Source organism: Flammeovirga aprica JL-4 (assembly GCF_012844305.1).
GTDB classification, from domain to species: Bacteria; Bacteroidota; Bacteroidia; order Cytophagales; family Flammeovirgaceae; genus Flammeovirga; species Flammeovirga aprica.
Map to the genome: position 1 here is coordinate 1 of NZ_JABANE010000060.1, position 57,253 is coordinate 57,253.

Annotated in this window: 34 protein-coding genes and 1 pseudogene; 18 read left to right on the forward strand and 17 right to left on the reverse strand. The window is 34.2% G+C overall.

The features are described from left to right. Positions 1–434: 434 nt before the first annotated feature. From HHU12_RS20050 to HHU12_RS20060, 3 genes are all read right to left on the reverse strand, one after another. Positions 435–941, reverse strand: a complete 507-nt coding sequence (locus HHU12_RS20050; protein ID WP_169658523.1) for a hypothetical protein — start codon at positions 939–941, stop codon at positions 435–437. A 456-nt stretch (positions 942–1,397) separates the two neighbouring features. Beyond that, positions 1,398–1,949 (reverse strand): hypothetical protein, encoded by a 552-nt coding sequence (locus HHU12_RS20055; protein ID WP_169658524.1) that lies wholly within the window; start codon positions 1,947–1,949, stop codon positions 1,398–1,400. 62 nt (positions 1,950–2,011) lie between these two features. Then, positions 2,012–2,704, reverse strand: a complete 693-nt coding sequence (locus tag HHU12_RS20060; protein ID WP_169658525.1) for a LuxR C-terminal-related transcriptional regulator — start codon at positions 2,702–2,704, stop codon at positions 2,012–2,014. Positions 2,705–2,845: 141 nt separating this feature from the next. Between HHU12_RS20060 and HHU12_RS35935 the strand changes: the two are divergent. Beyond that, positions 2,846–3,172, forward strand: a pseudogene (locus tag HHU12_RS35935) (carboxypeptidase-like regulatory domain-containing protein); the annotation flags it as partial. A gap of 2,190 nt (positions 3,173–5,362) precedes the next feature. Here the strand turns inward: HHU12_RS35935 and HHU12_RS20070 are convergent. The 3 genes from HHU12_RS20070 to HHU12_RS20080 form a co-directional block, all read right to left on the reverse strand. Beyond that, on the reverse strand, positions 5,363–6,358 hold the full coding sequence (locus tag HHU12_RS20070) for an exonuclease domain-containing protein (RefSeq protein WP_169658527.1): 996 nt from the start codon (positions 6,356–6,358) through the stop codon (positions 5,363–5,365). Positions 6,359–6,886: 528 nt separating this feature from the next. Further along, the gene (locus HHU12_RS20075; RefSeq protein ID WP_169658528.1) at positions 6,887–7,351 is read right to left on the reverse strand and encodes a hypothetical protein; all 465 of its coding nucleotides are present in this window, start codon (positions 7,349–7,351) and stop codon (positions 6,887–6,889) included. Between the two features lie 306 nt (positions 7,352–7,657). Further along, the gene (locus HHU12_RS20080; protein ID WP_169658529.1) at positions 7,658–8,716 is read right to left on the reverse strand and encodes a BamA/TamA family outer membrane protein; all 1,059 of its coding nucleotides are present in this window, start codon (positions 8,714–8,716) and stop codon (positions 7,658–7,660) included. Positions 8,717–9,312: 596 nt separating this feature from the next. Between HHU12_RS20080 and HHU12_RS20085 the strand changes: the two genes are divergently transcribed. From HHU12_RS20085 to HHU12_RS20120, 8 genes are all read left to right on the forward strand, one after another. Continuing rightward, positions 9,313–9,723, forward strand: a complete 411-nt coding sequence (locus tag HHU12_RS20085) for a hypothetical protein (protein ID WP_169658530.1) — start codon at positions 9,313–9,315, stop codon at positions 9,721–9,723. Between the two features lie 287 nt (positions 9,724–10,010). Continuing rightward, positions 10,011–10,442, forward strand: a complete 432-nt coding sequence (locus HHU12_RS20090) for a hypothetical protein (RefSeq protein WP_169658531.1) — start codon at positions 10,011–10,013, stop codon at positions 10,440–10,442. A gap of 221 nt (positions 10,443–10,663) precedes the next feature. After that, positions 10,664–11,368 carry a chalcone isomerase family protein gene (locus HHU12_RS20095; RefSeq protein ID WP_169658532.1) on the forward strand — a complete coding sequence of 235 codons (705 nt, stop codon included), beginning with the start codon at positions 10,664–10,666 and terminating at the stop codon, positions 11,366–11,368. Between the two features lie 254 nt (positions 11,369–11,622). Continuing rightward, on the forward strand, positions 11,623–12,639 hold the full coding sequence (locus tag HHU12_RS20100; protein WP_169658533.1) for an efflux RND transporter periplasmic adaptor subunit: 1,017 nt from the start codon (positions 11,623–11,625) through the stop codon (positions 12,637–12,639). 12 nt (positions 12,640–12,651) lie between these two features. Next, the gene (locus HHU12_RS20105; protein WP_169658534.1) at positions 12,652–17,055 is read left to right on the forward strand and encodes an efflux RND transporter permease subunit; all 4,404 of its coding nucleotides are present in this window, start codon (positions 12,652–12,654) and stop codon (positions 17,053–17,055) included. A gap of 150 nt (positions 17,056–17,205) precedes the next feature. Next, complete coding sequence (locus HHU12_RS20110) at positions 17,206–18,498, forward strand: sensor histidine kinase (protein ID WP_169658535.1); 1,293 nt, start codon at positions 17,206–17,208, stop codon at positions 18,496–18,498. Between the two features lie 145 nt (positions 18,499–18,643). Next, positions 18,644–20,008, forward strand: coding sequence for a sensor histidine kinase (locus tag HHU12_RS20115; RefSeq protein WP_169658536.1), 1,365 nt, complete (start codon positions 18,644–18,646; stop codon positions 20,006–20,008). Between the two features lie 19 nt (positions 20,009–20,027). Then, entirely contained in the window at positions 20,028–21,314 is a 1,287-nt protein-coding gene (locus HHU12_RS20120) for a sensor histidine kinase (protein WP_169658537.1), read from the forward strand. A 216-nt stretch (positions 21,315–21,530) separates the two neighbouring features. Here HHU12_RS20120 and sppA read toward each other — a convergent pair whose 3' ends face one another. Continuing rightward, positions 21,531–23,333 (reverse strand): signal peptide peptidase SppA, encoded by a 1,803-nt coding sequence (gene sppA / locus HHU12_RS20125; RefSeq protein ID WP_169658538.1) that lies wholly within the window; start codon positions 23,331–23,333, stop codon positions 21,531–21,533. 222 nt (positions 23,334–23,555) lie between these two features. Here sppA and HHU12_RS20130 point away from each other — a divergent pair, with 222 nt between their 5' ends. The 3 genes from HHU12_RS20130 to HHU12_RS20140 all read left to right on the forward strand — a co-directional run bounded on the left by HHU12_RS20130 (position 23,556) and on the right by HHU12_RS20140 (position 26,281). Continuing rightward, entirely contained in the window at positions 23,556–24,392 is an 837-nt protein-coding gene (locus HHU12_RS20130) for an XRE family transcriptional regulator (protein WP_169658539.1), read from the forward strand. A 310-nt stretch (positions 24,393–24,702) separates the two neighbouring features. After that, positions 24,703–25,227 carry a DUF4924 family protein gene (locus tag HHU12_RS20135; protein WP_169658540.1) on the forward strand — a complete coding sequence of 175 codons (525 nt, stop codon included), beginning with the start codon at positions 24,703–24,705 and terminating at the stop codon, positions 25,225–25,227. A gap of 145 nt (positions 25,228–25,372) precedes the next feature. After that, positions 25,373–26,281, forward strand: coding sequence for an NUMOD4 motif-containing HNH endonuclease (locus HHU12_RS20140; RefSeq protein WP_169658541.1), 909 nt, complete (start codon positions 25,373–25,375; stop codon positions 26,279–26,281). Between the two features lie 97 nt (positions 26,282–26,378). On the opposite strand, the gene HHU12_RS20145 is transcribed toward HHU12_RS20140, so the two are convergent. Next, positions 26,379–27,545 (reverse strand): homogentisate 1,2-dioxygenase, encoded by a 1,167-nt coding sequence (locus tag HHU12_RS20145; protein WP_169658542.1) that lies wholly within the window; start codon positions 27,543–27,545, stop codon positions 26,379–26,381. 88 nt (positions 27,546–27,633) lie between these two features. Beyond that, positions 27,634–29,868 (reverse strand): APC family permease, encoded by a 2,235-nt coding sequence (locus tag HHU12_RS20150; RefSeq protein WP_169658543.1) that lies wholly within the window; start codon positions 29,866–29,868, stop codon positions 27,634–27,636. A 639-nt stretch (positions 29,869–30,507) separates the two neighbouring features. On the opposite strand from HHU12_RS20150, the gene HHU12_RS20155 reads away from it, so the two are divergent. The 6 genes from HHU12_RS20155 (at position 30,508) to HHU12_RS20180 (ending at position 40,926) form a co-directional block, all read left to right on the forward strand. Continuing rightward, a complete protein-coding gene (locus HHU12_RS20155) occupies positions 30,508–32,049 on the forward strand; it encodes an AbgT family transporter (RefSeq protein WP_169658544.1) in 1,542 nt (513 codons plus the stop codon). A 425-nt stretch (positions 32,050–32,474) separates the two neighbouring features. After that, positions 32,475–33,389, forward strand: coding sequence for a DUF2911 domain-containing protein (locus HHU12_RS20160; RefSeq protein ID WP_169658545.1), 915 nt, complete (start codon positions 32,475–32,477; stop codon positions 33,387–33,389). 101 nt (positions 33,390–33,490) lie between these two features. Next, the gene (locus HHU12_RS20165) at positions 33,491–36,004 is read left to right on the forward strand and encodes a PIG-L family deacetylase (RefSeq protein WP_169658546.1); all 2,514 of its coding nucleotides are present in this window, start codon (positions 33,491–33,493) and stop codon (positions 36,002–36,004) included. A 124-nt stretch (positions 36,005–36,128) separates the two neighbouring features. Continuing rightward, positions 36,129–37,826, forward strand: coding sequence for a sodium:solute symporter (locus tag HHU12_RS20170; RefSeq protein WP_169658547.1), 1,698 nt, complete (start codon positions 36,129–36,131; stop codon positions 37,824–37,826). Positions 37,827–37,971: 145 nt separating this feature from the next. Next, positions 37,972–38,454 (forward strand): 6,7-dimethyl-8-ribityllumazine synthase, encoded by a 483-nt coding sequence (gene ribH, locus HHU12_RS20175; protein ID WP_062615848.1) that lies wholly within the window; start codon positions 37,972–37,974, stop codon positions 38,452–38,454. Between the two features lie 81 nt (positions 38,455–38,535). Beyond that, positions 38,536–40,926, forward strand: a complete 2,391-nt coding sequence (locus HHU12_RS20180; RefSeq protein WP_169658548.1) for an efflux RND transporter permease subunit — start codon at positions 38,536–38,538, stop codon at positions 40,924–40,926. 128 nt (positions 40,927–41,054) lie between these two features. On the opposite strand, the gene HHU12_RS20185 is transcribed toward HHU12_RS20180, so the two are convergent. From HHU12_RS20185 to HHU12_RS20220, 8 genes are all read right to left on the reverse strand, one after another. Next, the gene (locus HHU12_RS20185; protein ID WP_169658549.1) at positions 41,055–42,074 is read right to left on the reverse strand and encodes an alkane 1-monooxygenase; all 1,020 of its coding nucleotides are present in this window, start codon (positions 42,072–42,074) and stop codon (positions 41,055–41,057) included. A 179-nt stretch (positions 42,075–42,253) separates the two neighbouring features. Further along, complete coding sequence (locus HHU12_RS20190) at positions 42,254–51,301, reverse strand: T9SS type A sorting domain-containing protein (protein WP_169658550.1); 9,048 nt, start codon at positions 51,299–51,301, stop codon at positions 42,254–42,256. 284 nt (positions 51,302–51,585) lie between these two features. Further along, positions 51,586–53,337 (reverse strand): arsenical pump-driving ATPase, encoded by a 1,752-nt coding sequence (arsA, locus tag HHU12_RS20195; RefSeq protein WP_169658551.1) that lies wholly within the window; start codon positions 53,335–53,337, stop codon positions 51,586–51,588. 250 nt (positions 53,338–53,587) lie between these two features. Further along, positions 53,588–54,676, reverse strand: coding sequence for an ACR3 family arsenite efflux transporter (arsB, locus tag HHU12_RS20200; protein WP_169658552.1), 1,089 nt, complete (start codon positions 54,674–54,676; stop codon positions 53,588–53,590). Between the two features lie 31 nt (positions 54,677–54,707). Then, positions 54,708–55,328 (reverse strand): low molecular weight phosphatase family protein, encoded by a 621-nt coding sequence (locus tag HHU12_RS20205; RefSeq protein WP_169658553.1) that lies wholly within the window; start codon positions 55,326–55,328, stop codon positions 54,708–54,710. A 31-nt stretch (positions 55,329–55,359) separates the two neighbouring features. After that, positions 55,360–55,692, reverse strand: a complete 333-nt coding sequence (locus tag HHU12_RS20210; protein WP_169658554.1) for an ArsR/SmtB family transcription factor — start codon at positions 55,690–55,692, stop codon at positions 55,360–55,362. A gap of 82 nt (positions 55,693–55,774) precedes the next feature. Beyond that, entirely contained in the window at positions 55,775–56,275 is a 501-nt protein-coding gene (locus HHU12_RS20215) for a hypothetical protein (protein WP_169658555.1), read from the reverse strand. A gap of 174 nt (positions 56,276–56,449) precedes the next feature. After that, positions 56,450–56,950 (reverse strand): hypothetical protein, encoded by a 501-nt coding sequence (locus HHU12_RS20220; protein WP_169658556.1) that lies wholly within the window; start codon positions 56,948–56,950, stop codon positions 56,450–56,452. Positions 56,951–57,253 lie beyond the last annotated feature (303 nt).

Here is a 57,253-nt window from a genome sequence, read left to right on the forward strand (position 1 = left end):
TTTACCCTAGTTTTAAAAAGCAATTTACCATCTTAGATAAATACAACACTATAAATCTAAGGTTTTGTCTTGAAACAAAAACGAAGCAAAAAATTCAAGGCTTTGAAGTCAAAAGCTAAATTCCATTCCTTTCGCCTAAATGATTTTAAACTCGCTAAAGCTCAAACAAGAAAATCATTTTTAACGGCTCAATTCATGAAATTCTTAACGCTTTTCCCTTCAATGCCGGGGAAGTTCTACCAAACGAATTAGGTAAAAAGCCACCTGGCGCGAATGTTAAGCGTAAGCGTCATTCGTGTCCTACAGATCATAAGAAATCTCCTGATTTCTAAATGTCAAAAATTAAGTTTACAATGTAGTAAGCAGGAAAAAGAATATAAAATAGCTTTCAAAAGAGATACAAAGCATGTTTAAAAAATATCACCCTTTATCAATTATAAATGTGGCACTATCAATGCGTTAAATGTTTGATAAACTGTATTTATTTTATGGTCAGTCTTATTCTCTGATAATGTAAATAACAGTTCTGCTCCTATTGAAGTAAATTTTAGGTATTGATTATTGTAATTATCTCTAACATAGAAAATCTCTGCATTATGAAATGAAATTGTAGACTTGCATTGTGAATAAAATGTGAGACCCAAACTTTTGTCAATTGGGGTAAAATCCCCATCATACCTACTTTCTTTTACTAATAGCCCATTCTCGTAAATATTAATGATATGATTTTTATTTACATCATCATATTTAACATAAATCACCTTTTCCTGTATTCCAAGAAAAATATAAAAGTATTCAAATTGACTTTTCGATTGTGATAACAATAAGTTATTTATAGTATCAAACTCAGATACATAATTAAATTTATCATTATTATGACTTTTATAATTTACATTACAATCCTGATAAATAAAGGCAAGTATAATGAATAGTGCTTTCATCGTTTATTAGTTTTTAATTCTCCCAGTTGTTTGAGTATATTATTTAGTTACCCCAGTACCTTGTACTAAAACCTCCAACTAGTGGAAACAAAATAACTCAATGTCTCAATTTATTTACAATTGAATTGAAAAATGATAATATACAATACTAATACTATCAAACACAATAATATGAACGCCATTTCAGACATGTAAAACCCATGTTTACTTTCAGATAAAAAATATATAAAAATCACTCCTACAGCTAGAATTGTAATCCATATTTTCAAAAAGTTTTTTACTCTCATTTGAAACCTTATTTAATTGTTTTAAAATCATTATGGTGAGCTATTGAAATCAAATTAATGGAAACAGTGGAAAAGTAACCTTTACTAGATAATACAACGGATAACTATACTGTCAATATAGCAGGTCCAGTTGTTCATAAAGTCTAAAATAGTTTGCTATTAACTTCTATCACAAGTTACAATTTAATTCTTCCAACCGATCCCTTAAATCCAATTTCAATGATTCACAATACTCAGTACCAGGCCTGCTTTCATAAAATAATACCAAAATAATAGAGTATGTATAATCAAAGCTTCCACTTTCTCTATGCTCTGGTAAAAATGGAAGATCGCCCCATATTTCTTTGTCTGAGTAGTGAGGATGATATAAATCAAGATGAAATAGATAATACAAAAATTCGATCTTTTTACAATCCGATTGAATATTCTGATAAATGACGGATAAGTCCTTTTTTGCCTCTATTTTTTCAACTTCCAACGAATCAAATATTTCATTCAATTGGTAATCGTCTGGATCAAGTTTATAGTTGCTTAAAACTTCAGTGATGCTTTTTAAATAACTGCTATCCAAGTGTATTAATACATCTTCAAAATGACAAGTGCTACTCGCCTTTATTGTATCTAATTCTTGCATTGAAGATGATGTTTTGGATTGATTTGATACTTTATATGGAGAACATCCAATTAAGATTGACATTAGAACAAATAAGATAACCTTCATAAATGCTGTATTTTAATACGGAAATTTGCCTCTTTTAAGCATAATAAAAGTCAATTAGACTATCAAATCAACTGCATAGACATAGCCACCTGCACTGCTTCCGTCGTATTCCCTACGGCCATTTTAGAAATGATATTCTGACGATGTGTGTTTACAGTATTGACAGAGATATTGAGTTTGTCTGATATTTGTTTGCTTAGAAGTCCGTCTCCGATTTCCTTTAGCACTTGGATTTCTCTTTTTGATAGATCGTAATTTTTTTGTTCCCTCGGAAATACCTTCACATCTCCTGTTTCAGTATTGATCACTTGAGCAGTACAGACTTTAGGTACATTGGGTTGCATGGATTGGTCCACGATGCCTAATGTGTATTTTAGGTTTTGCTGATCTTCTGTCATTTCTAATACCAAATGCTTCTCGATTACCCAAACGTAATCTCCCTTTGCGTTTCTGATTCTATACTCAGTAACATATTGTACATTGAACAAATCAAGATCTCCTTCTGCCATTAAATTAAGAAAATAACCGCTCATATAGTTGAGATGCTGAATGTCTTCGGGGTGGACTTCCTTGTCCATAAATCCTTTTTGGAGGTCCTCGTCGTTTTCAAAATCCCAGCCAAATATCTTATCGTAATTTCTGGAGATGTAGGTATGATACTTTTTTTCAAAATCGAAAATAGTGACACAGCTTCCTAACCTTTCGATTTGCCTTACAGTTGTAATATATTGATTTACAGATTTATCAAGTTCCATAAGTAAGTTCTTTAATAGTTGAAGTTAATGAATGAGTATCCCAAAAATCATTATTTTTCAGTATTGAATCAGTAGTTAAAATACGCTCTCTTTGTAAAAGGAAAAATACAATCATCATCATTTTAAAAAAGAGATCAAAACATGAAAAATATCCTTTTGCTACTATTTTTTTGCGTTACGAATATACAAGCTCAAAATTTAATCCACACTGTTTCTGGAAAAGTCATTGATAAAGATACACAGCAACCCTTGATTGGTGTACTAGTTTTCACACATTATAACGATACCACTATTTCGAATACTACCAATATTGATGGTCAATTTGAATTAAAATTACCGATGGGCCGTTATAATCTTCAGTTTCAGATGTTGGGTTATCAATCTTTTGTGCAAGAAGAAGTGGCGGTTCCTAATGCCTATGGCAATAACATCAGTGTTGCATTACAAGAAGATGAGACCGTTCTGAATGAGGTGGAAGTGGTGTATAAATCATCCAAAGATGAGCCTCAAAATACGATGGCAATTGCCTCAGGTAGGCAGTTTACGGTAGAAGAAAGCAGTCGTTATGCAGGTGGATTTGATGATCCGGCAAGATTGGCAACAGCATTTGCGGGAGTGGCAGGTTCTACGGGTTCTAATGGTATGGTGATTCGTGGTAATGCTCCAAAAGGGGTTTTATGGCAGGTGGAAGATTTGCCTATTCCTGATCCCAGTCACTTGTCAAATATTGTTGCTTTTGGAGGTGGAAGTGTGACGGCTTTGAGTACGTATGTAATGGATAATTCTGATTTTTATACAGGTGCTTTTACTTCTGATTATGGTAATGCCATGGCTGGTGTTTTTGATTTATCGTTGCGAACAGGTAATGCCGAAAAGAGATCGTATCAAGCGCAATTGGGAGTGAATGGAATTGATTTTGGTGCTGAAGGGCCTATTAAAAAAGGAAGTGATGCCACGTATTTATTCAATTACCGTTATTCTACTTTTGCTTTGCTGGCACCAATTTTACCGGAGGAAATGGGTTTCCTGGGCTATCAAGATTTATCTTTTAAAGTGAATATTCCTACTAAAAATGGTGGCGAATGGAACATTTGGGCTGTGGGTGGTGCTGATCGTCAATATAGAGATGCTTCAAGAGATTCTACTGATTGGACCTTTGATGATGCCAACCAATCTTTTTCTACCAATATTCTGTTTGGTGGTTCTGGTGTGTCTTATCAGGTGCCTGTCAATAAAAAGGGGTATTGGAAAAATATTGTAGGTTTTACGGGGAACTCTACCTATTGGTCTTCTTCTGAGCTTGACAATCAAATGGTCAATCATACATTAGATGATTTTAAAAATGTACAGTATGACTTCTCTTACAAAACGTACCTGCATTATAAATTCAGCAAAAAACATACGAACCGAACAGGTTTGACCATCACCCAAAAACATTATGATATCAATATGCAACAAGCAGAGCAAATGGGCGATCCGTTGGAAACATTTGCTGTGGGTAATGGGAACAGTCTGTTTGTACAAGCTTATACGCAATCCAAGTTTCAACTTTCTCAAAAATGGTCTATGAATGTGGGGGTATATGGACAGTATTTTGAGGGAACGAATGCTTTGTCAATAGAACCGAGAGCGGCGTTGAAATATCAGATTAACCCTTGGCATTCGTTGTCTTTCAGCTATGGTTTACATAGTCAAATGGAAGCACTGCACTATTATTTAATGCCTCAAAATGTGGAGGGTGTGGAAACATATCCGAATCAATCTCTAGACTTCTCCAAGGCACATCATTATGTATTAGGCTATAATTGGAACATCAATAATAATTTGAGATTTAAATCAGAAATCTTCTATCAAGACCTATTCAATATCCCAGTGATAGAAGGCAATTATTTTTCGATGTTGAACCTTACACATCAGTGGTTTGTGGACGCTCCTTTGGTCAATGATGGAACGGGGAGAAATATTGGTTTAGATCTTACTTTTGAACAGTTTCTAAAGAAAGGCTATTATTATACCATCACTTCTTCCCTATTTGATTCAAAATACGTGGGCGGTGATGGTGTTGAGCGAAATTCCCAATTCAACAAACGTTATGTTGTCAATATTTTGGGAGGTAAAGAATGGACTGTTGGAAGGGAACGTAATAAGACATTATCATTAAATGGTAAATTTACTTTTATGGGTGGAGATAGAAGACATCCATTAAAGGAACAGGAGACGATTGAACAAGGAGAAATTGTATATGATTATGAGCGTGCTTACAGTGAACAATTTCCATCAAGCAAAATTCTGAGTGTGAGTATGCTTTATAAAATCATGAAACCGAAGTATACTTCTCAATGGACGATTCAGATCATCAATGCTTTGGGAGCTCCTGAATATTATGGGTATAGTTATAATCAAAAAACGGGAGCAATTACAGATGATACGGATGTTTTGGTATTGCCGAATATTGCATATAAGGTGATGTTTTAGGCATTCTATTTATATAGATTTCCAGTGTAATACTGAGGGAATTGGACAAAATAAAACCCTAGCTAAAAGTAGTTAGGGTTTTATACTCTCTTTGTACTTATCTATATATTTATGTCTAAATCTCAACTATATAACACTATGGTATACTGTTAAGTTCCCTGTCTTCAAAATTGTGTTCATTCTTTAATACTGAAAACGTTTCACAGGTTCTATAATATCAAGATTCTTAATCGCATTTACTAATAACTTACCACAAGCAATACTATCAGATAATGCTACGTGATGTTCGAGTTCAATATCATAACGGTCACATAATGTATTCAGTTTGTAATTATCCAACTTTACATTATCAGCATAGATTTTCTTAGTATCAAACCATTTACGACCATGTATCACATTATTGTAATCATGTCCATAACGTTTTGATGTATTATAATACACATTCGCGTCAAAATTAGCTCCGCTGTGATAAACAATAGGATAATCTTTTACAAATGCTTCAAACTCTTGTAAAACTGTTAAAGGGTCTTCCCCATTTTCAAGTAAGAATTGACGGTCAAACTTTAATCCTTTACGTTGCCAAATACCAAAATTATCTTCACACCTTAGATATTTATCAAAGGTTTCAACTATCTCTCCATTCACAAACTTAGCTGCTGAAATAGAATTCATTGAATCACGCTTTGAATTAGATGTTTCTACATCAAAGGCAATAAATGTATTATCCTTAAATATATTATCCATTACTGATTTACTAGCATCAATGCGTGCTTGATGAGCTTTTTCCATATTTGATTTAATAGTGTCTATCAAATATGTACTATTATTATCCAACGGCGTATACATGTCTTTAATACTGCCCATTCGTTTAATAAGATAAGACAACAAATCCGATTCCAGAATAAAAGTCGGATGATCATAATCCTCAAATGCCATAGGATCCTTAATACCATCAAGCATCTTGTTAAACTCTTCTACATAAAATGATAATAACTGACTATCATACCCAGCTATTATATAAATTGCAGAATTTGTAAATTCAAACACTGTATCTGGAAATGCTCCTAGTTTTCCTAAATCTCTTGCATATTCGGTATCGCATGAATGATTTTCAAAAAATACTGTTTTGTTATAAAAGAAGTCTGTGCTACTGTTAATTGTTTTGATTAATATGTCCATAATTATTTTTTTGTGATAAGGAAAAAGGGGGTCAACTTATCAACCTCCTATCTTTTAATTAACTTTCACATATAATAATGTATCTCAAACTCTGCTATGCTTGTAATTCTTTTGATTATGTCTATCTAACCTTTAAATACCTTTATCAAAAGGAGTATTATTAAAGGTGATAAGAATTAAATTAGACATTTCATTTTTTCTAAACGGATATAGACCTTATAGAACAAAGTAAATATCAATCAAATTAAAGTTTGAAATTAGGTTTATTATCGGGAAAAGAATATTTATTATTTTTTTATAAAACGATTAAAAACTATTATATTTTTTCATGATGAACACTTAAATTAAGTGGGGTAAATGATTATTAAAACTATATTTTTGATAGCTTCGTAAGCTTAGTATTAGTTAAAGAATATGGATGCCATAACTTTTTGATTTCAAACTTGAAATCTATTATTCTTGTGATAAAAGTCCTCATTCTAAATTTATGAATAAGGACTTAATATCTTCTATTCTTCTTTTTATAAATTAAAAATCAACATCCGCCGAATCTCTTAAATACAAAAGATGATCTTGAGCAAGATTTATTAATGAAATTTGAAACTCAAACTTGAAGTTAGGTGAACTTGATCCGGCATTATCAGCATTGCTGTATTCTGTAGTACGCAACGAATAAAGCACATCTTTCTTTTGAGTGTAATACCCATTCGTTCTGCTATTAAACTTAAGTTTTACATCATAGTATTTCTCTATATTCTTTTTTAAAGTCTCAAACTTTGATGTTGTTAAATAAGTCGATGATTTAAAAATAGCAGTGTATACAATATCGTCTTGATCTTTGAATACTTTTATTTCACCTCTATGACCACCTAAAGAAGTGATAGTGGCAGTTGAATGTCCATATTTTTCTCCTAATACAACACCTTTAATACTTTGAGCATTAGTAATAGTTGCTAGTGCTAAGGTTAATGCAAATAATAAGATTCTTTTCATAATTGATATATTAGTGTTAATTGATAATAGTACTTCCCATGCTACAATTTAAAATTTGTTGATTCAAAAAGCACCTCTATCATCAGCATAGATTAATTTTCTTATCCATTTCGCAAGCCTTTCTTTTGTTGTCATCTCTTATGATAAATGAAAAATCTCTTGACTTACGGTCTATGTAAATTTAACTATTCTTACGTAAGAAATCGGTGTATGGTAAGATTTATTAAAGATTAATAAGAGACTAGAGTTCTTATTCGTAAACGGAAAATAATTAGAGCATGTTTGAACATTATCAGAAGCGAAGTATTAAAATGCCTCACTCAACCTAAAGTAAAATCCCCAGTCACCATCTCCTTGTGCAATATCAAAACCTACTTTTGAATTGGTATCTTTAAGATAAGTGTATCTAAATCCAACACCTCCACCAGGCAATAAACGTCCGTCATCTGCTTTATTGTTTGCACCAAAAACCGTAGCTACTCCTGCAAAGCCTACCATGCCCCATCTTTCTGTAAAATTACACCTGTATTCTGCTTGCAATGCAATAATGCTATTCCCTCTAAAACGGCCATAAGAATAACCTCTGATATCTGTTTCACCCACCACAAATTGATGGTTGAAATTGACATCTCCCACGCTCATTCCAGTAAACAAACGAGTAGCAAAAACATCTTTATTTCTTCTTACTGGAAAATAATGATTGTATTCTAATGTTAACTGATTTGATTTCTGAGTATTACCAAGAAAGGCTGGATGTGTCACAAAGTTAGTCTTAATTAAGTAACCACTGCGAGGGTATGAAACATTGGAACGTTTGTCTATAGAAACCTCAAGGGTTAAACCATGAATAGTAGAGGTGTTTTGTGGTATATCTGATGAGAAGGTTGTATTGAAACGGGTATAAGTATAGCCCATTCCGGCATAAATGTCCTTGAAGACTTTTCTACTTACCTGTAAATCTGCATAATCCAGAACTGCATTATAACGGTACCAACGATTGATTTTACTTCCTACAAATGTCTGGAAATTGAAATCACCAACTCCTGCCACAGTAGAAATTCTCCACTTGTCTTCATTGAGATAAAACTGACCAAATGCCATTACCATCCATGTCCGGCTTTCACTATACATGGAAAAAACACCTACAGAAGATGAAGGGGAAAGTGTATCTTTTTCAGATGGATTGAACATCAAAACGGGTATTGCACCGATTGTGGCTCCTGATTGTACACCATAATCTACATATGGAAGCGGTATGAATTTAGCCTTGCCCTTTATTCTGTCTGAACCTCCTCCCATGCCTCCAAGTTGTGCAAAACTAGATAAAGAGAGTAATGAAAATAAAAAAATGAATAAAAATCTCATCAGTTGTGAATTTTGTTTTCTTTACCTTTAAAAGTGTGAGAAAGGTTGGAAAACCCTATCTATTAATATGTTTAATTACTTTTTATAGGGAGGCTACTATATTCTGACTTAGCATTCTCCAATAAAATATAATGATATCATACGGCACAAACTGAACAATCGTTCAATTTAAAAAGATAAATATTTATAAAATGCAAAACCCCACCTAAATTTTAGGCGGGGTATCTACAATCAAAACAGTAAATAATCAAATCTTGAAGCAAGGTTAGTTATTTCATTAAACTTAATAATACATCATTTACAACGATCTCATTTATCAATTTCTTGGCACGGATAATTATCCGTACCTAAGTTTAGACAGTAGTTGGGTTATAGTAAATACTGTTCCAATTGGTTTGTTTAACTCACAACATACTTAACGCTATTTCAGAGTGTTACGATTTCCCCAAAAAGACCAAAAAGTACCTTAAAAGAACATTTTGATCTGTTTAAAGGATTTATTGTACTATTCCTATTTTATAATAACTGAATAATCAGTTCTGTATAAAAAATTTTATATTTATTTATTAGAGTCAAAATTTCACCAATTAAAAACAATGGAATACGAACTAGTCTACAAGAGTGAGTATATCACCAATTTTTGGAATCCCCCGAACAAAATTTTAAGAACAATTTGGACTACTCCTATCGATATGCTGGAAGAAGTATACAGACAAGAAGTGCTATCTCATTTGGAGATTACAGGGAAGTTTGGTCCGCATGGAATGCTAGTTGATACAAAAAATGCATATTATAATATAATGCCCGAAACGCAAGATTGGATCAATCAAAAGTTTGTGGGCCTGGTAGCAGAAATAGGACTGAAAAAAATGGCTTGGATTGTATCTGAAGATTTTTTCGCACAAATCTCTTTTGATCAGTTTATGGATGATGCCACTGATCAGCAAGCTTTAAAAGTTCAATATTTTACTACTGACGAAGAGGCCACTGAATGGTTGCTACAATAGAATTTATCAGATTATATCATTAAGGGTAGAGGAGTTTTTGGCTCCTCTTGTTGTTTCATCACACTTTTATTCACACCTACAAATCACTTTATCAACCTATTACAATTTCATCTTTAAAAAACTTTTATAAAAACCGTTATTTAGGTGTTTTTGAGGATTGGAGTCACAAAAACTCTTTCTATCTTTGACTACGATTTTGGAATAACATTACTAAACTAATTACATGTTACCCCACCCTTTTTCCCCAAATAGGAATAGGGATAACATGCAACTGATAAACGAGAAGGATGGAATTTGAGGAGATTTATAAGGACGATTACATTACAAACTTTTGGAATGAAAGAAATGAAATATTAAGGTCGGAATGGAAGACCCCCATCAATATGCCGGAAGAAGTATACAGAAAAACTGTATTGGCACACATTGAAATAACAGAAAAGTATGCACCAACTCTTATGCTGGTCAATACAAAAAATGCGTACTATAATATTGAGCCCGAAACGCAAGATTGGATCAATGAAAAGTCTGAAAAGGCAATGAAAAACCAAAAGCTGAAGAAAGTAGCATGGATTGTTTCTGAAGATTTTCTTGCACAAATTTCTTTTGACCAAATCATAGATGGTGCGCTTCAAGATGATGCCTTTAACATACAATACTTTACCTCTGATGATGAGGCAATGAAATGGTTATTTGACACAAAAAATAAAGTACACACATAAATCTCATTAATAACAGGTGAAAAATATCATTTAATTAAGCTAAATCAACAAATAAAAGGATTAAAATGATATAAAATTATACTATTCTAATAAAAAGAGAGGTGGGTTTTAGTGTTATTTAAACATTTATTGTTAAAACGGTGACGACGCTCACCAAAAAAGTAAATATAAATATCAATAATTGCAGTATTACGAAATATTTAACTTTCATACTTCTATTTATGATTAAATTCATTTACACTCTTTTATTTGTATTAGCTTCACTAAATGCCTTTTCTCAAGAGCAAACCTACGATGTCTCTTTTTTTAAAAATGTCAAATTTCCGAATGTAATTAATGTTGAAGGCGAAAATCTAAAGCTAAACGGACACGGTATGCATTCAGAAGGTTTATTTAAACTTTTTGTGTGCGGATTATATGTTTTTGAAAGAACAGATGATCCTCTGAAAATTATTTATAACGACCATGCTAAAATGATTGAAATGGTGATCACTTCTAATCAATTTCAATCTGACAAAACCATCAAAGAAGTGAATAAAGTCCATGATGAAAATATGGCTTTAATGAAATCCGGTGAACTGGGTGACATGGTAGACAACATCAAGAAATTTGACGGCATTATTCCTCACAAAATGATCTCTATTGATAAAAGTTTCCAGGAACTTATTGTTGAAGCGAATAATGGAAAAGTAGATGCTATTAATGGTGATATCAAAACATTCTTAAGCATTTTTCAGGATGAGATAAAAATGGGAGATCATTTTAGACTTACCTTCTATGGGGATAAACTTTATCTTTCAAAAAATAATGAAAATAAAGCCATGATTCAGGGAAAAGAATTCCAAAAAAGCCTTTTGAATATTTTTATTGGAAATATGGCATTTAATCAATCATTGAAAGATGATTTACTTTCTCAAAAGATTTAACATCACCTTTATCAATATATACCCCGTTGTTTCATTAAGATTCAACGGCTTTTTTATTTTCAAAAAATAAAAATTTATAGATAGAATTAGATTAAAAAGCAGTAATGACTTTTCAACCCTCAAATTAAAAACAAAAGCCTATTAATTCTGTCATACAATACCTAACTTCTATAAGTTATTAATATGACTTATCTACAACCCAAATTATAAGTGCAATCTGCTTTGCACTCTAATACAACTCTATCTTTTGAACCATGACCCAAAAAGCACTCTTCTCTCTTTTAATAGGAGCATTTATTTTTTTTCAGTGTGAGAAAAAAATAGAAGAAAAGACGGCCACTATTTATACTGTCAATGTTGAAAAAATTCAAGCTCAAAATATTCAGCCTTCTCTTGAACTTTTTGGAGAGATCAAATCTGAAGGAAAACATGAGCATTCCTTTTTGATTGATGGGAAATTATCTGCTATCAGAGTTAAAGAAGGACAAAAAGTAAAAAAAGGAACCGTTCTAGCACAGTTAGACAGAGTGGATTATCAGGAAGCACTGAAAATTGCAAAGGCAAAGCTTGATGAAGCGAATGATCAGCTAGAACGATTGACAAAGATGTATAAAGCAGGAAGTTTAGCGGAAGCAGACTATAACAAAATTGTATTCCTGCAACAACAGGCACAATCAAATTACACTTTATATCAGAATAAACTGGAATACACCACTTTGAGAGCGGCAGTAAGTGGAACTGTGAGTAAAATTTGGGTCAAAAACGGTGGAGGTATTTCTAAGGGAGAACCTATTATCAGAGTTATCAATAATACTTCTGTTTTTGCTTCTATAGGAATTCCAGAAAACAAGGTCAATAACATTGATTATAATAAAGAATGCACCATCATTATCAATGCAACCCGTGATACTATAAGCGGTAAAATCACCACACTCCACCCCACTGCTTCTAAACTTTCGCGTACTTTCCGATTAGATATTTTGATTGATAATAAAGAGAACAAATACAAAGAAGGAATGCTTTGCAATGTGGAAGTTTTTGAAAATGGCAATGAGGAGAAAATCAGTATTCCTATTCAATTAGTGACTAAAGATATTGATGGACTGAACTATGTTTTTATAAAACGAAAAGGGCTTGCTCATAAACAAAGAGTGATTACAGGTAAAATAAGAGGTAATAATATCATTATTGACAAAGGGCTTTATGCTAATGATGAATTGATTCTAAATCCTCCAATTAATCTTATGGATGGCAGTGCTGTTAAACTTTAAAACCAAACGATTATGTCTATAGTAAAGCAAGCACTCGACCATAAACAAATCATTCTGACCATTACTTTTCTTATTGTGATGTATGGCATTTTTTCTTTGGAAACGATGCCTAGAAGAGAAGACCCGAAGTTCAATATTAGAGAAGGTTTGGTTGTGGCCTTCTTTCCTGGGGCAAGCAGTACAGATGTTGAAAAGAAAGTAACTGCAAAAATTGAAGATGTACTTTTTAGTTTTGAAGAAGTCAATAAGGAAAAAACTTATTCCAATTCTAGAGAGGGGGTATTATATATTGTGGTGGAGTTACAGGATTATGTAACGCAAGCCGATATTTTCTGGTCTAAACTTCAAAACCGTCTGAACTTATTAAAATTAACCGAATTGCCCTCTGGTGTGATTGGGCCAATTGTTCAATCTGATTTTGGAGATACAGTGGCACTATTGGTTTCTTTTCAGAGTAAAAATAGAAGCAGCAGAGAAATTCAAGGATACGTTGATGACCTCTGTGATCGACTGAGAGTCATCACTTCCCTCTCGAAAATCAAGAAAATGGGGGCTAAAAAAGAGTGCTACTATATTAATGTCGATTACAGAAAACTTAGTCAATATAAAATTTACACCCCTCAAATACTAGCCTCACTTGCTGGTGAAAACCTTATTGTCCCTTCCGGAAATATTGAAGTCAATGGTATTCATACACAGTTTATCAGCACACATCAGTTTTCGACTCAATCCGATATTGAAAATCAGATCATTGCTGTTGGTGCTGAAGGGGAAGCCATTCGAATTAAAGATATTGCTGAAGTGGAAAGGGGCTATAAAGAAGATGATCAGTATATCAGAGTAAACGGCACTTCCTCTATTTTGATTTCCATGGAAATGCAAAATGGTTTTAATATTGTTGATTTTGGTGAAGAAGTGGAAACGATGATTGAGGAATATCAGTCGGAAATTCCATCAGATGTGAAGATCGATTATGTGGTGAATCAGCCTGAAAATGTAAAGGAAAGTATTAATGATTTTATCCGTGAATTTTTCATTGCTATTGTTTCCGTAATTATTGTCATTCTTCTTTTATTACCATTCAGAGTTGCACTTATTGCCACATTGGCCATACCTGTTACGGTGGCATTTACGTTTGGTATTTTAGATGGCTTGGGCATTCAATTGCAACAAGTTTCATTGGCTTCTTTGATTGTGGTGCTAGGAATGCTGGTAGATGATGCTATTGTAATTGCTGATAATTATGTAGAAAAATTAGAAGAAGATCATGATCCTTATGAAGCGGCTTGGCAATCGGCTGATGAATTGAAAATCCCTGTTTTCACTGCTGGTTTAACTATTGCAGGAGCCTTCTTCCCTCTTATCACACTTTCTGGAGCAGTAGGTGAATTTATTCATTCCTTACCATTAACGGTCGCAATTGCCATCAATGCATCCTATTTGATTGCAATGTTACTGACACCTTATCTGTGTTATACTTTTATCAAAAAGAAGTTTGAGAAAAAAGAAAATGGGAAGAAAAGTATGCTGGATTATTTACAGCTTTTCTTTGATCATGCCATCGATCTTTCCTTCAAATATCCTAAAACTTTATTCTTATTCTCTACCCTTTCTTTTGTGGTGGGTGGTAGTTTATATTTCCTTTTGAAACAAAAATTATTTCCTGCCGCAGAGCGAAATCAGTTTGTAATTGAAATAAGGACTAAAGAAGGAACGGCACTTTCTGTCACCGATAGTATTACTTTTGAAATTGAAAAACAGATCAATGGAAATGATAAACTAGTGAGCTATGCCAGTTTTGTGGGTACCTCTTCTCCCCGTTTTTATTATAATTATGCTCCAAAATTCCCTCAGAGTAATCTCTCTCAATTGCTGATCAATACCGTTTCAAATGAAGCTACTGAAGAGTGGGTAGCTGAACTGGAAAATAGGCTTCCTGGACTTTTCCCAGATGCTGTTATTGATGTTAGAAAAATGCAACAAGGAACGCCTTATGAAGCTCCTATAGAACTGAGAATTAAAGGGAAAGATTATACCACAATTCAAACTATTGCTAAAGATATCAGAGCAATTCTTGAAGGTTCTCCTTATTCCTTTAATGTAAGAAACGATCATTTCGAAAATCAGCTAAGTATAGAAATCAATACCATAAAAAATGTTGCTCAACAGTTAGGTATCAGTGAAGCAACTATAATGCGACAACTGACTGTGGCCTATACCGGTTTGTCTGTGGGTACATTATGGGAAGGTAATACTGCTTTACCAATCATCATTCAGGATAATGCTGTGAAAGAAAAAGAAATTGAAGGATTAAAGAACTTTTATGTAACCAGCATGGTCACAGGGGCAAGTTTTCCATTGATGCAAGTGGCTGAAATCACACCGGCTTGGATGCCTTCCAATATCAAACATAGAAACGGAGTCAATACACTAACGGTAGAATCTCAAACTAAAGTTGATGTGTTACCTTCTCAGGTTCTTAATTCTATCAGAAAAGAACTTGACAATTATGAAATGCCTCATGGATATACTCTTGAAATTGGTGGTGAGGATGAAAGTCAAAGAGAGACTTTTGAAGAAATGAATAACGTAATTCTCTATTGTGTATTTATCATTTTCTTAGTGATTCTAATGCAATTCAAAACACTTAATCAAGTAGGGATCGTTTTGGCTGCCATTCCTCTTAGTGTGTTCGGTGCCTTCTTTGGGTTATTAATATCAGGTTATCCTTTCGGTTTCACTGCTTTTGTAGGGTTGGCCTCATTAGTGGGTGTTTCTGTTCGAAATTCCATCATTCTTGTTGATTTTGCCAATGAATTGGTCATCAAAGAAAATCACAGTATAAAAGAAGCGGCAATAGGGGCGGGTAAACGTAGAATCAGGCCTATTTTCTTAACCACTATGGCGGCGGCAATTGGGGTAACACCAATGATTATTTCAGGCTCTCCTATGTGGGCACCACTCGCTACTGTACTGGCTGTGGGACTTGTTTTCTCTATGTTTATGACCTTACTGACTATACCTGTCCTTTACTGGAAATTTGGCATGACAGATGAACTCAAAGCACATATCACAAAAGGAGCTTCAGTAATATTACTCTTCTTCTTATTACAGCCTAACGGTGCTAAAGCACAAGAGGTCATACAGTTGGATCAATGTGTAGAAATTGCAAAGCAAAACAATCAACAGCTCCAATTAATTCAACTTGAGATTCAGAAGAAACAAAAAGAAGTCAATAAAGTAACTGCCAATTATCTTCCTACAGTAATGCTTGATGGTGGTATTTTTTGGTACTATCATACGGAAAGAAAAACTGATGTAAGTCTTAAAGTAAACGAACTGCCTTTGATAGGTGAAGTTCCTCCTATTCCATTTGGAGCGGAGTTTACTTTGGCGGAAAATAATACATTTTTAGGCGTAGCCAACCTTGGGATTTATCAACCGATCTCTCAAATTTTTAAAATCAAAGCAGGTTCTGAAGTAAAAGAGATTGATTATAAAATTGTTCAGAATAAATACCATGAAGCTGAACAGCAAATTCGTTCTGGGGTTTCAAAATTATATGTTGGGATAGCTATTGAAGAAGCAAAAGTAAGTACTTATGAAGAGCAAATTGAATTAATCCAAAAGAAGTTGAAAGATGTAGAGGTAGGTGTGGATGCTGGTGAACTTTTAGACGTTTACGCGATTGGGTTACAAGCCGATTTATTGGATCATCAATCTAAGTTCCAGCAATCCAAAATTGATGCATCAAAATACCGTTTACAGCTGAATACTATTCTGGATTTCCCTCAAGATTCATTGTGGTCAGTGGCTGATGTCACTTATGATTCTATTGGCGTCATACAGCTTTTAAGCACCGTCAATACCGACTCCGCTATCATTCATGACAATTACAGCGTAAGAGAATCCAGTTTGATGATTGAAAAGGCTGAAGCGGGATTGACCTATCACAAAAACCAGCATATACCAGATATAACTTTAACTGCACAAGGTTTTTACTTTGGGAATATTCCACTTATACCTCAAACCAACGTATTGGTAGGTGCAACACTGAGCTGGCCAATTTTACAATGGGGTAAAAAATCAAGAGATGTGGAAATTTCAAAAATTCAGCTTCAACAAGCCAAGCTTCAACTGGATGAAAATAAAAGGGAAGTAACCAAAGACATCATAGTAGTTTCTAAAGAACTGAAAAACGCTATGGTGATTCTGGAAACTGCTCAACAGGCTCTGAAATTTAGAAACAGAGAATTGAAGATTAAAAAAGATGCTTTTGACAATGGTTTATTGAATTACAAAGACTACTCAGATTGTCAGGAAAAAAACCTTGAAAGCAGAACTTTAGTCTTAAAAGCGAAAGCAAATGTGATCGTAAAAGAGTATGAATTGAGGGGATTAATAAATAATCAATAAACGACAGAGTGAATGTAAAATTGAAGGATTATAACATTATGTAGCAGATCAAAGGTGAAATCTTTTGAATATTTTCTATTTCACGACTCAAACTGTATCTTACTTTTAATCAGCTCAACGCCCTAATTTTATTATTAATACCTTGCTCAATTGAAAATAACTAGAATCAAAAAATTATTAAGTCACCTTCAAAACATTGGAGTGAATGAAAGATTGGATGCCGTAACCTTGAAGAAGGTACACTTGGCCAATAGTCTTTCTCTGATGTGTATTGGGGCGGCTAGTATTTTATTTCTGATTACTCTTACTTATCAAGTTCCAATTGAGGCTAAAATTTTCTTAGGTTTTATAGGTCCTGTTTTATCGGTTATCCCTGCTTTAAATTACTTTAAAAAGTATAGAACAGCACAACTTACTTTTTGTATTTTAGCCCTGTTGATCATTTCAGCAATGTGTATTACATTAGGCAAAGCGTTTCACTTTCAGTATGTACTTCTTCCCTACCTTGGTCTTCCTTTTGTTATGTTTGAGGATGAAGTGGGCATAAAAAAGATTTTACTTTCCCTTTCAGGTATAGCTCTTTTTATTTATCTTGATTGGCATTTCTGCAACTTTGATCCGTTGATTAATATTTCTGCCGATGATGTAAAAGCAGATCGTTTTCTGACTGATATTCTTATTTTCGGTATTGTATTCTTATTGTTCTTCTTCTTTATCAATGAAAACAAAAGCTATATCAAAAAACTGCAAAAGAAACAGGCACAGCTTGTTGACAAAAACTATGAATTAGAACATTTTACTTATATCTGTTCTCACAATCTGAGCGAGCCTTTACGTACAGCAAGCAGTTTTTTAGAATTTGTAAAAAAGGAAGTAAATGACTCCAACAAAAAACTTGATATCTATTTCAACTACATCCACGATGAAATAGAACGTATGGATGCGATGATCCTGAGTTTGCTGTCTTTCTCTAAGCTGAGCAGGTCGCATGAATTCAAAGCGATCAATCTCGATAAAACTTTAATTGATATTAAAGTAGAACTCAAAGAGGTCATTGCAGATAAAAATGTGGTAATTAATTATGACAACCTCCCTGTAATTCAAGGCGAGCCGTTGCTGATCAAAAATCATTTCAAACATTTGATATACAATGGCATCAAATATCAAAAAGATAACGCTCTGCCTATAATTACTATTTCATGTGTTGATAAGCCTAAGTATTGGGAATTTTGTATTACAGATAATGGAATTGGAATAAAAGAGGAAAATCAAAATAAAATCTTCAGTATGTTTACCCGACTTCACTTAGATTCCGAATATGAAGGAATTGGCGTAGGTCTTTCATTTTGCAAAAAAATTATTGAAATCCATAATGGACAGCTATGGGTAGAATCAAAAGTTGATGAGGGAAGCCATTTTTACTTTAATATCAGAAAGTACTAACCTCATTTCAAAAATTGTATGATTACAATATTGTATAGCAGATCAAAAATGAATTCTTTCTCAGATTTTCTATTCCCATTTTCTAAAGCTATCTTATACTAACTACAAAAAAACCTAATATCAACCCTATTAATCTCTTGCTTAATTGAAAAAATCTTTAATCAGAAAAGTTATACTCACTCTACAGAATATAGGAGTGCATGAGGGATTAGATGCAGATACCATCAAAAAAATTCACCTAACGAATTCTATTTCTTTTTTAGGATGTGCTTCTGCTTTTGGAATGTTGATTTATGCATTCGTTATGGACACTCCTTTTTATTCAAAATTAGTAACGGGCTTAGTGATTCCTGCAATCTTGGTAATGCCACTGCTCAACTATTTGGGTAAGTACTATGCAACAAGAGTAGTACATTGTATTATTTCATTATTTATCTTAATGACAGTAGCAATTGTTTCAGGTCCAAAATTACATTCTCAATTTTTGTTGGTCCCCTATCTAGGTCTCCCTTTTATTTTGTTTGATGATAAAAAAGGGCGAATTAAGGTATTGCTTTCATCTGCCGGTATCATTGGCTTTTTATATTTACAATGGCACTTCAAAAATTTCGAGCCACTAATTACGCTTGATGAGAGTATATTGTTTGAAACCCGCTTACTGAATGAGATTATTCTTTTTGTCTTTATCATAAGCCTTTTCTATTTTTTTACTTCTGAAAACAATAAGTACTTAGATAAACTAAAAAAGAAAAATGAGGAAGTAGAAGAAAAGAATAAAGAATTAGAACATTTTGCCTATATCTGCTCTCATGACCTGAGTGAACCTCTAAGAACGGTTACTGGTTTTATTGGTATCATAAAAGAAGAGTCAGACCCTACTAATGATAAACTCAATACCTACTTTGGTTTTGTAGAACAAGCCAATAATAGAATGGACACTATGATTTCAAGTCTTCTAAATTTCTCAAAGCTCAATAAAAATAGTTCACATCAACAGCTTAACACTCAGAATTTAATACAAGAAGTAAAAGTAGACATCAATACACTGATGCTTGAAAAGAAAGCTACTATTAACTTCTCAGACTTACCTGTGATTCATGGAATGCCCACTCAAATAAAACAAGTTTTTCAAAACCTGATCATCAATGGTATCAAATATCAAATTCCTGATGTGAAACCTGTCATCACAATATCTTGTCAAGAAACACCCGATTACTGGGAATTTTGTGTAGCTGATAATGGTATTGGTATCAAAGAAAAAAACCTGAATAAGATCTTCCATATGTTCACTAGACTTCATTTAGATGATGAATACAAAGGTGAAGGTATTGGTCTTGCTTTCTGCAAAAAAATAATTGAAATGCACAAAGGTAAAATCTGGGTTGAGTCTGAATATAAAAAAGGCAGTCAATTTTATTTTACAATCAAAAAAAGCCTACCTACAGAAATCAAAAAAATACCTACTAAGACACTACACTATAAGCCAAAAAGTTATAAAAATGTAGATTAATATTGCTATATATCTCTTTATGGAAAATCTAAAGCACACTATATTAAACATAGGAGTTCGGAAAGGACAACCTACTACAGTAATTAAGAAAATACGTTTATTAAATGAAGTTTCATTAATTGGAATAGGTGCTATAATTATATTTTTCATTACTTCAATATCCATTCATTCTCCTTTAGAAGTTACGATAATCACAGGCTGTTTATTGCCTGTTTTCGGTATTATTCCACTACTCAACCATTATCAGAAGTATAAACTCTCTCAAGTCTTATACTGCGTTTTATCTTTAATTATCATAACTGCTATGGCAATTACTGTAGGAGAACCTTTTCATTTCCAATACCTTTTCATCCCTTATCTGGGACTACCATTAATCTTTTTTGAAGAAGATAAAGGTATGAAAAAGATCATATTTGCACTTTTAGGAATACTGATGTTCAGTTATTTAATATGGCATTTCCATCATTTTGAGGCTCTTATTTCTACAACTGAAGAGATACAAAAATATAGTCAAATAGTAATGGACTTTATTAATTTTGGCGTCTCTTTCAACATTTTATCTAACTTTTTAGCTGAGAATAGAGATTACATCAATAGTATAAAAGACAAACAACAACAACTTGAACAAAAAAATAATGAATTAGAACATTTCACCTATATATGCTCCCACAACCTAAGTGAACCCCTTCGTACTACGAGTAGTTTTCTTAAATTTATCAAAAAAGAGGCGGAAGGCCCTAATGAGAAATTCGATCTCTACTTTAACTATATTCATGGTGAAATGAAGATCATGGATCAAATGATTTTAAGCTTGCTTACGTTCTCCAAACTTAGTCATGAACAAGAATTCAAAGTCACTAATCTTAATGGTATTCTTGCTGAAATTAGTGATGAAAAAAAAGACCTGATTAATCAGAAAAATGCGGTGATTACCTACAACGTGTTTCCTGAAATTGATGCTATTCCAGAACTCATCAAGCTACTATTTGAACACCTCATCGTCAATGCCATCAAGTATCAAGATGAAAATACTATTCCTGAAATAAATATCACCTATAAAGAATGCAGCACTTATTGGCAATTCTGTATTGCTGATAATGGTATTGGTATTACTGACCAAAATCAAGATAAAATCTTTGATATGTTTACTCGACTTCATTTAAAAACTGAATATGAAGGTATTGGTGTCGGTTTAGCGTTCTGTAAGAAAATAGTGGAAATGCATAAGGGAAGCATATGGTTTGAATCTAAAGAAAATGAAGGCAGTCAGTTTTATTTTACCATCAAGAAACTGGATAGTGTATAGTGCTGAAATTTTCACTGAACAATATTAACTTCATCACCCTTCATTCACACAAATTGAAAGTAAACCTCCAACTTATTTAAGAACTATATAACCAAAAAAAAATTTGAATTGGAATTAGTTTGAATAATTCAATTGGTTAGAAAAAGTAAATCCCACCCTCTATGAAGGTAGGATTTTTATATTAATGTAAGTCTTAAATCTAAAAAATAGAATCGATTAATATCCCTCAATTTCTTCTAAATATGGAACTCTAGCTTGAACACCTTTCATAGAGTTCATCCACTTCATCACTTTATCAGTTTCAGAAGAATACTCACCCATCAAACTCTTTTTCAAGTAAGCTTGTGTTTCGATTTCCAAACCTTTGAACATTTCCTCAAAGAAATCAAGTTCTCCTGGCAAATGATCAACTTCATAACTATCTACTTCCAAACCAGCTAAATCAGCTGCAATATCAATAGCAGTTTCATATCCTCCTAATTGATCAACAAGCCCTACTTCCTTCGCTTGAATACCTGTCCAGACTCTACCTTGTGCTACTTTCAATAAGTCATCAATATTCATATGACGACCTTCAGCCGCCTTCTCAGTAAATGTCTTATAGCCTTCTTCTACACTTTGCTGAATAATAGCAAAATCTTCTTTAGAGAAATCATCCAATGGAGATTGGAAATTTGAGAATTCACCTGTACTCACTGCATAAGTTTTAATGCCTAATTTTTTATTCAGCAACTCTGAAGGATTAAACATCAGACCGAAAATACCAATTGATCCGGTGATTGTGTTAGGGTAAGCAACAATTTTATCACATCCCATAGAAATATAATAACCTCCAGAAGCCGCATAAGTTGACATTGAAGCTACCACAGGCTTTTTCTTTTTAAGATTCTGAACTGCTCTCCAAATTAAATCTGAAGATAAAGCACTACCGCCTGGAGAATTTACTCTTAATACTACCGCATCAACAGACTCATCATCCGCTAACTTATTGATTTCTTTTACTAAATCCACGTTAGCAATTGATTTATTACCGCCTTCAGATTTACCATAAATAATATCACCTTCAGCCGCTAAAACCACCACTTTTCCTGTCTTCTCACCCTCTTTTGATCTAGGATCAAAAGCCTTTTTGTATTTGTTATATTTAATAAAGGAAATGTCATCAGCCTTTTCAACTTCCAACATTTCTGCAATATGAGCTTCCGCCTCATCTTCATAAACAAGCTCATCAACAAATTTTAATTGCTGTGCATCATGAGCGTTTCTGATCAACATTTTATTAGAGATATTTCTCAACTCTTCCAATTTGATACCTCTTGACTCACTGATACCACCCAAATAATAGTCATAAAGAGAGTTTAAGTAAGATGAAATTTGTTCTTTGTTAGCCGAACTCATTTTATCAGTCATAAAAGGCTCCACTGCACTCTTATATTTACCTACTCTGAAGATCTCTGGTTTCACACCAATTTTCTCAAAGAATTTCTTCAAATAAACTACTTCTGATGAAAGACCATTAAATTCTAAACTGCCAATCGGGTTCAGGTAAATTTTATTAGCTTCAGCCAATACATAATACCCCGCTTCTGTGATATAATCGGCGTAAGCATAAATAAATTTCCCATTGTCTTTAAAAGCTCTCAAAGCATCTCTTACTTCCAAAGCCATTGGCATACTGCCTCCGAAAGATCCTCCTTTGATATAAATGCCTGCAATTTTATCATCATTCGCAGCCTTATCAATCACATCAAGGTAATTTTGTAAACTTACAGATCCATTCGATGGAAAATAACTTGAATTTAATGCTTCAAACGGGTCAGATTCTCCAATTTCAGCAATAGGTTGAGATAATTTTAGCACTAATACAGATTGATCATCAATCATAGTAGGCTCGGCACCATCACTTGAAGCTGATGCTATAATACCAACAAGGGCCGCACTGCCTCCTATAAAAACTACAAATGAGAAAATAATCAGCCCTAATAATACGGCGATTGTGGTCTTTATAAATCCTTTCATATACTTTTATTTCGAAGTTATGTTTATATTTTTTTTCTGATAATATTAATAACTAAAGTTAAAACATTATTACCGTCTTACAATATCTTTTTATGTATAAAACTTATACAATTAGAAAAAAAACAGGTCATTTCTACATTTTAGTTGAAAAATTTGGCAATTAATGTTTAATATCTTAAATTGACAAAAATTTTAGTATTCCTAAGTGTAAAAAATCATCAAATGTCGAAAATACCATCAAAATTTGGAAAAAACCTAAGGTTTTTAAGACAACAGCAAAAGCCCAAATTAAGTCAAACTGATTTAGGAGATCAATTAAGTACGGAACAAGATGTAGTATCTAGAAGCGCAGTCTCTTCTTATGAAGATGGCCGTGCAGAACCAAACTACTTCCGTCTGGAACGTATTTCTCAATTTTTTAATGTCGCCATTGATGATATTTTAACCAAAGATCTTACTCTGATGGACCCAATGACGGTTCAGAAAAGAGAAAATACAGAAGAACATATCTCCGGAAAAGGAATGCGTATCCTTGCTATTCCAACGGATAAGGAAACGGATGAAGAGAATATTGTTTTAGTACCAGAGAAAGCAAGAGCAGGTTATGCCGCTGGATATTCTGATACTTCATTCTTCAAAAACCTTCCAAAATATACTTTACCTTTCTTACCTAAAGGTAAAACATACAGAGCGTTTGAAATCACAGGTGACTCTATGCCACCTCTTGAAGAGGGTACAATTATTATTGGAGAATATATAGAAGACTGGAAAACAATCAGAGAAGGGTCAGTATGTATTGTCACCACAAAATCTGAAGGTTTTGTATTGAAAAAAGTATACAATAATATCAATACGAATAACAGTTTTATTCTAAAATCAACCAACTTAAAATACTCCCCATACGAGGTAAGCGCGCTGGAAATCAGCGAAATGTGGCGTTTAGTAGCACATATTTCAAGGGACTTCCCAGAGAAAGAAGCAAATGACTCTTTATCTGAAATGCAGGAGGCGATTTGGAGATTAGATCAGGAGGTATTGAACATCAAGAGTAAAAAATAATTCTAAATAAAACATTATAATTAAAGGAAATATTTGATTTATCATCTATTTCCTTTTCTTTTGCCTTTTAAATAAAATAATAGCCACTATTTGCGATTTATTCAATCTTTAGGAGTTATAATTTTAGGTTAAAGTTTTGTTGACTTTATTTTTGGCATTCACTTTTTAATCCACTAACAACAACATCTTATAACTTGAAGAAATCATAGTAGATCTATTAAAAATAGTAGCACAACAGTATTGCGATAATCAGATTCATGACTATTCTTTTTTTTTGAATAGTTGAGATACGAGAATAGAACTTGCATTAATGATAATAGCAGATAAAAAAAAGAAAGAAAATATATGTGAGTATATCATATATATTTATCAATCCGAGGAGTTACTAAGAGCTTTCAACTTTAATTTTGATGATATAAAGGAATATGTTCTTAAGCATATTACAAAATTAAATGAAGAAGAGAAGCAACAGATCCTTGACTGGCATAAAGAACTTATGCAGTTGATGGAAACTGAGGAGGTAATGAAAGAAGGACATTGCTCATGGGCCCAAAATGAAATTGATACTATTACGTCAATTCATGAAAAACTTCTGAAAGAAGATCAAGATTATTTGAAAATTTATCAAAATGCCTCTCCTCATATTGAGAATAATTTAAAAATTGCAGACGGTTTAATTACAAATCCGATACAAATTTGTATTAATGGGATATTTGGGTTATTATTACTCAGAACTAGAGGGAAAAAAGTTGATGATCAGACGAAAGAGATTCTTAATACCTTCGGAGATGTTTTATCGTATCTTGCATTTAAATATAAACAACAGTTCTATTAACGTATAACATTAATTGATTTCCTTACGATTTACGTTTACAAATAGTACACAGATTTAACCTCTTTGCTTTTTAATAGATAAATTAAAATCTTAAGTTAATATCTATCACTACAAATTTAACTATCTTAATTGAAACAGTCGAATTATGAAAACTACTTCGCCCGAAAAAACAACTACAGAAGAAATCTGGGTTGAATTACCCTTTACTGATAAGAAGTATGAAATTAGTAATAACGGTAAAGTCAAATCTTATGCTCGTTCTCAAAAAGGTGAACTTATTAAAGGAAGAGATATAGGAGGTGGTTATCTTTCCATTGACTGCAAAGTGAATGGGAAAAAGAAATCTTTCTATGTGCACCGATTGGTGGCTGAAATGTTCCTTGATAAGCCAAAAGAAGAAGGACAAATTGTAATCCACAAGGATGGCGACAAATCCAATAATCAAGTTGATAATTTAGAGTGGTGTACCTTGAAAACAAGGTTTGCTACCAAAAGAAAATATATTCCAGATTATTCTGAAAAGTTTGTAAAGAGCTGTAAGCCATCTAAAAAAACAGCAGAGAAACCTATTGATGGTCATGATTACTATCAATACAAAGAGAAATACCACCGTATTTCAGACAATGGTTCTTGCTTGTTTATCAGGGTTAACGAAGACGGAAAATGGAAGTCTTTGGCCATTGCTGAAATCATCTTGAGAGACATGGGTAAGCTAAAACCTTCTAAAAGTCACAAGTTAGCTTACAGAGACTGGGATTATAAAAACCTGGCTCCCATCAACTTATTCTGGGAAACACAAGCTGACAAATCTACGCGTCTGTTAGAGCAACGTCCTTTACAATTAGACCGTATCCGAAAAATGGGTCAGTCGCACCGTAAGGAGATTGCACAACGTAAGAAAGATTTGATCAAAAAATACCTTGACGAAGGAAAGAGTATTGCAAAAATCAGTCGTCTTCTTGATATTGGTTATACTAGATTATACAACTATATCAATGAAAATGACTTAGCGGCAATCACTCAGTATTCTAAAAAGGAAATTGAACTAGATTAAAAATGCTAAGCCAATATGTATCGAGGCCATTGTAATAAAAAGATTACAATGGCCTCGTTGTTTAAACAAATTTGATAATTACTTACTTAATCAATTTTTAAAGCCAACTATAAGGGTACTCTTCATCAATAAATGGCTTTGCCTGTTCGGTTATATATAATGGAGCAAATGTATCTACCATTACGGCATATTCTTCCGTCCCTTTTTTTCCAATACTCTTCTCCATTGTTCCTGGATGTGGTCCATGTGGTATTCCACCAGGATGCAGCGTAAATGCTCCCTGTGCAATTCCTTTTCGACTCATGAAATTTCCTTCTGTATAAAATAACACTTCATCAGAATCAATATTAGAATGGTTATAAGGTGCAGGTATACTCAATGGGTGATAATCAAACAACCTCGGCACAAATGAACAAACCACAAATGCTCCTCTTGCTTGAAAAGTCTGATGCACTGGAGGTGGCTGATGTAACCGTCCTGTTATAGGTTCGAAATCGTAAATAGAAAAGGTATAAGGATATAAAAACCCATCCCAGCCTATTATATCAAAAGGTGAATTACCATAAATATAATGATGCAATTCTGAACCTTTTTTGATCTTCATCGAGTAATCTTTTGCGGACTTATCCAAATCAGATAATCTTACTGGAGGATGTAAATCCCGTTCACAATAAGGAGAATGTTCTAATAGCTGTCCAAGTTCGTTTCTATATCTCCCTACCGTTTCAATAGGCATTTTTGATTCTACAATAAGAAATTTTTGAGAAGAAGTGGTATCAAATTCCATTTTATAGATTGTAGTTCTTGGCACTACTATATAATCTCCTTTTTGAAAAGGAACCACCCCAAATTGTGTATGCATCTCCCCTTTTCCTTCATAGACATAGATCATCTCATCACCATCGGCATTTTTGAAATAATCATTCATTTCCAGTTGCTTAGGGTAGCATAATGAAATTACGCACTGACTGTTTGCCATTAAAGGTAAACGTGCAGAAAGAAAATCTTCCCCTGTATGTTCTACTTCAGCTGTTTTAAGGTGAGTCATTTTCAGACCATACCCTTCTAGTATTTTATACCCGTAAGGCGTTGAAGTTTTGATTTCCTTGACCTTAGTGGGTGGAACTTTATGGTACAAATTGGAATACACACCAGAAAAACCCAGCGAACTAACTAGTTCCTCATGATAGAGTGAACCATCCGGCTGTCTGAACTGCGTATGCCTTTTAGGTGGTATTTCACCTAATCTGTAATAGTAAGTCATGATAGTTATGTGTTTAAAATATGTGTTATAACAATGTGAACAACGTATTTTACATTGTATTATTGGTTAATTTGAAGGAAAGACAATATTAAGATATGTCTTTCCCTTGTGCTGTATGAATAAACAAGACATCTCCGATATCATCATATCCATAGAATACTTGTTCATTAACTTTCTTCAAGGCTTCTAACCTTAGACCTACAATTGTAAGGTCAGCATCTTGAGAAGTTGAATTAATTACTGTTTTAATATCTACATTATCCGCTCTTGAAATTAGACGGACATTATTTTTAGAAATTGGCAGACGGCCTGTTTTGATCAATTTTAAAATCTGCTCTCTTCTCATCTCCAACTCGGCATCAGGGAAACAAGCTAATAATGTGATTTTGGCATTACTCCACTCTGGATGACCTATTATAATGAACGCCAATAGAATCATCAAGTTGGCATTTTCAAGATCTTTTGGTGTCAGCCATATATGTATTTCTGTTTTATAACCGAAATTTCTTTCATCAGAAGCCAATACACAAATATCATTTCCAGTTACTGACATTAATTTGAAGTTATCAATCACCTGTTTCAAGCCGTCATCATTGTTCTTTTTAGAAAACTCAAACATTAGCATATTATTTTCCTTACCAGCTACAGACGGCAATTGAATCACTTGAGCAATCACTGATGTCATAGACGGACTGATCATCGTATCCAAATAAACTTTTGAATTACTTGCTTCTGATATTTTAATTAATCTTTCAAGATCTTTTTGTGCTTCTTTATTGGTTTCTTTTGATAAATAACCATCTATTAAATGTATATAAGTGGCAAAACCATATTTATGTGCAATCCATTTTACAAGATTAAATGCCGAGAAACGTTTAAAAGTATTTCTACTTACACACACCACGGCAGGTCGCCAGTGATCTTCTTCATTATCAATATCTGTCTTCTGCAAGAAAATCTGGAATTGCCTGCTCAGCTGGAAAATAACACCTTGGAAAATGGCTTTCAATCCTTCTTTATTTGGAGTAAAACGACGTACCATCTGATATAAAATCACCATAAATACCAATGCAATCATAGTGTAAGTCACAGAGATTTTGAACATCAAATAAAGACACATTACTGCACCTACTAATGATATAATTGGTTTTGATTTAAAAACGGGTCTATATGCTGGGTCTGAAGCAAAATGTTCTAAAAAGGAAATTAAACAGATGGCTCCGTAAGTCACCATAAAAAACATTGTAATAATCTGCGCCACAATATCAATATCACCAATCAATACAAATACAATCGTCACAAATGAAGTCACCAATGATGAGTTTAAAGGCTCACCAGAATCCTTAGTAACAAAACCTAACCATTTATTCACTGATTGATTTGGCAATACTTTATCTTCCGCTATAGCTTGCAGTGTTCTTGGCGCCACCAATATAGAACCAATCGCTGATGATAAAGCCGCTGCCGCTAACCCAATAGGAACCATAGGTCCCCAAAGCGATATATCTGTCATGATTAATGGATCACTTTCAAGATCTGTAAGTGATGCAGAAACTGATAACTTATAAGCGACAAACATATAAACTACCATTCCAAAAATACCTGCCAGCATTGTACCGATCGGAATAGATTGCTCAGGCGATTTCAAATCTCCTGACAACCCTACTCCTGCTGCAATACCTGTAAATGCGGGGAAACAGATCGCCAATACTTTAAAGAAACTATCTCCATTTTCTATATGACCATACCAGTCTACTTTATCCAACTCCTGTGCAAACTCTGTAGTGCCGGCAAAAAAGGATAATAGCGAAAGAAATAAAATACCAACAACTATATATAAGGTACGCATTCCAAGATCTGCTCCTTTATAAATCACCAAAGCGATCAAGCCAATAGTAACAGGAATGGTAATCCACCTCAAATTGAGGTCTACAATACCATAAGTCTCTAGTAATGGAAATAAAGGACGGAATGCTTCTGCAAATGCAATGATATAAAAAGCTGTACTAATGGCCTGTGACAAATAAAGTGAAATACCAATAGCCCCACCAATCGTGATACCAAATGAACGGGAAATAATATAATAAACACCTCCACCTTGTACTCTTTGATTAGTTGCTATTTCAGAAATAGCCATTGCTGTAGGGATTGTAACCAAATGCCCTACAAGCACCATAACCAAACATGACAATAATCCCAGGTTTGAAACTGCATATCCAAATCTCAAAAAGAGAATCGCACCTAAAATGGTACTAATTGAGGTAAAAAATACGGGAGCCGTCCCGAAACCTTGATGTTGTGTTTTGTCTAATCTACTAGCCATAATAAGGTTTATATGTACTAAATACTAAACTAAGTCTCTTTAAACTTCGCCGTTTTCTATACTTTTAAACAGTATTAAAATTCAAATGTTTTGAGCATTACAAAAACGAATAGACGATAATATTAAAGACTGATGACCTTAGGTAGTGTAATCAAATATAGTATTTTTGTTTTTACTCTTCCAAGTTGGGATGTAGTATTTTACAGTCTTTGAGTTTTATATAAACTGACATCAGAAACTTTAATGTATTCTAAAAGAGTGTATGAGAAGCTGAAGAAATTATAATTAGGGATAGTGAGCACAAAAGAATTTCTTAAAAAAAACTTATTGTTTGATACTTTAAAGAAACATAACACCATTTCTTGTTCTTACTACACTTTTAATAATCATTAATAACATTATAAAGAAGAATTACTTTTATATCTTATTATTGGAAATAGTTCCTAATAAAAATCAAAATAGAGCGTGAACGTCCTTTAACTGACTAGAATTCGAAAACTCTCCTTATTTTTGTCTGATTTTTTATTTCAAACGGAAAATCTTAACCATAAAAAGGTAAACTTATAAACTGATCATCATCGCTAAACGAATCGGGCTTAAAAGACTTACCTACTGAAATACTATATAAACTATTAATACATGAACGATATTCAACAAAAACAAAAATCAAGTTTTATTGATCGTTTTCTTTCTTTTGTAGAAAAAGTTGGAAATGCTTTACCTCACCCTGCCACTTTGTTTGCAGGTTTTGCTTTTGGCGTTGTGATCCTCTCATGGGTTTTCGCTCAAACCGATTTAAGTGTGACTCATCCAGGTACTGGAGAAACAATCACTGTTGTCAACCTGATTTCTCAGGACGGCATTTATTTGATGTTGACAAAACTCGTCAAAAACTTTACAGACTTTGCTCCGCTTGGCGTTGTACTTGTTGCCATGTTGGGTATTGGTATTGCTGAAGGTAGCGGACTTATCGGTACATTGATCCGTATTTTAGTTTTAAAGTCTCCAAAAAGCATCATCACCTTCGTTGTTGTTTTTGCAGGTGTATTATCCAATACAGCAAGTGAAGTAGGTTATGTATTATTAGTACCACTGTCAGCCGTAATTTTCTTGGCTTTTGGAAAACATCCTATAGCAGGTCTTGCAGCAGCGTTTGCAGGTGTATCAGGTGGTTACTCTGCCAACCTATTATTAGGTACCATTGATCCACTGTTACAAGGGATTTCTCAAGAAGCCGCTCAAATTATTGATACAAGTTATTCTATCAATGCCGCATGTAACTATTATTTCATGTTTGTATCTACATTCTTTATAGGTATAGCGGGTACAATTGTGACTGAAAAAATTGTCATTCCACGTTTAGGTGAATATAAAGGAGATATTGAAGCAGAAGAAATGCATAGCCTTACTCCTGAAGAAAGAAGAGGATTAATTTATGCTGGAATCGCCGCTTTGATTTTGACAGTAGTGATTATTGCTGGTATTTTACCTGAAAATGGTTTCCTAAGAAGCGTAGAGCACCCTGATAATATTTTCAAGTCTGCCTTGATGAAAGGGATTGTTTCATGGATCTTTATTATTGCTGCCATTTGCGGTATAGCTTATGGTAAAGGCGCAGGTACTTTTAAGAATGATGCTGACATTATGAAAGGCATGGGTAAATCGATGGAAACAATGAGCAGTTATATTGTTTTAGTTTTCTTTGCCGCTCAATTTGTTGCTTACTTCAAATGGACCAACCTTGGTTTAATCTGTGCTGTAAAAGGTGCTCAGTTTTTAGAAACAATCGGATTGGATAAAATTCCATTATTGATTTGCTTCATTTTCTTAGCCGCTCTCATCAATTTAGTGATGGGTAGTGCTTCAGCAAAATGGACTTTAATGGCTCCGGTCTTCATCCCTATGTTTATGTTAGTAGGAATTTCACCAGAATTAACGCAAGTCGCTTATAGAATCGGCGACAGTGTAACCAATATAATTTCCCCAATGATGTCTTATTTCGCATTAATTGTAGCGTTTATTCAACGTTATGACAAAAACGCAGGAATAGGAACTGTCATTGCCACAATGCTACCTTATTCTATTGCATTTTTGATTGTTTGGGTCGTTTTAATGGCTGTTTGGCTTATTTTAGACTTGCCGATTGGTCCTGATTCACCCCTTCATTACTTACCAAATTAATATTTTTTGTAAAATTATTACAATTTCTATTGTATTTATAAAATATCTTCGTATGTTTGTAATGCAATCAAACACGATTGCAATGAGAAATAGTTAGTTTTTGGGTTAGCAAAAAGGTTCGGGTTTCCTGAACCTTTTTGTCGTATATAGGGTTTGCACATTATTTTCCATCAAACAGCACCCTTCTTATTCTCTTATCTTTCAAACCTTTTCGCATATCCAACTTCCGTTGCTAGAATTTCACAATTCAATACATTGTTAATCTATCTCTTAATAGATTTTTAGATATTTTCACACCTATTAAAAAGAATTTTAATATTCCAATTAAATTCAATAATATATTTGAATTATTAAATTCTATTTGGTTAATTGACCCGGCTTTTGAGTCACTTACTCTCAAATTTTTAAATTAAATACTTATAAACATGTTAAAAAGATCGGTACTAGCTTTATTAACGATCGCATTGTTTGCGGTGCAGAGTGTTACAGCTCAAGAACTTCCAGCACCAAGTCCAAATGCATCAGTAACTCAAAAAGTTGGCGTTACTTCCATTACAATTGATTACTCTTCACCAGCAGTAAAAGGCCGTAAAGTTTTCGGTGAATTAGAGCCTTTCGGTAAAGCTTGGAGAGCAGGCGCAAATGCTCCAACTGCAATCACATTTAGTTCTGCTGTAAAAATCGGTGGTTCAGATGTTGAAGCAGGTACTTATAACATCTTCATGACTCCTCAAGAATCAGCAAATTGGGATGTTCATTTCAACGGCAAAGGAAAAAGCATTTTTGCATACAATACAAAAGAAGGTCAAGATATGGCTGCTATCAAAGCAGATAATGCAGCGTCTGTAAGCGTAAAAGCAACTGAAGGACCTTTCAGAGAGCGTTTAACTTACTTAATCGAAGCAGTTTCTGACACTGAAGGTAAAGTTACTTTATGGTGGGATAAAACAATGGTTTCTTTCACTGTTACTGTTCCTACAGCTGAATTAACGAAAGCAAACATTGAAGCTTCATTGAAAGATGCGGGTAAAGTTTGGAGAACTTACCAAAATTCAGCTAAATATTATGCTGAGTCTGATCCTGCAAAAGCAATGGAGTTGATCGATATGTCAATCGCTACTCGTTCTAACTACTTCTGGAACCAGTGGACTAAAGCTCAATTCTTAGCAAAAGAAGAAAAATTTGATGAAGCTTTAGACTTTGCTCTTGCGGCAAAAAAAGCAGGTGATGCTAAACCTGATGGCGCTTATAACTTCTTTAAAGGTGCAATCAGCAAAGATATTGAAGCTTGGTTACCTAATGCTTCTAAAAAATGGAAAAAAGCAAATAAAGATATTTAATCTTCGCTTTTTTGAATAGATAAAGGCACTCTAAAAGAGAGACATCAAAAAACTCTTTTGGTGTGCCTTTTTCATTTACTTTCCCTACATCACTAATTGAAATGAACATCAGAGCACTAATTTTATCTATCACTTTATTATACATTCCTCTACTGCACGCCCAAACGCCAGTAGACGGACAACCTAATGTATCCAAAATCATTCAAGAAATAAACCACCTCAATACACTTGGCAGTGTAATGTATTTTGCGGCGCACCCTGATGACGAAAACCAAAGAGTGATTGGTTATTTCGCTAGAGCAAAAGGGTTTGAGACGGCTTATACAGCGTTAACCAGAGGTGATGGTGGACAAAACCTTATCGGAAAAGAAATTAGAGAAGAGTTGGGAATTTTGAGGTCTCAAGAACTGATTGAAGCTAGAAAAGTAGATGGCGGTCAGCAATTTTTCTCAAGAGCCAACGACTTCGGTTACTCTAAAAACCCAGAAGAAACACTTTCTGTATGGGATAAAGATCAAGTTTTAGCAGACGCGGTGTGGAATATTAGAAAATTCAGACCGGACATTATTATTACACGTTTTTCTCCAGACAGAGGTGGACGTACGCATGGTCATCACACTACTTCGGCAATCATTGCAGTTCAAGCTTTTTCATTAGCCGCGGACCCAACTGCTTTTCCTGAGCAATTAGAATATGTTCAAGTATGGCAGCCAAAAAGAATTTTCTGGAATACAAACTCATGGTTTTTTAGAGGAAAAGGAGAATCTTTTGATAAAGAAAAATATTTAGGTGTTGATACTGGTGAATACATCCCTGTTTTAGGGCAATCAGTGGGTGAAATTGCAATGGAAGCTCGATCTCAACATAAATGCCAAGGATTTGGCGCCGCGCTTCACAGAGGTGAAAATATTGAATACTTCAAATTATTAGATGGAGAAAAAGCAGACAAAGACCCTATGGAAGGCATTGACACTTCATGGGGCAGAGTAAATGACAGCAAAGACTTACAAAAAGCCATAGAAAATTTACAGCAAAACTTCTCTCCTATTCAACCTTCTTCCGCTATTCCTTATTTGATCAAAGTAAAAGAAGAATTAGGAAAATTGGATCAGTCTAACCACTGGGTAAATGTGAAGACAAAAAAGGTAGAGAAGTTGCTTTTAGAATGTGCTGGTATTTGGTTAGAAGCACTTTCACCTGAAAGCATCGTAGCACAGGGTGACTCCTTAACTATTAATGTTTCTTCTTTAGTAAGAACTTCAAGCAAAGTTTCTATTGAAAAAATTAAAGTTGGTGATTTAGCTGAAAAAACGGCTGTAGGTACTCTTGCTGAAAACAAAATTCTTAAAGAAGAAATTAATGTATTAATTCCTGAGGATTTTGAAGTTTCTCAACCTTACTGGCTAAAAGAAAAACCAACAAAGGGAATGTATGTGGTCAATGATCAAAAAATGATTGGCTTACCAGAAAAATTTGCTGAGATTCCTGTAGTGATCTATCTAAATATTGATGGGGCTAGTGTCAAAAAAGAATTAAATATCTGGCAAAAACGTGTTTACCCTGCCAAAGGTGAAAGATATATTCCTTTAAAAATAGTCCCTCCAGTTTCACTGACTTTAGATCAAAGTGTTTGGATTTTTGGAGACAACAATTCAAAAGAAGTAACGGTTTCCGTTTTATCAAATACAGATAATTTCGAAGGAGTTCTAAAATTAAATACTCCTAAAGGATGGAAAATTGAACCTCAACAAAAAACGGTTTCATTATCTGACAAAGGGCAAAAAGAGGAAGTGAAATTCACAATTACTCCTCCAAAGAAAGACAGTGAAGGAGAACTTCAAGCAGTGATTGAAGGAAATGGAAAATCATATAAACAAGGTTTAATTACTATTGATTACGATCATATTTACAGACAAGTATACTTAAAGCCTTCTACTGCGAAAATCATCAAATTGAATATCGATAAAGGTAATGCTCAAAAAATTGCTTATTTGATGGGTGCTGGTGATGCTATGCCTGAGTCATTAGAAGCTGCAGGCTATGAGGTTGATGTACTTTCTCATGAACAAATCAAAGCCGCTACTTTAAAAAGTTATGATGCATTAATTATTGGTATCCGTGCTTATAATGTATTGGAAAACATGAGATACCTTCAGCCTGAAATTTTAAAATATGCTCATGAAGGCGGAACTGTGATCGCTCAATACAATACTTCTTTCCGATTGAAAGTGGATCAAGTTGGTCCTTATCCATTAAAACTTTCAAGAGATAGAATTACTGTAGAAGAAAGTCCTGTTTCATTCTTGAATGAGAAACATAAAACATTGACTTCACCCAATAAAATTACAGAAAGAGATTTTGACAATTGGGTACAGGAAAGAGGCCTCTATTACCCTAATGAATGGGGGAAAGAATATAAAGCTGTTTTAAAAATGCAAGACCCTAATCAAGACCCTGTTGATGGTTCTCTTTTAGTGGCTGACTATGGTAAAGGTGCTTTTATCTACAGTGGCATTTCATGGTTCAGAGAACTCCCAGCTGGTGTATCAGGTGCTTACCGTCTTTTCGCCAATTTATTAGATTATAAACCTGCCAATTCTAAAGATATAAAATAATGGATCACAATGAACAAAAGCCTCCTGTAGGCAAATCTTGGAAACAACTTTACGCTATTGTGTTAGGCGAATTAGTAGTCCTTATCACATTATTTTCAATCTTCTCAAACGCATTTAACTAAAGATGAGCATTTTAGATTGGGCTGTACTAACGAGTACATTAGCCTTTATTGTGATCTACGGAATTTGGAAAACTAGACAACAGCAAGACATCAACAGTTACCTTTTAGGTAATAAAGAAGCAAAATGGTTTACCGTAGCACTTTCAATTATGGCCACTCAAGCCAGTGCTATTACTTTCCTTTCCGCACCAGGTCAAGCTTTCGTAGACGGAATGCGTTTTGTGCAGTTTTACTTCGGTCTGCCGATTGCCATGGTTGTACTTTCAAGTGTTGTAGTCCCTATTTATCACAAGATGAATGTCTACACCGCTTATGAGTATTTAGAAAAAAGATTTGATCTTCGAACAAGAACATTTACGGCTATCCTCTTCCTTACACAAAGAGGATTGGCTGCCGGTTTTACCATCTTTGCTCCCTCTTTGATTTTATCTTCATTGTTGGGCTGGGACATCAATATCACCAATATTGTGATTGGCGTAGTAGTTACAGCCTATACAGTAATTGGAGGTACAAAGGCAGTTAATCAGACGCAAAAACTTCAGATGGCAGTCATTTTTGTAGGGATGCTTATCGCTGGAGTTTTAGTAGTACAGATGTTGCCGGATGAAGTGAGTTTCTCCAATGCATTGCATATTGCTGGCGTTGCAGGAAAACTAAATGCCGTTGACTTTGAGTTTGACCCTACCAGCAAATACAATGTTTGGTCTGGAATTATTGGCGGTTTCTTCTTAGCTATGTCTTATTTCGGCACCGACCAATCTCAAGTACAACGTTATCTTTCAGGTGCGTCAATTGCACAAAGTAGACTAGCATTGCTTTTTAATGGTATGATCAAAATACCAATGCAATTCCTGATTCTTTTTATTGGTGCTATGGTTTTCGTGTTTTATTATTTCAATCCCTCACCTCTTATTTTTAATAAAGTAGCACTCAACGAAGCCACTGAAAAAGTAGAAGGATTTGATAAAATGCAAAAAGATTATGCCCGCCAAATGAAAGAAAGAGAATCTTCTGCTCTTGATTATGCGGCTGCATTAAACTTTGGTGATGATCAAAAGATTGCTTCTATGAAATCAGAACTGATGGTAGAGAATGCTAAAGTGGTTGCTTTAAAAAGTGAAATCATAGAAAAAGTTGAAAAGCAAGCTCCAGAAGTAGATGTCAACGATACCAACTATATCTTCCTGAATTTTGTGATCGAATATCTTCCTCAAGGTTTGATTGGTTTGTTGATCGCTGTGATTTTATCAGCAAGTATGTCTTCCACATCATCAGAAATCAATGCTTTAGCTTCGACAACGATTATCGATATCTATAAAAGAATCCTTAAAAAAGATGCTTCAGACAAACATTACCTGACAGCCTCCAAAATGGTGAGTATTGGCTGGGGACTTTATGCTATTTTGTTTGCCACCTTTGCCAATAAATTAGGGTCTTTAATTGAAGCAGTAAATATCCTTGGGTCGTTAGTCTATGGTGTAATTTTAGGTGTATTTTCAATCGCATTTTTCTTTAAGAAAATAGGTTCTAAACCTACTTTTTATGCCGCTATTCTTTCTGAAGGAATCATTATCTATTTATTCTTCTTCACAGAAGTTCCTTTCCTTTGGTACAATGTGATTGGGTGTTTATCGGTAATTTGGTTCTCCATAATTTTTAAGACTTTCATGAAAAATACTCCTAGCATAGATGAAGAATAATTCAATAAAATAAAAGTTAGGTTAACAATTCTAAGGTAAAGCCTTTTTTATGATTAAAGAATCTATAAAAAAGGCTTTATCCTATTAGAAGATATAAAATTTAATAACTTTGTAAACAGTAAAACATTAATCATTAATATAAGAAATGGCTACAGCATTAAAAAGTCTTAGTGAGTATTCAAAAAAGAAAGAAATTGATATCTCTAACAAAAAATTTGCTATTGTAATATCTGAATACAATCCTAAGATTACTGAATCGTTATACGACGCAGTTGTTGAAACGCTACTTAAAGAAGGCGGAAAAGAGGAGAACATTTACAGAGAGGACGTACCCGGTGCATTTGAATTAACATTCGGAGCACAATTAATGGCTCAGGAAGAAGAAATTGATGCTGTTATTACTTTAGGATGTGTAATCCAAGGTGAAACTCGTCACTTTGACTTTATCTGTGAAGCTGTGGCTCACGGTGTAACTAATGTATCTTTAAAATATAATAAGCCTGTCATCTTTGGTCTATTGACACCAAACACAGAGCAACAAGCTTTTGACAGAGCTGGTGGAAAGCATGGTAATAAAGGTGTTGAAGCTGCTGTTGCCGCTATCAAAATGTTGGGAATGAAGCAATAATTCCTTTTTTACTTTCATAATATTTTTCCTGTAAGCCTATCATTTTAAAAGTGATAGGCTTATTACAAATTCAAACACATCATGTGGAAAAAAATAGCAGAATTTATTCTTGGTAACAGAATTCCTATTTTAGTATGCATTGCTATCTCAACTATCTTCATGGGATATCACGCAAGGGATGTAAAATGGTCTTATCAGTATATCAGAATTATTCCAGACGATGATCCTGATATGATCAACTTCAACCGTTTCCAAGAATTATTCGGAGAAGATGCTTCTTCGTTTGTGCTAGGGATTAAAGATGAGAAACTTTTTGAGTTAGATAACTTTTTAAAGTTTATGGAATTGGGTGATGAAATCAAAGAATTAGATGGAATCACTAGTGTATTGTCGCTTGCAGATGCCCCTAATCTCACCGCAAACCGACAGTCTCAAAAATTTGAAATCAAACAGTTTTTTACTACTCCTCCAAAAACACAGGCGGAGTTAGACAGTATCTTAAGTGCTGTTGAAAATCTGAAAGTGTATAAAAACCGCTTGATCAGTCAAGGTGGTGCTACTGCAATGGTGATTAAAATGGACCCTGAGGTTCTTAATTCTAAAAACCGTACAGCAGTAATGAAAAGATTGGAGGCAAGAGCTATTCAATTCGAAAAAGAATCCGGTATTCATTTGTATTATGCCGGTATGCCTTATGTACGTTCTATCATGGCGGATAAGGTGAAGAAAGAAACAATGATTTTCCTCGGTATCTCTATCGCGGTGGTTGCCATTGTTTTATTCTTGTTCTTTAGATCGTTCTCTCCTGTTTTTTATCCTTTAGTGGTGATTGGAGTTGTGATTGTTTGGATTATGGGAACACTCTCCCTCCTCAATTATCAAATCACAATCCTTACAGGACTCTTACCTCCGGTGCTGGTGGTGATTGGTATACCTAACTGTATTTATTTGCTTAATAAGTACCATCAGGAATATGCCAATGGGACACCAAAGAAAGAAGCATTAGCTTTTATCATTAAAAAAATTGGTGTAGTAACATTGATTACCAATACAACGACTGCCATTGGTTTTATGGTATTGATCAGTACGGGTATCACTGCTATGCAGGAATTTGGTATTGTTGCAGGTATCAACATTTTTGTAACCTTCATTATCAGTATCACTTTCATTCCAATCGTATTTTCATACCTTCCAGCTCCTGATGTTAGACATCTAAAACACTTAGATTTCAAACCTACCAATTGGGTTTTACATCAACTGGAAATGTTGGTACTGCATCACAGAACATGGGTATATGCTTTTACAGCAGTAATGGTAGGCCTTTCTATTTACGGAAGTTATAAGGTTACTGCCAACTCATTTATGGTAGATGATTTACCTGAAGATTATCATGTAAAGCAAGATTTAAGGTTCTTCGAGGAAGAGTTTAGTGGCGTAATGCCATTTGAATTAATCATTGATACTGGCCGTAAGAAAGGTTATCTTAAAAAAGGTACATTAAACAAAGTTGAGGAAGTAGAAAACTTTATTTCTTCATTGAATGAAGTTTCTCAACCTATCTCAATCAATACTTTCTTAAAAGCAGGTAATCAAGCATTCCACGCAAGTGATTCTAATTATTTCAAACTTCCTTCAAGAAGTGAGATGTCTTACATCATGAAATATTTAAGAAATAGTGCAGATGATGCCTCTTCTTCTTTAAGTGATGCAATGATTGATTCAACGGGAAGATATATTAGAGTTTCATCAAGTATGGCTGATATTGGTTCAGTGAAGATGGATTATCTAGTGGATAGCGTGATCAGACCAAAATTAGCTGAAATTGTTGAAGGTTCTGGTCTTGAAACAATGGTAACAGGTTCTACATTGATCTTTATCAAAGGAAATGATTTCTTAATCAAGAACTTGAAACAAAGTATGTTGATTGCCTTTGTACTGATTGCCATTATCATGGGTACTTTATTTGGTAACTTGAGAATCATCATTATCTCGTTGATACCAAACATTATCCCATTATTGTTCACTTTAGGGTTGATGGGCTTCCTTGGAATTCCATTAAAACCAAGTACAGCTATTGTGTTCAGTATCGCATTTGGTATCTCAGTGGATGACAGTATTCACTTCCTTGCGAAATACAGACAAGAAATTGTACTTCATAATTATAACATGAAGAAAGCTGTAATTATGGCATTAAGAGAAACAGGTTCAAGTATGCTTTATACTTCTATTGTACTCTTCTTTGGTTTCGCCATTTTTATGGGATCTACATTTGGTGCAACTCAAGCTTTAGGTTTATTGACTTCGGTAACGTTGATCGTTGCCATGACCACCAACCTTACTTTATTACCTTGTCTTCTTTATACTTTTGACGCAAACAAACAAAGTATGCACCCTATCATTGATGGTATGGATACTTTCTATTTTGAGGATGAAGATGAAGAAATTGATCTTGGAAAAATTAATGTGAAATAGAATTCCACGTTATAAAAATATATGCTTTTGAGCAACTAAAAACACCTGATCGGGAAACTGATCAGGTGTTTTTTTTATTGTTCTTGTTGGATTCTAAAATTGTAATCAAGTACCGATGATAAAATAGTTTAGCTTAATCTTTTATCCATGATCCAAAACCATAACCAAGGAACTAATGAGCATAAAATAGCCGTAGGATATCCAAAGGGCAATTCAGGAGCAGAAGTTTGATGTTCTAGTGTATGATATTTTTTCGAGGCTTTATAATGATGATCAGAATGCCTTGTCAATTCAAAAAGAATAATTCGGCCAAATGTATAATTAGCATTCCAAGAATGACATAACTGTACTCTTTCATACCTGCCATTAGGTAATAATTTTCTCATCAAACCGTAATGTTCTACATAGTTAATTGTTTCCAGTAAAAGAAAACCTACCATAGCTGACAATACACAATACTTTAATGCATGAAAATTAAAGAAAAATAAAATACTAAAAATATACAGAAAATAGATTACATGATACCACAGCATATTATTTTTCATGGTAAAAAACTTTCCATTCAGCATTTTAATCTGAATTTTCCAAGCACTGATATAAGAGAAAATAACGGTCTTAAACCAAAAACTGTACACCCACTCTCCTTTTTGAGCTGTTGCCGGATCTAAAGGTGTAGCTACATTGGTATGATGTCCTCTGTTGTGCTCTATAAAAAAATGCATATAAAAAGTGGGCAATAATAACGCTTGAGCCATTAACTGCTCCTTCTTCTCTTTACGATGTCCTAGTTCATGAGCTACATTAATCCCTGAAGTTCCAAGCACTAAACCTAGGCTAAGTATCAAACCTGCATTTTCAAAAAGGGAATAGGTATGATTCACCCATTGTAATGCCCCATAAATTACTAAGCCAAAAACCCAGACTAAATTGAGATACAAAAACCAGTCGTAAAGCTTCGAATAAATTTTATTATTAGCATCACTCACTTCATCTGAAGTAGGAAGAAATACATCCAATATAGGCGTTAAAATAAAACTAAAAGCAACGGTCAACCAAGTGTAGACTCCACCGAAATAGAACCCAATGAAACAACAAAGCGGAATTAAATAAGCTGAGGTGTATTTGATTTCTTTATAAAAAATAGACATGGCTTGAGTAATGTAATTTTTTAGTAATGCTCTATTTCTTCAATAAAAGAGTTTATCGAAAGAAAACAAAGTATTAACGTTATAAAAATTACATTTGAGATTTTGATATAAAAAAACACCTTGCTTTATCAGTATCAGCAAGGTGTTTCAATATTAACTTCTGTAAAATGCTTAATCGCTTATTCTACAATTAGTCTTGTAGATCTTACAGTTTTTCCTGATTTCAATTTCAATACATACACTCCTCTCGGTAATTTATGCAACTGAAGTTGTTTCACTTGACTGTCACCATAAGACCATTTATCACTTAATACTTTATATCCTAAAGCAGTATATAAATTGATCTCTACATCGCCTTTCCAAGACTTCAACAATACGTTGACTTTACCATCTTGTACAGGATTTGGATATACGGTAACATCAGCTACTTCTTCACCTTCCATATAAACCTGAACAGGATCAAAAACTGTTGTTGTGCCATCAAAATCGATTTGAACCAATCTGTAATAGCTCACTTGATTCAGAACGGGAGCTTTATCGATAAACTCATAATCTAAACGAACATTAGAATTACCAGCACCATCAATCACTTTTAATGAACTCCAATTTTCACCATCTATTGACCTTTGAAGTTCGAACTCCTTATTGTTATCTTCTGATGCAGTCGCCCACTCTAAACGAACTTGGCTTTCCTCCGCATAGGCATCGAATGAGATTAGTTCTACAGGTAAATCTGTAGATTCATCAACAGCTCCAATTGCTAAATATTTTTTACTAAAAGATACACCATAAGTTTCAAAATAATCATCTGTATTATGCAAAGGATCACCAGCTCTTGTCCATTCATCACGTGAGAAACCAAAAGCCCAAACTGCTAATGTATAACTAGAGCTTTTACCAAGCGTTTCATAATATGCAAAGATATCAGCCTCACTTTGTTTATCGGCTGCGTCCTCTCCCTCAGCAATATCAGTAACTCTCCATTGATAGTCTTGAGATATAACTGTAAGTTTTGTTGTCTCATCAATGATGGTTACATCTTGAGCATTTGGTGAATGTTCAACAGTCCATGTTTTTTCTGTTGTTGCCAATCCTCCATTATTATTATTAGTTACATAACGAACTTCTAATTTTCTTTGAGAACCACTTCCTCCAACATAGTATAAGAAACTATCACCTACTTCCATTTTTTTAGATAATGGTCCTTCCACCCAAGAATTACCAGTTACATCACTTGATTCTCCTAATATCAATAATGAACCATCAGTATTTCCGCTGTTATTTAAAACTGAATTCAACGTCAATTTTGTTACTTCTTTTGAACCTGAAAGAACTACATTTCCACTTGACTTATTGATATTCAATTCACCAATTTGTTTACCATCACTAGATTTAAAATCACCTGTGAAAGATTGATCACCTGAAGAACCATTGAAAGTAAGCGTAGCTCCTGATAAGGTTGCAGTGGTTATTCCTTCGTCCACAAAGTTTCCTCCAACGGTTAACTCTGAACCAGAACTAACTTCTAAAGCCGAACCACCTTTAAAAGTAATATTGCTATCAACGTATAAGTCTGATGAGTTTTCAACTTTCAAAGTACCTGTAATTTCAGTGTCACCTCTAACAATAAACGAGCTTGAAGCTACATTTAATGATGCTCCCGATTCCACTGATACATCCCCGCTTGCTATAGAAGCAGAACTAGATTTCAAAATACCATTATTAGTAACCAAAATATCATTAATGGTTGATGCTGTACTAAGTTCAAATTCAACATTATCGATCTTCAATTCTCCAGAACTAATATTGAGCCCGTTACCATCTGGCAATTCCCATACTTGATTTGAACCCGTTCCAGTTAATGTTAAACTACCAATTGTCAACTTTTTGTTGTCAGCATCTGCATTCAAATTCAACAATGGATTTTCTGCATCTCCTTCAACTACAATTCCTCCTCCAGCACTATAAAATTCACCCCAGTCTGCGAATGGCATCTGACCAATATTCGAATCATTAACATAGAACTTAACTGTTCCGCTTCCTTCTACTTCATTGAAAAGAATATTCTTATCATCTACATGTACTTCTAATGTACCATTAATAATAGCTCTGTAATAAGATTTAAAACCTAAATCACCATCACTAGTTACCAAATTAACACCAGAAGGCACCTCTAGAATAGTCCCTGAAGTTAAGTCTGTACTTAAGTCGTCATAATCACCTCCACCATCAGTTGAATATTCCCATTTACCAGAAGCGACATCATCCAATCTTGCATCAGTCACTCCATCTTTTATCTTATATCTAATAATGTTATCAGGAGTTGCATCATTTTCTGCTGCAAAGTAATCACCCGAAATTAAAGGACTGTTCAAGCTGATTTTTATTTTATTGTTATCCAAGTCATCACTTAAACCATCTATAACATTAACCGGCTTTTTAATATTTGCATCTTTGTCAATAATAACGCCCTGATAATTTCCGATTGTACCATTTACATTACTTTCCTTAAAATATAAGGATACATATCTATCTTTTGTCACTCCCACTTCTGAGAAGTCAAATTTCCAGTATTGAGATAATGCATTTTGAGTTACGCCTTGAAATTCTGCTACAGTATGCATTTTGTTGATCGGTTTTACATTGACTGTAACACCATCAAATTCTCCAAAGAAACCTACAGGGGCATAAGTACCAGAGTAGCCAATAGGAATTACTTTTTCAGTTGTGATGTCAGTAGAAGGCAATTCTATTTGAACACCTTGTGCATTTACACCTCCATTTAGCTGAATCATTCTATCTTTATCAAAGCCCGCCGGAGCATCTAATACAATATCAACACCAAGATTTAAACGGTATTTATCAATATCTAAAACGCCATTGGTGAAGACAATTTCATCAGCCACTAAAGCTAAATTATCTACTAATTTCACGCCTTCAGTATTATCTATTTCCATACGACCAATACTTCCTGTTATTTCAATAGATTGCGTACTTGTACCGTTCAACTTAATTCTTCCTGCACCTGTAGTTGTATGAGCACCATTGATGGTAAGGTATCCTCCAACATTGATGGTATTTCCATTATCTGAAAGCGTTCCTGAACTAATGGTTAAATCCTTAGTAATTGTTATACCTGAATTCATACCCACAGTTGCACCGCTCGTAGCAACAATCATATTCTCAGCCGTAATTGTCTGTCCTCCCGAAATAGTCTGAGCATCAGAACTTACTAAACTTATTGTGGATGTTGAGGCAGAAAACGTTCCCTCATTTACAATACTACCAGCAATTGAAAGATTATTCCCGTTTAGATTAAGTGTTGTTAGTGATGGAATTTCCAGATCCCCTAACATTTGCACATCATTGATTTCAACATTTACTGTAACATCAGCGACCAATTCCAATTTACCAATTTCATTGGCTAACACTGCTTCTATCGTTTCAGTTGTTGTGTTATTTCCAAGCTTAATTTCAGCACTTTCAGAGACCGTAGAAGAAGACGCATTTATATCTATTTTTCCAGATGCAACAATGATTTCACCTCCAGTAAAATTAAATGTTGATTCACTACCAACAACTTCAAATGTTCCTCTTTCAGCACTATTTGGGTTGCCTTGCAAACCTGTTGATAGCGTACCACCCGATTGATTATAAGTAAGACTTCCATCATTACCGGCCAAGTCTCTTCTCAATTCAGATCCAATATTTATAGCTCCTCCTGTCAATTCAATTTCACCTGAAACAGCATAAACAATAGAATTATCTTCTCCTGCATTTGATAAATTTAGACTACCTCCTGCAACTGTCAATTTACCTCCTAATAATAAATTTGCTTGATCTCCCGTGATATTCACTGCACCTTGATTGATGGTTATTCCAGCTGTAGATGCCAACTCCCAATTTGATGCTGGAACTGCAAAAGGAGTAATATTTATATCAGCATTATCTAAAATTAGTGTACCATTTGATAATGTGATAAGCTCAACTGTTGTACTTGACGGTAACGTGAAATTCGTTGACATTGTAAATGTAGAAGCACTTGTTGTTCCTTTATTCATTACAATTTTATATAATTCCGGAACTACTTCAGCAGTATAGTTATTGATAAAAGCTCCGTTATCTTCACCTTGGAATTCCAAAATTACCTTGTTGCCTGTCTCACCATTATACAGATCAAACACAATATTATTTTGATCACCAGCACTTATACTAGGAATCTCAATTCCTCCTTTAACAATTAATTTATGCTCAATGTCGTCAGTACCTTCTGTTAGAATTTTATTTTCAGCAGTGCTTGAATTATTAAAGATGTTATCCATCTTTATATCCTGACATGACAACTGTATAGAAGTAGGTGAATCAAATATTAATTCACCATCTTGTGAGGCACCAATGTTAAGTGTACCTTCTATATCAAGACTTTTGTCTAACCTTAAAAAGGCTCCTTCAACAATTAATCTTTTCACTTGAACAGTCTCTGTAACTGCATCATCAAAGACAAACTCTCCTCCTTGATCAGAACCGCCTCCATATAGTCTTAATATTGGATATTTAGGATAAATAGGAATAACAAAATCATTAAAAGGAGTGCCTCCATTATTTCCTGATTGATTCTGAATCATCAACTCACTTCCCTCTTCACTTAGGAAATCGTTCATATCATTTCCATACAAAACACCTCTATTTGTTCCATCAGTATCTGTACCACCATAAATTCTAAATCGTCCAATCCCTTCTGCTACTCCTACTGTCAATTCCGAATTATTTAATATCTGAATATCAGGTAATCCATTCGTGTTATCTTCTTCGTAATAAGTATTTGATTCACTCACTTCCTCAAACCTTACCAAGGCTACGTTTCTTTGAATGTTACTCATCTTTACTCTATGTCCTGCACCATCTACAAACCTAGAGCCATTCCAAGTACCATAACCAATTACAACAATATCACCTTTCCCCGGTTCACCAGAGTTTTCTGAAACTGTTCCTGGTCCAGTAACTTTCCAATTTTCATTGGTTGTCCATCGTTGATTTGCATCCCAAGTTGCAGTTCGAATTACTGAACTCCCATCAGCACCAACTCCCATAAATGAGTAATAAACTTGCAATGCTCCTGTGAATTGATCAGGGTGACCAGCTGAATACATTCCTACAACTGGTTTAGATGCAGTCGAAAGCTCTATTGTATTTGTGGCATCATCTACAGTTCCTAATACAGACCTTGAATAGTCACCTTCCAACAAAATTCTAGATGCTTCATAATCTGACTCAGTTCCTACAACATCTTCATCATTGTAATTTAGAGTCAAAGTGATATCAGGTTTATTTGAATCGTCAGTATATCCATAAGCATTTGACTTCCAATAATAATCTAAAAGGTTAGTGTTATTATCTGGATCGGCAGCAAAGTCTACCAAACTTCCATTATTAGTTGCCAATTGGATAAAACCAATTTCGGCTGTATTACTTACTAAAATTGAAGCGGGAGTGTATTTGTAACTATCAGCTACTGGTATATCAAATTCAGATGCTAAAGGATAAAGATAGGTACCATCAGCATTGATTAAGTATGTTAAACCTCCATCAGATGATTTACCAGTACCAACAATAACTTTATTATTTGTACCAATTGCATTCCCTCCTTCATTATGAACACCCAAAGCTCCTACAACAACACCGTATTCATTCGCTTTTATCACCCCTTCTTCCCAAGTCAACTTTGTTACGTATACATTTTTGGATAAGTTAAAACCATCTGTATTATTTATCCATAAATGAGTAATACCCACATTTGTTGTATCTGCAATTTGATTTTCAACTAAATCATAACTCGAAGTAATATTCTGTGCTGTACCTGCAGAACCATTCAATTTTAGATGTCCAACAGACGACGACCTTCCTATCCTTCCTTGAAAAGATAAGTCACCTTCAAGCTCAATAGCATAATCAGTATAATCAAACGTTCCTTGCGTTAATGATAAAGAGTTTATTACTTTTAATCGTGTATTTCCATCAGCTGCAGTATTACTAATATCTCTCAATTCAAAAATATCCGTAACGTTTGGTAAATCAATAACCAAATTATTGATTTCATAAGGAGTATCTGTATCTCTCACATCTATATAGTGGTGCTGTACATTTCCATCCGTATCAACACTTGACCCGTTAAATGTCAACGTATTATTTTCGTTGATATTTAACTGAGTATCATTGTATAAAGTAAGATCACCGCTTATTATAAGATCATGAGTTCCTACTTGAAGATTACTATTCTCTTCTATTACTAAGTGATTCAAAACATTCAAATCACCATAAGAACCGTTGGCAAGTGTAACATCTCTTGAAGAAAAATCAGTGGTGACTGTTAAATTATAGAAAGGAATAGCTGACTTAAAACTTACAGCTCTATCCGTATTAATATCAAAAATAATTTCACCTCCAGTAACGTTGTAAAAACCGTCACCCATAGCAAAGTCAGTCAAGAAGTCCATGCCACTGTCTTCATTATGAATTGTGATTTTACCTCCAGACATATTAAATGAATTGGTCTTGTAAGGAAGCGAAAGAGCTGCAACATTACTGCTTGGTACATGACCATAAATTGTCATTTCTCCACCCGACATTGTAAATGAACCTTGGTGATCCTCCCCTAAAACGGAAGTCTTTATTTGGTTCAAAAATACCTGTCCTCCTTCTTGTACATAATACCCTCTCTCTCTTAGTGTAATACTATTATGATTACCATTACTTGTACCATCGTAGTTCAAACCAATATTTAACCTACCGCCTGAAACTAAAACACTTCCATACACAGTTAATGCATTCACAGGACCAAAGTTGATATCTGCCCCTTCGTCAACCCATAGTTTACAACCAATTCCTAAATCATAGTTGTCTGTTGTGTTCGCATAACTTGGGATATAAATATTTTCACCGAAACGAAGCGTACCATACTTTAAAACAAACATACCATTGCTTGTTGTCATTCCCCCTGCATTGCTACCAGTACTTGAATTTGAATGTGTGTTATAACCATACATTTCAAAAAGACCAGTAGAACCTGCACTTATGCTTAAATTATAATAATCTGAAGTTCCTTTATCTACAACTAATTGATACAAAATTGTAGATCCATCAGCAACCAACTCTTGATGTTTATTATCAGCATCAAAAGTCACAATTGCGTATTGTCCAGAAAGGTTATTGCTAAAATAAGTCTCTAAAGTTGTCAAGTATTCATTCGAACCAAAATTATCAATCTTAGCTCTATTGGTCAATGCAATTGTTCCAGAGTTATATAAACTGTTTTTGAATACAACATTGTGAACTACATTATCAGTACCGATACCTAGTGCTCCTTCACTTTTTATTCTTGTATTACCATTGACAGTTAAATCAATCCCTGCCCCAGTAGCATCACTAGTACCTAAAACAACTTTACCTTTTTCAATCAATAATGAATCTGACAATGATAATGGTGAAGAAGTATCAATTACTAATTCATCTGCTGTATTATCTAAATCAACGTGAACTATATTATAGGAATAGCTATTGGTAAGTGTTGTACCTGTACCTTTAAATTCTACAATACCTCCATCTTCTGTAAGAAAACCTCCAACATCTGTTGCGGTCGAAGGAGAAGGGAAATTATCACCTTCGATCTGAATCGTCCCTTTTCCAAAAACACCTTTGAAGCTGTGTCCAGTAGTTGAACCTACCTTCAACCTTCCACCTTTACTTACTTCAATATCCGCCGCTGTAATATTGTTGGTATTCAACGTTACTTCATAACCAGAAAGTATGACAAAATCGTCTGCTTCAGTAATTACTGCTACATTTCCATCAGGTTCACCTGAAGGGTTTGTAGTCCATATATCTTCATCCCAATTTCCTGAACCCTTTGTATAAAAAGCTTTAGGAGCAGGAGGTGCTATGGTATAAAATCCATCGCCATCATAATTAGTATTTGACACCGTAAATGAAACAATGTCAGTCCCTTTAAAACTAGCTGCAACATCTGCCACTTCAACGTAATCGGAACCATCATTGCTATTATAAACTAAGAGGTAATCACTTGCTTGTCTATCTTCTTCATTATTATCCTTACCTTCGTAATTTTTTATATTAAAATCTAAAGTAAAATCCAGATTTCCCTTTTTCTGTATATAAAATCTCTTTGCCCAAAGTCTGTTTTTCTCTGGTGCAAATTCGAATTCTAAACCACTTTCATCTGTTTCTCCTAAAATGATGTAATCTCCATCTGATGTACCTGAAGTTGTCAATTCGATAACAGATGAAGGATTTCCTCTATCCGGTGTATAATCCCCTCCATCATTACCATAAACAACAACATTTTGATTTGGTGAAGTGTTACCACTAAAAAGTTCATCTGTATCTGATTTTTCACTATGTGTAAAACCATATTTTGCAGTAAGATAATCGTTAACTCTTAATCTTGTCACAGGATCTAGACCAGATGCTTTATTATAAATAATCACCTCTGCTATATATCCATTCCATCTCAAATTGGACGAATAATTTGCTCCGCCTACTGTACCAAATTTATGAGTTGATGTATTGGTTGTGTTTTTATCTAAAGGACTTAATAAACCACCATCTGAAGTAAAACTTGTTTCATTACTTTCATTTCTCTGAAAAGAAATCAAACCCCAATTATCTGCAATAGGCCATGGTTCTTTGTCTGTATTACTTAAATTATTATCTGGACCTCTAAAATAAAACTGTGCACCATCCCATTTACCATACAATGCTCTTGTCGTATTTCCACCTGCATAAAAACCAACGTCATCAAAAGTATCATTAGCTTTCAAAACTATAAATACTTCATAGTTTTCCATCAAGAATTCAATATCATCACCAGCACTATTTCGCAATAGCATACCATAATGGCTTGCTGATGGAAATAAAACCGCAGGTCGATTTGAAATTTCTGAAACACTTGCCTGATAAGTAATACCATCAGAGATATTTCCGCTGTATTCATTCTCAACATAATAACCAGTATTTACTCCAGTTACGGTATGAGATTGATCCAACCATTTGTCCATTCTTAGTACTGTACCATCGCCATTAATGTCAGTATAATCATCAGAAGTAATAGCATCTGCCTTTAACCAAAGCGTAAGTCCATCAGCGGGAATTTCATTTTGGGCAAAAATATTTACAGATAGCATCAGATAAAATAACACAAAAAAGTACCTCATAATTGAGGGTACGAAAACAGTTATTCGTAGCATAATTTATTTAGTAAAGAGTTAATCTTGTTCGAAAGAAAAAGTTTTGTTTTGAATCTAGTTGTAATGTAAAATCACAACGATGTAATATTTTATAACACAGTATGGAACAAAACTCACGCTTTTTTTTGAATTATTAAAGCATTTTGTAATATTTTTTAACGATAAATGAACTTTTCTTCAAAAATAAAAAAAGCCTAAAAATGAATTAACTAGACTCATTTTTAGGCTTATGCTAAGCTAAAAGGAAATTTTTAAAGCATCTCAGCAACTATTTTTTCTTCTTTGATATAATCAATCTGAAAGGCATTATTTGTTGAAACAGACTTTACACTGGCAATTAATTCTTGCTGATGTTTTCTTTTTTGTAATAAAATTGGGTCTGTAAATTTATACGCTGTTGGTAACGATTGGTTAATCACCCACGCATAAGGATAAATTTCTGCTCTCTCCAAATCACTTTGTAAACTTTGAGCTTCTCTGATTGGAGTCGTTTCAGGTAAAGTCACCAATATCACCTTTGTAATCTTCTGATCCTGTATCATCTGATAAGGTGTATGCAACTTTGAGGCGTCAATATTACTTTGCTTTACTACTTGCTTATGATAACTTCCTGTTGTATCCAATAATAGTAAAGTATGACCTGTTGGTGCTGTATCCACAACTACGAATTGTCTCTTCGCACTTCTGATTGCTTTTGAGAAAGCATGAAATACTGCAACCTCTTCTGTACAAGGTGAATTAAGATCTTCTCTAATCAATTTAATCTGATCTTCCGTTTTTCCTGCTCCTCTCTGTGCTACTGCTTTTTCAATATAAATTTCAGTTTCAACTTTAGGGTCGATTCTCTCAACCGTCAATATAGCAGGAAGGTCAACAATCTGTCCTGTATAATCAGTTAAATGAGCGGCCGGGTCAGTTGTAGTCAATGTTACTTTATGACCACGATTGGCCAATGCAATGGCTATAGCTGAAGCTGTTACTGTTTTACCAACACCGCCTTTTCCCATTGTCATAATCAAACCATGACCATCTTTTTCAAGATCATCCACCAAATCAGTCAAATTTGGGGTTTTCCCCATTTTCACTTCTTCAGTATTTTCACGCTCAAGAATCAGCTGTTGCTTTTCTTTAGAAAAAACAGAACGTAATTTTTCAAGACCTAAGATATTATAAGGAAGTAAAGGGAACTCTTGAACTGGTAAAGTGGAAAGAGTTTGAGGAATATTTTTTAATTGGAATTTTGCTTTTTCTGCAATTTGAACAGCAAATTCATCTTCTAGATTAATAGGTGTATAAATACCATTTAAAAGCAAACGCTGATTGTTCATCCCTAACTCAGCCAGCTCTTTTGCAGATCTAGCCGCTTCTTTTAATGAAGTTTCCTCAGCTCTTGCTACAAGATAAAAAGTAGTTTGGTTAGGATCTTTTAAAACCTCTACCACTTCTTTATAACGCTGATGATTACTCTTTAATGCAGTCGACGGACCAATGCAAGATGCACCTTCATTGTGATCAAGAAAATCACTCCAAGCGTCAGGCAACTCCAACAATCTTAAGGTATGCCCTGTAGGTGCGGTATCAAATACAATATAATCGTACTCCTCAGGGTTCGCTTCTCCTGAAATAAATCTTGTAAATTCATCAAATGAAGCAATTTCTACTGTACAAGCACCAGAAAGTTGTTCCCTTACTTTATTTCTGTAAACAGGTGTAGCCAACATTCCTAATGAAGATACAGCTCTATTTTTATAAGATTCTCCCGCTTCCTCTGGATCAATATTAATTGTTGATAAATTTGATAAATCAGGGTGCTTCGCAATTTTTTTATCACCTACTTCTGTTGCTAAAACGTCAGTAAGATTCGAAGCAGGGTCAGTACTTATTAATAAGACTTTGTTACCTTGATCTGCTAATTGAACAGCTGCAGCACTTGATAATGAAGTTTTTCCTACTCCCCCTTTACCAGTGAAGAATAAGAATTTTGTATCTCTGAAATCCATCATATTTTGAAAAAAGGTAACCTATGTGCTAGGAAAAAGAAATGAAATAATAATTACGTGCACCATGACTGAAGTCATGGGCTGGTGATATTGACTCCGACAACACTAAAGTGCTGCTTCCGTTACAAACCTTCAAGACTTTAGTTTTAGTTAGGTTGCAGTATCACCTGCCCATAGTTATAACTATGGTGCACGAAACACTCAATTACTTTTTCCTAGTACTTATCCTTAAGAATAAATTACCTTTGAATAATTACTTGTTTGTATAATATCTCTTCCTGAACCAAAAGGCTAAATTGACTAAGGCAATTAATGCAGGCACTTCCACTAAAGGTCCAATTACACCTGTAAAAGCTTGACCTGAATTGATTCCGAAAACGCCAATAGCCACTGCAATTGCCAACTCAAAGTTGTTTCCAGTTGCTGTAAATGCAATAGAAACATCCTTTTCATAATCTGCTCCGAAGTATCTTGCCAACATAAAACTCACGACAAACATTACCACGAAATAGATCACTAATGGAATAGCGATTCTAACAACATCCATTGGAATTTCTACAATCATTTGTCCTTTTAAGGAGAACATCACCACAATTGTGCTTAACAATGCAATCAAAGTAACGGGTGAGATTCTTGGAACAAATTCTTTTTCAAACCACTCCTGCCCTTTAGCTTTAATCAGAATTTTACGGCTTAAGAAGCCCGCTAGGAAAGGAATACCCAAATAGATAAATACACTTTCAGCAATCTGCCCCATTGTGATATCTACTACAGAACCATCAAAACCAAATAATGGAGGCAATACTGTAATAAACACATAAGCATAAACACTATAGAACAAGACTTGGAAAATACTGTTCAATGCTATCAAACCTGCTGCATATTCTGAACTTCCTTCGGCTAAGTCATTCCATACAACCACCATTGCTATACATCTTGCTAAACCAATCAAGATCAAGCCTGTCATGTATTCAGGGTAATCATTTAAGAAAATTAAAGCTAAAGCAAACATCAAAATCGGTCCTACGATCCAGTTTAAAACTAAAGAAACTGTAAGTACTTTCACATTCGTAAAAACCTTACCCATCTCTTCATATTTCACTTTTGCTAAAGGAGGATACATCATCAAAATCAACCCAACAGCGAGTGGAATATTTGTAGTGCCCACAGACATATCATTGATAGAATCTGCTACTCCTGGAAAAAAGTAACCGATTCCCACACCAATTGCCATGGCTAAAAAGATCCAAACTGTTAAGTAACTATCTAAAAAGGATAGTTTCTTAGGTTGTTTTTGAGGGCAAAGCGGATCTTGTCCCTCTATTTCTAGTTCCTTGTTCATTACTATGGAAGTTATTTCTTTATTGAATGGATTAAATTACTGAGAAAGCATATAACAACTCTCTTGCAATCTGACGACATCTTTCGTCATACTTATCTTCTTGTTCCGGTGTGCCGTCAAATGCTTTTGGATCTTCAAACGGTAATGATATTCTTGTTGCACCGGGAATAAAAGGACAGTTAGCATCTGCATGACCACATGTCATTACAGCTCCAAAACCAGACTGTGCATTAAAAGCATGATCATATTTCTTTGAAAAAGCGATAATAGCAGGTTGGTTCTCATCGTATTTAATGGCATAAACCGGATTTGCTTCTTCTGATAATTTCTGAACGCTCAAACCTGCTCTCTCTAATGCATTGGCTGCAGAAGGAAATAAAGCAGTTGCTTCAGTACCGCCAGAATAAGCAAAAACATCAGAAAAACCGTAGTGGTAAGCCGCCACTTGAGTCCACACTTGTGAAAGGTGGCTTCTTCTAGAATTGTGAGTACAAATTAAAATGAGGTTGGCCAATCCATCTTCTGCTAATTTCGTTTTCACAAAATTTGAAATTACCTCAAGTGCTGCTTTTCTCTCTTCTGAGATAAGGTGAAACTCTTCTTTTGCAGATGTGATGTACTGCTCTAATGTTGAAACCGTTGCGTTTTCCATTTTTATCTATTTTTTTTAAAAAAATTCTAAATTAACAAGCACAGCTTTTACCAGGTGTGATCTGATCCGAAGAGGAATTGAAAAAATCCTTGATCTTATTCCAAACCTCATCATTAATACAATAGGAAATACAGTTGCCTGTAATAGTACCTTTGATCAATCCTACTTTCTTTAATTCCGAAAGATGTCTTGAAACCGTTGACTGAGCAAGTGGTAAGTGATCTACAAGATCGCCATTGATACAATCAGGACTATTAATTAAATATTCCATGATGGCTAATCTCGCTGGATGCCCCAATGCTTTCAGTATTTCTGCCATTTGAGTTACTTCAGGAGTAAACCCATCAATTTTTGTTATTCCCATATCGCAATATTACGATATTAAAATATAGAAAGGTGTATATTTAATGTTAACAATAAGTAAACGAGGCATAAATCACTCTCTGTCACCAAGGTAAAATGTAATTTAGATCAACTGAGAAGCAATATTCTTTTTGTGTGATATTATATTCAAGGGAGGAAGTAATAGAAATCGCATGTTTAGGCGTCACTTTTAAAACATAAGTCCCTGCCAGACCTGTAGACCAATCTCCATCAGAAAATTGATATTCCTGTCTTTCATTTTCGTTATTTAAAAAACCTTTTGCTATTCCTGAACCTATGGACCATCGATCATTTATTTTGTAACCTACCATATAAGCAACCGTCACATTTTGCAAGTATCTATTCTTATCTTTTTCCTCATCCCACATCATAGCAACCCCTGTCGAAAAAGGAGTATTTTTAATCGCTCTAGAATAATCTATACTAAAACCATAAAAGGGATTATCGTTTGTCATATTAACTCCCCTGCTTACAGAAAAAGAAAAGGAATTGTACTTTTCTTGTGCGTATGATGAAACAGAGATAACTACTAAAGAAAATAGAATAAGGATTTTTTTGATCATAACACTTGAGTTTATAATAATAAAAGTGTGTATGATCCTTTATTTCCCTATTCTATTTATAATTATTTGAAGGAAGAGGATACCGTGTAGGGATGTTGCATTACATCGTCCACTGAACCATCATAAAACCACTTTACGAACCACAACAATGCAATTATCTTCATTCTTATATCATCATTCAGGAAGCTCCCATTCTTCCCAAGTAATCAATTTTGTAAATTTTGTGGTAAACTGATGCCCTCCTAAAAATACAAAGGCAACAATAAACAACACATCAATGATCAGGTAGTAATACCACATTAATGAATCAAGTTGAAGCATCTCCACAAAACCAGGTATATATAAAGGAACAGTCAGCGATAATAACCACAGAAACATGATGGCTAATGCTAAATTATATTGTCTTTTAGTCGCAGGGTATCTCCCTTCAGGTAGTCCTAGCAATTTTTTGATCTTATTTTTAACGATTGTAATCCCCTCTTTTCCAGCTAAAGCCGAACCTAAAACTAGAAAAACCTCAGGACCACCCACCATAAAAAGAGCAACCAATGATGTTGTTAATGTCGAAGAAAGATTTAATAATGGTATTAGTAGCCCGATAAGGGGAGAGATAAAACCCAATACAATTAATACAATTCCTATTCTGCTTCGTAATGATGTTTTTTCTGAACTCATATGAATAATTTGAAGATTGAGAAGCAATATAAGGAATTGAAGATTTTTATGATGATAGTTTAAGGCATTTCAAAGTAAGTACTCTGTCGAAATTAACTTATATCTAGTTTTCTATTTAGTTTTTGTGAGTATGAACTAAGTATATGACAAAAAAATGACTCTCCATGAAATTGATTAAATTTGAATTTCGACATACAAAATTTATCAATTATGGAGAGTCAACACGAATATACGAAATTGTTTGAAAAAATAAATTCACAGATCAAAATCAACAAAGCTAGATTAGATTGTTTGACATATCTA

Bases quoted from the DNA above. Each gene is read 5' to 3' on its own strand.
- HHU12_RS20205 (WP_169658553.1), bottom strand. From the start codon at position 55,328: ATGGAAAACGCAACGGTTTCAACATTAGAGCAGTACATCACATCTGCA.
- HHU12_RS20220 (WP_169658556.1), bottom strand. From the start codon at position 56,950: ATGAGTTCAGAAAAAACATCATTACGAAGCAGAATAGGAATTGTATTA.
- HHU12_RS20080 (WP_169658529.1), bottom strand. From the start codon at position 8,716: ATGAGATTTTTATTCATTTTTTTATTTTCATTACTCTCTTTATCTAGT.
- HHU12_RS20165 (WP_169658546.1), top strand. From the start codon at position 33,491: ATGAACATCAGAGCACTAATTTTATCTATCACTTTATTATACATTCCT.
- HHU12_RS20160 (WP_169658545.1), top strand. From the start codon at position 32,475: ATGTTAAAAAGATCGGTACTAGCTTTATTAACGATCGCATTGTTTGCG.
- HHU12_RS20140 (WP_169658541.1), top strand. From the start codon at position 25,373: ATGAAAACTACTTCGCCCGAAAAAACAACTACAGAAGAAATCTGGGTT.
- HHU12_RS20095 (WP_169658532.1), top strand. From the start codon at position 10,664: ATGATTAAATTCATTTACACTCTTTTATTTGTATTAGCTTCACTAAAT.
- arsA (WP_169658551.1), bottom strand. From the start codon at position 53,337: ATGATGGATTTCAGAGATACAAAATTCTTATTCTTCACTGGTAAAGGG.
- HHU12_RS20100 (WP_169658533.1), top strand. From the start codon at position 11,623: ATGACCCAAAAAGCACTCTTCTCTCTTTTAATAGGAGCATTTATTTTT.
- HHU12_RS20060 (WP_169658525.1), bottom strand. From the start codon at position 2,704: ATGGAACTTGATAAATCTGTAAATCAATATATTACAACTGTAAGGCAA.
- HHU12_RS20180 (WP_169658548.1), top strand. From the start codon at position 38,536: ATGTGGAAAAAAATAGCAGAATTTATTCTTGGTAACAGAATTCCTATT.
- arsB (WP_169658552.1), bottom strand. From the start codon at position 54,676: ATGAACAAGGAACTAGAAATAGAGGGACAAGATCCGCTTTGCCCTCAA.
- HHU12_RS20185 (WP_169658549.1), bottom strand. From the start codon at position 42,074: ATGTCTATTTTTTATAAAGAAATCAAATACACCTCAGCTTATTTAATT.
- HHU12_RS20145 (WP_169658542.1), bottom strand. From the start codon at position 27,545: ATGACTTACTATTACAGATTAGGTGAAATACCACCTAAAAGGCATACG.
- HHU12_RS20210 (WP_169658554.1), bottom strand. From the start codon at position 55,692: ATGGGAATAACAAAAATTGATGGGTTTACTCCTGAAGTAACTCAAATG.
- HHU12_RS20130 (WP_169658539.1), top strand. From the start codon at position 23,556: ATGTCGAAAATACCATCAAAATTTGGAAAAAACCTAAGGTTTTTAAGA.
- sppA (WP_169658538.1), bottom strand. From the start codon at position 23,333: ATGAAAGGATTTATAAAGACCACAATCGCCGTATTATTAGGGCTGATT.
- HHU12_RS20155 (WP_169658544.1), top strand. From the start codon at position 30,508: ATGAACGATATTCAACAAAAACAAAAATCAAGTTTTATTGATCGTTTT.
- HHU12_RS20090 (WP_169658531.1), top strand. From the start codon at position 10,011: ATGGAATTTGAGGAGATTTATAAGGACGATTACATTACAAACTTTTGG.
- HHU12_RS20075 (WP_169658528.1), bottom strand. From the start codon at position 7,351: ATGAAAAGAATCTTATTATTTGCATTAACCTTAGCACTAGCAACTATT.
- ribH (WP_062615848.1), top strand. From the start codon at position 37,972: ATGGCTACAGCATTAAAAAGTCTTAGTGAGTATTCAAAAAAGAAAGAA.
- HHU12_RS20070 (WP_169658527.1), bottom strand. From the start codon at position 6,358: ATGGACATATTAATCAAAACAATTAACAGTAGCACAGACTTCTTTTAT.
- HHU12_RS20150 (WP_169658543.1), bottom strand. From the start codon at position 29,868: ATGGCTAGTAGATTAGACAAAACACAACATCAAGGTTTCGGGACGGCT.
- HHU12_RS20055 (WP_169658524.1), bottom strand. From the start codon at position 1,949: ATGAAGGTTATCTTATTTGTTCTAATGTCAATCTTAATTGGATGTTCT.
- HHU12_RS20135 (WP_169658540.1), top strand. From the start codon at position 24,703: ATGATAATAGCAGATAAAAAAAAGAAAGAAAATATATGTGAGTATATC.
- HHU12_RS20215 (WP_169658555.1), bottom strand. From the start codon at position 56,275: ATGATCAAAAAAATCCTTATTCTATTTTCTTTAGTAGTTATCTCTGTT.
- HHU12_RS20120 (WP_169658537.1), top strand. From the start codon at position 20,028: ATGGAAAATCTAAAGCACACTATATTAAACATAGGAGTTCGGAAAGGA.
- HHU12_RS20105 (WP_169658534.1), top strand. From the start codon at position 12,652: ATGTCTATAGTAAAGCAAGCACTCGACCATAAACAAATCATTCTGACC.
- HHU12_RS20050 (WP_169658523.1), bottom strand. From the start codon at position 941: ATGAAAGCACTATTCATTATACTTGCCTTTATTTATCAGGATTGTAAT.
- HHU12_RS20190 (WP_169658550.1), bottom strand. From the start codon at position 51,301: ATGAGGTACTTTTTTGTGTTATTTTATCTGATGCTATCTGTAAATATT.
- HHU12_RS20085 (WP_169658530.1), top strand. From the start codon at position 9,313: ATGGAATACGAACTAGTCTACAAGAGTGAGTATATCACCAATTTTTGG.
- HHU12_RS20170 (WP_169658547.1), top strand. From the start codon at position 36,129: ATGAGCATTTTAGATTGGGCTGTACTAACGAGTACATTAGCCTTTATT.